Here is a 41,823-nt window from a genome sequence, read left to right on the forward strand (position 1 = left end):
TCGGTGACGACCGGCTCGAGTCCGGTGATGTCGAGGAGGTTCTCGGCGCACACGCGGACGTCGGGGCGCATGTTCTCCAGCTGGTGCGCCTTCTCACCGAGGGCGGCGTCGTAGACGGCGAGTGCGGCCGGGACGAGGCCGGGATCGGCGACCCACGTGCCGTCGAAGCCCTGCCAGGCCTCGCGCGCCTTGTCCTCACGCATCCGCGCGAACTCGGCGGCGACGAAGCCCTCGTCGGGGTGGCTGGTCATGAGGTTCGTCATCGTTCCGATCGCGTGGGCGCCGCGGCGGTGGCAGGTCCACACGAGACGGTCGGTGAAGGCCTTCATCAGGGGCAGGGAGTTCGTCAGACGGTCGCGGTCGGGGAGGATGAACTCCGTCGAGTGACGGAGGTTCTTCACCACCGAGAACAGGTAGTCCCAGCCGGCGGCCTGGAGGCCGGCGCAGTGGTCGCGCAGCTCCCAGAGGATCTCCTCCATGTGGAACGCGGCGGCGATCGTCTCGATGTGCACGGTCGCGCGGATCGTGCCCTGCGGGATGCCGAGCTCATCCTGCGCCCAGACGAAGATCTGGTTCCACAGCCGGGCCTCGAGCGAGGACTCGAGCTTGGGGAGGTAGAAGTACGGTCCCGAACCGGAGTCGATGAGCGTCTTCGCGTTGTGGAAGAAGTAGAGGCCGAAGTCGACGAGCGCGCCGATCGCCGGGGTCTGCTCACCGTCGTCGCCGGTCACCATGAGGTGCTTCTCCGGCAGGTGCCAGCCGCGGGGGCGCATGCCGATGGTCGGCTGGTTGCGGTTGCTCACGCCGGGCAGCTGGTCGCGCACGGCCAGGTAGAGGGCGTGCTGTCCGCCGAGGATGTTCGCCCACGTCGGGCTCGTCGAGTCCTCGAAGTCGGCGATCCAGACCTTGGCCTGGGAGTTGAGCGCTCGGACGACCTCGGGTTCGGTGACGGGGCCGGCGAGTTCGACCCGGCGGTCCTCGAGTCCCGGAGCGTCCTGAGAGCCGGCGACCTGCCAGGTGCGGTCGGCGCGGACGGCGGCGTAGTCGGGGGTGAAGCGGGGCAGGGTGCCGTCGTTCATCTCCGCCGAACGGCTGCCGCGCTTGGCCATGAGCCCGCCGAGGCGGTCGGCGAAGTTCTCGTGGAGGCCCGCGACGAAGTCGAGCGCCTGTGCCGAGAGAACGGTGCCGTGTCCGGGTGCCTCAGGTGCGTTGATCGTGATGCGGGACATTGTCTTCTCCTCACTCATTCGAGTGCTGTGTGGGACCGTGCTGGTGGGAACTGGAGTGGTGCGGTTGGTCGGGGTGGGTGCTGGGCGGAGGTGCCGGCGCGGATCGACGATGCAAACCCCGTGAAAACATCGCCGAACCGCGCCGAGTCTGGTGGGTCCTCACCTGCCGGGCCGTCTGGGCCCGGCAGGTGCGGGGCGGGTGCTCAGTGGAACTGGGCTTCCTCGGTCGAGCCGGACAGGGCGAGGGTCGATCCGTCCGGGTTGACTGCGGTCGAGACGAGGTCGAAGTATCCGGTGCCGACCTCGCGCTGGTGCTTGGTCGCGGTGTAGCCGCGATCCTCGGCGGCGAACTCGCGCTCCTGCAGGTCGACGTAGGCCTTCATCTGCTCGCGGGCGTAGCCGTGGGCGAGGTCGAACATCGAGTAGTTGAGGGCGTGGAAGCCGGCCAGCGTGATGAACTGGAACTTGTAGCCCATCGCTCCGAGCTCGCGCTGGAACTTCGCGATCGTGTCGTCGTCGAGGTGCTTCTTCCAGTTGAACGACGGCGAGCAGTTGTAGGCGAGCAGCTGGTCCGGGTGTTCGGCGTGGATCGCCTCGGCGAACTGCTTGGCGACCTCGAGGTCGGGCAGGGAGGTCTCCATCCACAGCAGGTCCGAATACGGAGCGTACGCGTTGCCGCGGGCGATGCAGGCCTCGAGTCCGTTGCGGACCTTGTAGTAGCCCTCAGCGGTGCGCTCGCCGGTGATGAACGGCTGGTCGCGTTCGTCGACGTCGGTGGTGATGAGCGTCGCGGCATCGGCGTCGGTGCGGGCGATGATGACCGAGGGGACGTTCTCGACGTCGGCGGCCAGACGGGCCGACTGGAGGGTGCGGATGTGCTGCGAGGTCGGGATGAGGACCTTGCCGCCGAGGTGGCCGCACTTCTTCTCGCTCGCGAGCTGATCCTCCCAGTGGACGCCGGCGGCGCCGGAGTTGATCATGCCCTTCATGAGCTCGAAGGCGTTGAGCGGACCGCCGAAGCCGGCCTCCGCGTCGGCGACGATCGGGACCATCCAGTCCTCGACGGTCTTGACGCCTTCGGCGTGCTCGATCTGGTCGGCGCGCATGAGCGCGTTGTTGATCCGGCGGACGACCGCGGGAACCGAGTTCGCCGGGTAGATCGACTGGTCCGGGTAGGTGTGGCCGGAGAGGTTCGCGTCGGCGGCGACCTGCCAGCCGGAGAGGTAGATGGCCTTGAGGCCGGCCTTGACCTGCTGGACGGCCTGGTTGCCGGTCAGCGCGCCGAGGGCGTTGACGAAGTCGAGGTCGTGGATCTCCTCCCAGAGCTTCTCGGCTCCGCGGCGGGCCAGCGTGTGCTCCTCGATCACCGAGCCGCGCAGCTTGACGACGTCTTCCGGCGAGTACTCGCGGGCGACTCCCTGCCAGCGGGGGTTGGTGGCCCAGTCGCGGCGGATCGCTTCGACGTCGTGCAGTTCGTTCGGCGTGGTGTTCATGGTTCTCTCCTGTGTCGTTCCGAGGTTCGTGTGATCCATCTTGCTGGGCGCGCAAGCCCTCCGACAGAGAAAAGTGAGGAGAAAATTCTGCGTTCTTCCCATTGGTGAAATTTCCCGGTTCTGTCATACTGGTCACATTCGCAATGCACCATCCGGATCGACGCCTCGGAGGCGGTTGTGACCAGTGTTCAAGCTTCAAAGTCGGAGTCGAAGCAGTCCGTCGACAGCCTCAGCATCGGCAGAAGAATCCGATTCTTTCGCAAACAGGCGGGGATGACGCTCGCCGAGCTCGGGGAGAAGGTGGGCCGTGCGGCCTCGCAGATCTCAACGATCGAGAACGGCAAGAGGGAAACTTCTGTCACCCTGCTCACCGCGATCGCCGAGGCCCTGGGAACCGAGGTCGCGGACCTTCTCGACCCGACTCCCGTCGACGGTCGGCAGGGCCTCGAACTCGAGGCCGAACGGAATCAGGCCTCCCCGATGTACTCGTCCCTCGGACTGCCGCAGGTGCGCATCAAGTCGCTGCCGCAGGATGCGCTCGAGGCGATCGTCGGCCTCCAGCGCCAGCTCGCCGAGGTGCTGACCAGGCGGGCGGCGACCCCGGAGGAGGCACGGCGAGCCAACCGTGAGCTGCGGGAGACGATGCGCGAGAAGCACAACTACTTCGCCGACCTCGAGGAGCAGGCGGCCGAGCTGCTCAGCCTCGCCGGCTACGAGTCGGGGACCGTGTCCCAGCGCGAGACGGCGACGATCGCGGAGAAGCTCGGCTTCAGCCTCCATTACGTCTCCGACCTGCCGAGCTCGACCCGGTCGATCTCCGACACCGCGAATCGGCGCATCTACCTGCCCAACGCCGATGCCGCGTTCGACCCGCGCACGCACCTGCTCACGAGCCTTGCCCCGCACGTCCTCGGGCACGGGGCGCCGAAGGACTTCCGCGAGTTCCTCCAGCAGCGCGTCGATGCGAACTACCTCGCCGCCGCCGTCCTCCTGCCTGAGAGCGCGGCGGTGCCCGTCCTCACCGAGGCGAAGCGGAAGCGGGAGCTCTCCGTGGAGTACCTGCGCGACATGTTCGGCGTCGGCTACGAGATGGCCGCGCACCGGTTCACCAACCTCGCCACCGAGCACCTCGGTCTGCCCGTCCACTTCATGAAGGTCCACGCCTCGGGCACGATCCACAAGGCGTACTCGAACGACGGGCTCCCCTTCCCCACTGACCCGCTCGGGGCCATCGAGGGGCAGTTCGCGTGCAAGCGGTTCACCTCGCGCACGGTCTTCCGGGTCGCCGACCGGTTCAGCCCGTACTACCAGTACACCGACACCCCGCAGGGGTCGTACTGGTGCACGGCTAGGGTGCTGCCGGGAGGCGACTACGCGATCAGCGTCGGCGTGCCGTTCGCCCACGTCAAATGGTTCGAAGGCCGGGAATCCTCGATCCGTTCGCAGTCACGCTGTCCCGACCCCTCGTGCTGCCGCACCGCCCCGGAGGAGCTCGCCGCGAAGTGGGAGGACAACTCCCTGCCCTCGGCGAAGATGCACGCCTCCCTCCTCGCTGCCGTCCCGCCCGGCGCCGTCCCCGGCGTCGACGACACCGAGGTCTATGAGTTCCTCGAGCGCCACTCCGGCTGAGGTCGCGCCCCGCGACGATCCTTGAATGGCCTCCCACCAGCCACTACCGTGAGGTTGAGAAACGTGGGAGGTTGAGCAGTGCCGTCGTCGGAGAAGAGCGCGATCCGCAGATTCTTCACAGAGCGTCCGCAGACTCGCACGGACTTCGTCCTCACATGGGTCGAAATCTCCGCCGTGCCCATCGTGATGTGGCCGATCCTCGGATTCCTCACCGGCGAGATGGGCGAGGCCTTCACCCGAATCCTGCCAAGCCTCATCGTCGTTCCGATCGTGTCCGGGCTTGTCCTCACCTATGTCTATTCGACCCAGAAGAAGGACTCGTCGCTGAGGAAGCGTTCCGCCGGAGATCCTGAGCGATAGTCCGTTCGATTCGGCCGACCTCAGCGACCGACCGCTGTGTCCCCTGTCCTCTCCGCTGACTTCAGCGAGCCGCCAAGCCTCACCGTCTCCCCGCGGACTTCAGGGCCGCGGTGACGACGTGCTCGGCGATCGCCAGCGCCGAGGTGGCTCCGGCCCGCGGGGTGTTCCGCACCTGAGTGAGCCGTCCGCGGGCGGTGACGACGAGCCCGGTGACGAGCTCGCCCTTGCCATCGATCGCCTGGCCGCTGACTCCCTTGGGTCCGGCAGCCATCCCCGCGGTGTCGAGGTCGGGGGCGTACTTCCTGATCCGCTCGACGAACGCCGAGGTGCTCGCCGCCGACCGGACTCCCTCCGCGGCCGAACGGACGTTGCGCTTCGCGAACTTCCAGAACCCGGAGAATCCGAACGAGGCACCGAGGTCGCCGAGGTCGATGTCGCCGACCGAACTGTCGCTGCGACCGAGCGCGATGTGCGTGTTCGGCCCGAGCAGCAGCCCACCGGTGACGGTCCGGGCGAGCACGGTCTCCTCGAACGGCTCCTCCGGGTCGGGCACGGACGAGATGATGCCGTGGACCGCCTCGGCGGCGGGAGCAACGAGTCGCGAATACGTCGTCGAGAACGGAACGATGCGCGGATCGGCGGAGAGCCCGGACGCCACGGCGAGTCGATCGGACTGGAGTCCCACGGCGACGAGGACGAGGTCGAAGGTGCCGGCATCCACCTCGGCGCCGGTGGGACGGTTACGATCGGACCACCCGTCGATCCGGTCCTCGGCCTGCTTGAACCAGTCCTTGTCACCGAACCGGGTGCGCAGCTCATCGCCGAGGCGACCGCGCAGACCGCCCCGTGCCGACACATCGGCGACGGCCTCGTCCTCACCGCCGCGGTAGGTGCGGGGACGGTCGTGGACCTCCCCGTCGACATCGGAGTCCGATTCGACGACGAGGTCGGTCGAATAGCCGGACTCGCTTGACGCTCCCGAGTCGTCCTTGGGGCTGACGGCGCGGGTGCGGATGCGCACCTCGTTGCTCAGCGCGTCGATGCCGGTGACCTCGGTGAGGAAGCGGAAGCGGCCGCCTGCGTCGCGGACCTCGGAGGCGAGCGCCTCGGCGACGGCCTCGAAGTCGGTGATCGCGGTGTGCGGCGAGTAGAGAGCCTGGACTCCCCTGGCGGCCGGTTCGATCTCGCGCATCTCGGCCCGATCGACCATGCGCACCCCGGGCACGTCGTTCGCTTTCGCCCTGGTGAGCAGGTCGTCGAGGCGGTCGACCTCGTCGGTGTTCTGCGCGACGACGAGCTGCCCGCACTCCCGGTAGGCGAGTCCCTGCCCGACGAGGTAGGGGATGAGGAGTTCGAGCCCGCGGCGGGCGAGCGTCGCGTCGAGGGATCCGGGCTCGGCGTCGAGACCGGCATGGACGATGCCCGCGGTGTGACCGCTCTGCGCCGTGGCGATTCCCGGCCCGCGGTCGAAGACCGTGACCTCGGCGTCGGGGAGCTGACGGGTGATCTCGCGGGCGAGCGCCACACCGATGATGCCTGCGCCGACGACTGCCACTCGTGAAATACTCATACAGCAATCTTGGCATCGTCGAGGGAGTTGGAGAAGATGGCGACCGCTCTGAGCTGGCCCGGCAAGGAGAAGTCGCTCACCCTCGGACGCGAACTGGCCGCCACGGCCGGTCCGGGATTCACGGCTGCCGGCGGCCGCCTCGGCGAGGGGATGGATCCGAGTGCGAAGACAGCCGGGCCACGGTCGGTCGTGCCGGATCCGGACGAGAACCTCCTCATCGTCGGGGACAATCTGCCCGGCCTGCAGAGCCTGCTCGCCACGCATCGGGGGCGGGTCAAGGTCGTCTACATCGATCCGCCGTACAACACGGGCAATGCGCACGCGTACCGCGACCGCGGGCACGACCACGACAGCTGGCTCGACTTCATGGCGCCGCGTCTCATGCTCGCGCGCGAGCTCATGCGCGATGACGGGGTGCTCTACCTCCACCTCGACGACGGGGAGAGCGCGTGGGCGCAGCTGCTCGGGCACGAGGTCTTCGGGGAGGCGAACTCGCTCGGCACCCTCATCCACCAGCGCGCGAAGGGCGGGGGCAACTCGCCGTCGTTCGTCCGCGGGCACGACTACATCCACGTGTGGGGCAAGGACGCCCGGTCCGCGGGGACGTTCCTCACCGAGAAGAAGGCGCCGGCGAAGGTCGAGGTCATCGACGGGCGCAAGATGCTCGTCGAGACCGACGTCCTGCGCGCGAGCTTCGGCCGCTATGCGCGGGGGTCGGAGCGGCGGCTCATGTACGAGGACATTCTCGCGGTCAAAGGAGAGAAGAAGCTCGCCGAGGTGGACGCGAAGCTGGCGTCGGGCGAGTTCGTCCTCCGCCCGTGGGGGCCGGGCAAGCACGCGGTCGTGCGGGTGACGCCGTACGAACTCGCGAGTTCGAAGCTCTACTCGATCATCAAGGCGCTCGGCGGGCAGAACGACCTCGAGGACCTCGGGCTCGGCGGTGTGTTCGGGTATCCGAAGCCCGTCGAACTCGTCAAGACGCTCATCACCGCGCAGACCTTCTTCGACCCCACGGCGATCGTCCTCGATTTCTTCGCCGGATCCGGGACGACCGCGCAGGCGGTGATGGAGGCCAACCGCCGCGACGACGGGCAGCGGTCCTTCATCCTCATCCAGACGCCGGAGGAGCTGCGCGGCGGGCGCGGGACTCGGGGAGGTGCGGGTGCTGCGGGTGCTTGGGTCAACGGGAACGGGGGTCGTCAGGGTGAGGCAGACGTGCGTGCTGCGAGCGGAAGCGACGCAGACAGTGCCCGCCCCGAGTTCGCGACGATCAGCGAGCTCACCGCCGAACGCATCCGCCGCGCCGCCGATGCCTCGGCACCCGGCCTCACCTTCACCGAGGTGGCCGTCGCGGACCCGCCCGCCGCAGAGGCCTGAGCCGCAGGCGCGGGCACCCAGCGAGTTCAGGTCGCGGAGTGTCGATTCGTGGCGCCGGAATCGACACTGAGCGTCCACCTTCCCGGCGCAGCCGACTCTCCGCAGCCCAGAAGCGCACGAGGGCAGGCGCGACCGCGACCGCCCGCGATCGCGCAGGGATTTGCCCCACACCTCTTCCGTGATGGCGATCACACTGACAGAATGAGATTCCTCCGACGCTGATGACAGGGGTGGTGCAGTGCCCACGTATCTCTTCCGCTGCGACGCGTGCGGTGACTCCGAGCGTGCCTATCCGATGGCCGACAAACCCGGTTCCATCCCCTGCCCCGGCTGCGGCGGCAGTGCACGGTCGATCGTCGGGTCGCCCCACCTCGGCGCCGGATCATCGCAGGCGAAGCGACTCATCGAATCCACGGAACGCTCCGCCGAGTCTCCCGCCGTGGTCTCACGCCTTCCCGGTTCGAGCCGTCGGCGCCAGAAGGTCAGCCGCGATCCTCGGCACGCAAAGCTTCCGCGCGCCTAGCCGAACCGCACCTCCACCTGCACGACCCGCACCGCCAGCCCCGCCCGCACGACCAGCACGACTCACTCCGCCCGTTCTGCCCGCTGAACCGCACCACCCGCTCCACCTGCACTGCCCGCACCATCCCCGCGGTCGACCGCGACCGCGGACACCCCAGAGGAAAGGAAGTGCCATGCCCGACGTCGTCTTCCCGCTCGATTCGACCAAGCCCTTCACCGACCAGAAGATCGTCGGCCACAACCGGTGGCACCCCGACATCCCCGCCGCCGTCCACGTCAAGCCGGGACAGTCCTTCCGCGTCGACTGCCGCGAATGGTTCGACGGCTTCATCAAGAACGACGACAGCGCCGATGACGTCCGCGATGCCCCGGTGGACATCGTCCATGCGCTCTCGGGACCGATCGCCGTCGAGGGAGCGAAGCCGGGCGACCTCCTCATCGTCGACATCCTCGACGTCGGGCCGATCCCGCAGGAGGAGGGTCCGCTCGCCGGTCAGGGGTGGGGCTACACAGGCATCTTCGCAAAGCAGAACGGCGGCTCGTTCCTCGTCGACCAGTTCCCCGACGCGTACAAGGCGATCTGGGACTTCAGCGGCGGGACCGCGACCTCCCGCCACGTCCCGCACGTCTCGTTCACCGGAATCATCCACCCCGGCCTCATGGGCACCGCGCCGAGTGCGGACCTGCTCGGAACGTGGAACACCCGCGAGGCCGCGCTCATCGCCACCGACCCCGACCGCGAACCCCCGCTCGCGCTGCCGCCGGAGCCCAACGGTGCGATCCTCGGATCGCTCACCGGTGAGGATTTCGACCGGGTCGCCGAGGAGGGCGCGCGCACCGCTCCCCCACGCGAGAACGGCGGCAACCAGGACATCAAGAACCTCACGAAGGGCACTCGGGTGTTCTATCCGGTGTTCGTCGACGGGGCGAACTTCTCCGTCGGCGACCTCCACTTCAGCCAGGGCGACGGCGAGATCACGTTCTGCGGGGCGATCGAGATGGGCGGGTTCATCGACTTCCGCGTCGAGATCATCAAGGGCGGCATGGACACGTACGGGGTGAGCGAGAACGCGATCTTCCAGCCGGGCAACACCGATCCGCAGTATTCGGAGTGGCTCGCGTTCTCCGGCACCTCGGTCACCCTCGACGGCGAGCAGCGCTACCTCGACTCACAGCTCGCCTACCAGCGCGCCTGCCTCCACGCCATCGACTACCTGACGAAGTTCGGCTACAGCGCGGCACAGGCGTACCTACTCCTCGGCGCGGCACCGATCGAGGGACGGTTCTCCGGCGTCGTCGACATCCCGAACTCGTGCGCGACCGTCTATCTGCCGACGGCGATGTTCGACTTCGACGTCACCCCCGGCGCTGGCGGCCCCGTGCAGATCGATCCCGGGCAGGGGGCGCCGCACTCGACGTTCTGAGCGGGTCGCGGGTGCTGCGCGCGGTATCAGGGGACGGGCAGGCACAGAGGTAGCTTGCGCCTGAACAGGGGCATACATTGCGTATTTCCGCGGCGTTGGCGACGCGATTGATAGTGACTCGAGCGACGCCGTTGAGATCCGCGATAGCCCGTTGCCATCACGGCATGCTGGGGAGCTGATGAGGATGGTTCTCCGGTACCGGGAACCGCGGCGGGGAGCAAGACGATGGCCTGCCCGGCTTGCCTCCCTCCTGGTAACGGTGCACATTGTCGTCGTTAATCTCGTATTCGAGGGCGCTTTGAGCGGAGATGAAGTTGCGGGCTCGAGCCTTAAGTTCGGGGTGGAACTGCTCGAATTAAGAAACGACGGTCGATTTCAAGTCGGTTCTTACTGGGTGGGACCGTTCACCCAGTAGGGAAAAACTGCGGCGGGCAAGTCAGCGGCGCGGGCGATCAGTGCGAAGGTCTCGTCGTCGATGACGTGGCTCGCGCGGGCCGATTTGACGTCGTCCCAGGTGCCGCGGTCCCAGGCATCTGAGGTAAGAATGTCGACACCGTCATTGACTCCGAGTTGCCCGTACGTGTAAGGCCAGGAGCTGAGTGTGGCGACGAGATCGTCTCGGCTCCGCTCCCCCACAACGTATTCGTCGATGACCTCCTTCGGAGTCCGCACGAGGGCGTTGGGCCGACGTTCCAGTTTGCGGATCTCCGAGATGATGGTGTCCACGGACTCACCGAGACGATCTGCGATCGCTTCGGCGCGCTCTCCGCCTCGATAGGCGCGATCGATTTCGCGGCGCCAGCGGATGCGGTCGAGTTGCCGGCGAGCGGCGGTGACGAAGGCTGGGTCGATTTCAGGGGTCTTTTCGGTCATCACGAATCCTTCTCCGTTGGTCCGCGCAGAACAACAGCCCGAAAACCTGAATGAATGCGCCGAGCGCTCTCCTGACTAGCATGAGCTGCATAATCCTCGGTCCACGGAGGACATCGAGACGCGGAAAAGCCGCACCGGACTTTGTTCGCGCGAGGAGCGAAATTCCTGTCATGTGAGTTTTGCCACCGCCGCGCGTCAGTACCGATAAGGACAAAATCCTGTGAGATCGATGGTCAACTTCGGCTCGAAGGGAAAGGGATCGTGGACGATCTGTTTCGTGGTAAGCACCTCCACCGAGGGGCGAGTGCCTCTGGGCTCTACACAACTGTACTGTTGCAACAGCGTGTAGGGCCAAGTTTTGAACCACAAGTGTTTCGCATAAGGGTTTTGCAACTGCGAGTTCCACTTCCTCTCACCGCCAGCCTCCCTTCCGTGGTGGAGGGCCGAGAACGGTCGTTCTCGCACTACACACAAGCGTAGGCGAACCACGACCATTGAAAGAGATCCCGGTTACCTGGGTTCCGCGGGGCCGATGAGTCGGTAGACCTTGCGGACTCTGCGTTTGCCGACAGCGCGTTGGCCTCGAGGGGGCTTCACTTCCTCGCGCACTACCTTGAGGAGGTGAAGTTCCTCGAGATCCTTGGTGCCGGCGGCGCGGGTTCGGGGCGAGATGCCGAACCATCTCGGGAACTGCTCGGTTGAGAAGTACTGCGGTTTCGAATAGGCCTGTTCGCCGGCGAGGATGAGATACATGGCCAGTCCGGGGCCGGTGAGTGCCTGCATATACCCTTCGGTCCAAATTGACATTGCGATCTTGAAGTAGATGTTGTCCGGGTCGGCGCGATGCACTTCGGGGGCCGGGAGGTACGGCTGCCCGGTGCCGCGCTCGGTGAGGAGGGTGATGGTGGGCGGGTATCCGGGGACAGGGGTGAGGGTGAGGAAGTCGAGGTCTTCGAGTTTCTTCAACGCTGCGGAGATTCGGCGGGCGCCGTTGCCATCGGGGTCGTCGAGGTCGAGCAGCATGGCCCATGAGCGGGCGGTGACGTTGCGCACCGAGTAGGGTTCTTGGCTGGCCTTCCACAGCAGGGCGAGGTAGAGCTTGGCCGCGACCACACCTGAGCGACCGCCGGCGTAGATCCGCCGGAAGGGGCTGAGGTCGCCGTCGACGCGGATGAAGCTCTTGAGGACCGGGGTGTTGAGACGGCGACGTCCTGGCTCGTTGGCGATGTCCTCAGCGATTTCGAGGGATTCCGCGGAGACTCTTTGGACTCGCGGGGGTGTCACCTCAATGTCGCCCCGGCGTCGCGCTCGTGGTCGTCCTGCCATCGCATTCACCCCTACGTTTGTGGATAGTTATAGCCCTCGGTAATGTCGTCGCGGCTGACATCACGAATGCCCTCTCTTCTTCTGCTCATGAGTGTACTGACAAACTACAGACGAGGACAGCCTCAAGCTGCATACAAGCGCAGGAGTTAACTTCACAGGAACAATTGGAACTGCATTATAAATCATGACAACACGAACAACAATACCGCAATCCGATCAAATGTGTTAGGCTGGTCACGCGATCGGGAACGACGCCGAGGCCGCAGCCCCTTGTATGAGCACGGGCCGGTGGAGGAACCGGTCGCATGGAGTCACGAGGTAGATCGCCCCACACCTCTCGTGGCGGTCGGGCGCGGCCTTGTCTACCGCTCCTGCGGCCCCGACCGCGAGGGTGACTCCACTGGGGAGGTTCGGCGTGGGAAGCCGGGCCTCCCCCGTTGCATTCAGTGTCGACCACCCGCCGAGTCGAGGACGCGGAGTGTCGATTCGGCGCGCCGATATCGACACTGAGCGTCCTCGATTTCGCTTGAGCGCCGCGTCAGCGGCCCGGTTTCGCGCCGCCCCCGGAGAGTCAGCGCACTCCGCCCGGTACCCTACGGCGGCGAGACGCACCGCGATCGCATGCGGACAGCCCAGCTCCGGCCCAGGGTGCGGTCGTAGTCTCGGAGGCGACAGCAGCCACACCGTCGATCACCCAAGGAGAAGACATGTCGGTCGTCGCCATCAACACCCTCACCGTCCCTGAGAACGCGGGACCCGAGCTCGAGAAGCGCTTCGCCGCGCGCAAGCACTCGGTCGACAATGCCCCGGGCTTCGAAGGCTTCCAGCTGCTGCGACCCACGGCCGGCGGCGACCGCTACTTCGTCTACACCCAGTGGGCGACGAAGGAGGACTTCGAGAACTGGAAGGCCAACCGCAAGTCCTCGCACGAGTCGACCGGCAAGGAGCCCGTGTCGACGGGTGCCGAACTCCTCGAGTTCGAGGTCGTCGACCTCGGCGACTGAACGGTCAACGACTGTGCAGCCTCGCAGCGACCCATCCCGCAACGGGGCGCTTCCTTTCTCATCTCAGGCGACCGGGTTTCCACCCGGTCGCCTGAGTCGTCACTGCCGAGCCGCTTACGACACGACCCGTTCGACTTCGTCATCGAGGATCCGATAGGCCGAGGCCGGCGAGCGGACGTCGAGCATGACGTCCTGGGCCAGCCCCTTGGCGAGTGCGACAAGACGCACTGCGACATCGGCAACCGACAGCACCGACCCGTCGCCCTGCGCGCGTGCTCGCTCCACCTTCGCCGTCGCCGCCTCCTCCGTCCTGCGATCATTGGCGACGACGATCTCGGCGATGTCCGGGTCGCCGACCGCCTTCGCGACATAGGTGAACCAGACGGATGCGCCCATCCTCATCGCCTCGCCGCTCGGAATGAAGGCGTGGAGGAACTCGGTGAGCTCAGCGACCCGATCCTTCGCATCATCACTGCCGCCGAGGTCGGCGCTCGCGACCAGCTGCCTGCATCCCTCGAGGATGAGCCCCTCGCGTGAGGGGAAGTAGTGCTGGACCCGACCGATGGAGATCCCCGCGGCATCGGCGACAGACCTGAAGGTCACGGCGTCGATGCCGCGGGTGTAGATGACCTGCCACAGCCCATGGACGATCTCTGTGCGTCGGGCGGCGTGATCGACGATCTTCGGCATGCCGCCATTTTACAATATGCCCAACTTGCATCTTTACAATATGTATAACTTGCATCATTATTACAGTATGAACATATTTCAAAAGCAGAGTCCGCTGCAGGACGCTCCGGGCTCGTCCGCCTCTCACCGATCGCCCCTCACAGAGGGCATCAGCGTCCGAGGACTGACGAAGAGCTTCGGCCGCTCACGCGTCGTCGACGGACTCGACTTCGATGTCACTCCCCGACACGTCACCGGATTCCTCGGACCGAACGGAGCCGGGAAGTCGACGACTCTGCAGATGATCCTCGGTCTCACGACTCCGGACTCCGGGACAGCTCTCATCGGAGGTCGCCGCCTCGCCGAGCACTCGGCACCCGCAGTTGCCGCCGGGTCCCTGCTGACGACCGAAAGGATGCTGCCCGGACTCACCGCAGAGGCTCATCTCGACGCGATCGCCAGAATCTCCGGCATCTCCGCCGCGCGCCGCGGCCGACGAATCTCCGAGCTCCTCGACCGTGTGGGCCTTGCCTCCGCGCGGAAGAGGCGCATCGTCCACCTCTCCCTCGGCATGCGGCAGCGCCTCGGTCTCGCGGCCGCCGTGCTCGCCGACCCCGAGGTGCTCATCCTCGATGAGCCGCTCAACGGCCTCGACCCCGAAGGCATCACCTGGCTGCGAACGTTCCTTCAGGACTTCGCCGCCACCGGACGCACCGTCTTCTTCTCCAGCCACCTCCTCTCGGAGATGGAACTCACCGCCGACCACGTCATCATCATCGGCAGAGGCCGGCTCGTCGCCGACGTCGCCCTCGACGAACTCCGGTCGCACACCCACCGGGGCGTCTCGGTCACTGGGCCCGAGCTCGATCCGCTCATCGCGAGCCAACGTGCCGCCGGGCGCACGGTCACCGTCACCGACGGCGGCACCACAGCACTCATCGCCGGCGCGAGGCCGCGAGACGTCCACCGCGACAGCATCCGTCTCGAGATCGAGCTCGACGAGCTGCGCACCGTCGATCCCGGCCTCGAGGACATCTTCCTCCAGCTGACGAACCGTACCGAGCCCGCGACCGAGGAGAGCTGAATGCCGTCCCTGACCCTGCCAGCCACCGAACCCGCATCCGCAGGACGACTGCGTGACGTCCTCGGCTCCGAATGGGTGAAGTTCCGCAGTCTGCCCACCGCACGACGACTCACCGCAGCCGCAGTCATCCTCGGCACCGTGGCCGCAGCCGTGCTCATCCTCAGTTTTCCCGTCACCCGGGGCACCGCTCTCGCCGACGCCGAAGTGGTCGATGTCCTCTCGGCCAGCGTGCTCGGGCTTGACGTCGCCGCCATCGTCCTCATCGTCCTGGCGTCGTGGTTCGTCGGCATCGAGTTCCGCACAGGAGCGATCACCGAGGCGCTCGTCCGTCTGCCTCGCCGCTCCGTGGTGATCACAGCGAAGGCGGTGGTCGCCGCCGGTGTCTCAGCCGGTGCCGCGCTGCTCACCGCCGCCGCGGTCACCCTCGTCGCCGTCGGGTTCGCCGCCGCTGTCACGGGAGCGCCATGGTCAGTCACCCTCGCCGAGGCGACTGCCCCCGATCATGTCCGTCTCCTTCTCGGCAGCATCCTCATGCCGGTCGAGTTCGCGGTGCTCGCGGTCTTCATCGCCGCAGCCGCCGGTTCTCTGGCCGCCGGGCTGCTGGGAGCCCTCGGGCTCATCGTGGCATCGACGCTGGCATCGTGGCTGCCGTCCGCGCTCGCTGTGCTCGTTCAACCCCTGCTGCCGCTGGCGGCAGTTCACACGATCAGCGGTGCCGCCGAGGTGGGATCGGCCGAGAACCTCGGCGTCGTCCCAGCGGTCGTCGTCCTCACTGCGTGGGTGGCCGTCGGATGGGCGGCGGCAGCCTGGCGACTGCGTCGTCGGGATTTCTGATACCCACATCGCGGGCCGCTCAGCCCCATCGCGAACGCCGCCCCCGCGCAGACCGGCCTGCTCACCCGTCGCTGTCCTTGTCGAGTTCACTGAAGGCCTCGACTTCGCGGGGATGGCCGGCGATGAGGATCTCGTCGTCTGCGTAGACCGTCATGTCCCGGTCGGCGATGTCCCACGTCGACCCGCCGGCGCGCTTGACGGCGACGATCGTCACGCCGTACGCGGCACGCACGCCGAGGGAGGCCAGCGGCACGTCGGAGACCCTGACCGGCGGGGTCGTGCGGGCGAGGACGAAGTCCTCGTCGATGGGCAGGAAGTCGGAGATGTGCCCGCGGATGAGGTGGGCCAACCTCCGACCCATGTCGTTCTCAGGGCGGACGACGTTGCGGATGCCGAGCTGGTGGAGGATCTCCGCGTGCGTCTCGCTGATCGCCTTCGCCCAGATGTGCCGGTTGCCGAGCTTGAGGATGCGCGAAGCGGCGAGGATGCTCGCCTCGAGGTCGCTGCCGATGGCGATGACGACGCGGCTGACGTCATCGATGCCGAGCTGACGCAGCACCTCCTCGTCGGTGGCATCGGCCCGGGAGACGTGCGCGAGCTTGTCGGCGTACTCGGCGACGACGGCTTCGTCGCTGTCGATGCCGATGACGTCGACGCCGTGCTTGGCGAGCTCGACCGCAAGCGAGCCGCCGAACCGGCCCAGGCCGATGACGGCGACGGCACCGGCTTCGGCCATCGGCTTGGCATCGCCGGCGAAGAAGGCCGCCGGACGGGCGAGCCAGGACTTCTCGTTCATGTCAGTGTCCTTTCACGTGGTCACAGTTCACGGTTGACAACGCCGGTCAGCCGATGAGCGGGCGCTCCTTGGGCAGTTCGTAGCGGATCGGCCGGGAGCGCAGAGCCAGCGCCGAGGCGACGGTGACAGGTCCGAGGCGACCGAAGATCATCGTGACGATGAGGACGGCCTGGCTGAAGGCGGGCAGCTGCGCGGTGATGCCGGTGGACAGGCCCACGGTGCCGAACGCGGAGACGACCTCGAAGAGGATCCGGTCGAAGCGCAGGTCCGGGGCGTTGAGCATGATCGCCATCGTCGAGACGACGATGAGGCCGAGGGCGAGGACGATGACCGTCGTCGCCTGACGGTGCACCGAACGGGAGACGCGGCGGCCGAAGAGATTGACCGCCCGGCCGCCGCTGACCTCGGTCCACGTCATCGCGGCGAGGACGACGAAGGTCGTGATCTTCACGCCGCCGGCGGTGCCGGCGGGACCGCCGCCGATGAACATGAGGATATCCATGCCGAACCACGACGCCGGGTGCATCTGAGAGATGTCGATCGAGTTGAAGCCGGCCGTGCGGGTGATCGTCGACTGGAACGACGCCGCCTGGATCTTCCCCCACCAGTCGAGGGCACCGAGCGTGGCCGGGTTGGTCCATTCGATCGCGGCGATGAAGACGGTGCCCGTGAGAAGGAGGATCGGGGTGACGACGACGACCGCACGCGTCGTCATGTTCCACGTCAGCGGGAAGCGGTACTTGCGGAAGAGCTCGATGAGCACGGGATAGCCGAGTCCGCCGAGGATGACGGCGAGCGCGATCGGACCGGTGACGAACGGGTCGGCGACGTAGGCCATGAGACTGTCGGCGTTGAGACCGAAACCGGCGTTGTTGAATGCGGAGATCGAATGGAAGATCGCACTCCAGACGGCCTCGCCGACGGGGTCGCCGTAGAAGAACCGGAACCGCAGGTAGAGGAGGACGGCGACGATCGCCTCGGTGGTGAGGGTGAGCGCGATGATGCGCAGGACCATCGGCTTGATCCCGCCGATCCCCGAGCTCTTCGTCTCCGAGGCCACCGACTGGCGCAGGCGCAGGCCCGCCCGGCCCGCGACGACGAGGGCGAGCAGCGTCGTGAGGAGGAGGACGCCGAGGCCGCCGACCTGGATGAGGCTGAGGATGACGATCTGGCCGAAGAACGTGAAGTCCTGACCGGTGTCGAGGACGACGAGTCCGGTGACGCTGAGCGCCGAGGTGGCGGTGAAGAGTCCGGACAGCAGGGAGATCCCGCCCGGCGCCACGGTCGCGGCGGGGGTCATGAGCAGACCGGTCCCGACGACCAACGCCGTCAGGTAACCCAGCACCACGCGGACGATTGCATTTCGATGTGTGCTCTGCACAGAGGAAATCTAGCACCTGCCGCGATCAGGCCCCGAAATCCCTCAACTACCACCGAGTAAACTCCCAGAATCCTGCTACTGTGCATGTACCCACGGGGACGGGCAAGGGCCACTGTCGGCCACCTCGGCGGGGTCAGCGGCACACGATGAGGGAGACGCCATGAGCACTCAGCAGGCAGAGACGGACGACCGGGGCCACGGCTTCGTCAAGGCGCTCGGCACCGTCGACGCCCTGTTCATCGGCTTCGGCGCGATGATCGGCTTCGGCTGGGTGGTCCTCACCGGGGAATGGCTCACCGGGGCGGGGACCCTGGGGGCGATCCTCGCGTTCGCCGTCGGCGGCATCATCATGTGCTTCGTCGGCACCGTGTACTCCGAACTCGTCGCCGCGATGCCGCACGCCGGCGGCGAGCACAACTACCTCATCCGGGCGATGGGCCCGAAGATCTCCCTCTTCGGCTCGTGGGCGATCACCGGCGGATACATCAGCGTCGTCATGTTCGAAGCCGTCGCCGTGCCGCGGACCGCGCTCTACCTCTTCCCCGACCTCGAGTACATCAAGCTGTGGACGATCGCCGACACCGACGTCTACCTCACGTGGGCCCTCATCGGCACGGTCACCGCGATCGTCATCGCGTGGATCAACATCCGAGGCGTGCGGCTGGCCTCCCTGGTCCAGACCTTCGTCGTCTCGTTCCTCATCATCGTCGCCCTCCTCCTGCTCACCGGCGGCCTCGTCGGCGGTGACCCGGCGAACACCGAGCCGCTCTTCACCGGCGGTGCTGCCGGGTTCATCGGCGTCGTCGCCGTCGTCCCGTTCCTCTTCGTCGGCTTCGACGTCATCCCGCAGTCGGCGGAGGAGATCAACCTGCCGGCGCGGAAGATCGGCAAGATCGTCGTCATCTCGGTGCTCATGGCGATCGCCTTCTACATCGTCATCATCTGGATGACCTCGCTCGCGATCCCCGCCTCCGAGCTCACCGCCCACGACCTCGTCACCGCCGATGCGCTCTCGGCGATGTTCGGCTCGGACGTCTGGGGCAAGATCGTCATCGCCGGCGGCCTTGCCGGCATCATCACCTCGTGGAACGCGTTCCTCATGGGATCCTCGCGGCTGATGTGGGCGATGGCTGTGGCCGGGATGATCCCCGCATGGTTCGGCAAGCTCCACCCGAAGTACCGCACCCCGGTCAACTCGATCATCTTCATCGGCATCCTCTCCGCGCTCGCTCCGTTCCTCGGCGCCGCGGCGCTGGGCTGGATCGTCGACGCCGGGTCGCCGGCGATCGTCATCGCCTACTTCCTCGTGAGCATCGCCTTCATCGTCCTGCGGAAGAACGAACCCGACATGGCCCGTCCGCTGCGCATCGGCGGGGCCGGGGGCGGCGGTATGGTCATCGGCGTCATCGCCGCCGTCCTCACGCTCGTCCTCTTCATCCTCTACATTCCCATCACCCCGTTCTCCGCGCAGCTCGCCTGGCAGTCGTGGGCGATGTTCGCTGCCTGGCTCCTCGTCGGCATCATCTTCATGCTCCGCCTCCCCGGTGGGGTCAAGGCCGGCCCCAACGCCGAGGCGGAACTCCTCGCCAAGGTCAAGTCCCGGTCCCAGCGGCAGTGAGTCCGACGGGTTCCGTTCAGTCCGGCGGGCTTGGCGCGTCGGTCGCCGAGGCGGCGGGTCGGCCGGGCGCCGAGGCGGGCGCATGAGATCGCGGATGACGGAGCGGGCGATTCGGATCCTCGATCGGGCAACCCCCGCCCTCGACCGTCTCAACGACCGGTTCCCGTGGAGCCACAACGACCACTTCCACCCCTGGATCCGTGCGAATCTGCCCGCCCGCAGGCGCGGGGCGATCGACCTGGGATGCGGGCAGGGTGAACTCCTCGCGCAACTCGCCGAGGAGTTCCGACACGTCCACGGCACCGACACCTCGGCGCAGATGCGCGCCGACGCGCGAGCTCGCTGTGCAGGGCTGGACAACGTCGCCGTCGACGATGCGCAGCTTCCCGATCTCGGCCCGGAGACCGAAGCGCAGCCGGTCGACCTGGTGACGATGGTCGCCGCCCTCCACCACGTCGATGTCGACGAGACCCTCGCCGAGGTGGCCCGCCTCCTCTCTCCCGGCGGTCGGCTCCTCGTCGTCGGCCTCGCGCTCTCGGCCACGCCCCGCGACTACCTGTGGGAGGGGATCTCGGCGGTGACGAATCCGGTCATCGGGATCGCGAAGAATCTCCCGCCTCGGCGAGGGGACCTGCGGCGGCCCGGATCCGCTGGAGGCCAGTCCGATCCGTTCCCCGTCACCGATCCGACGACGACGTTCGACCAGGTCGCCGAGGCGGCCCGCCGTCACCTGCCCGGCGCGGACTTCCGGCATCGGGTGGGGTTCCGATACACGCTCGCGTGGACGAAGCCCGCCCGGTGAGGCACCGGCACCCGCAGCGGCAAATCATCCCCGAGCAACGGGAGGTTTCGGCGCTACAGGTGCGGGGTGCCGAGCCACAGGGGCGATTTAAGCGTCCGGGTGCGACGTGGCGCTTACGGTAGGACGTGGCGCTGCGGGGGTGACGTGTCACGGCTCGCGGGCGCCCGCCACCCGGAGCGGCTAATCATCCCCGTGCAACAGGAGGTTTCGGCGCTGAGGGTGCGCACTGCCACGAACCCGTCCGGACATGCGAACGCGGCCACCGGCTTCTCGCACAGTGACCGCGCCCGGATCGGAGGGCGGCCGCTCAGATGGCCGCGTCGAGGCCCTTGACCTTGAGGCGCTCGCGCTGGTTGGGGTTGACGCTCGGGCGGAACGGCATCTCCACCACCTCGGCGCGCACGGGCTCACCGGGAGTGTCCGCGTACGGCTCGGGCAGATGCACCCAGAACTCGGTGCCGAGCTCGGCCTGCGCGACGGGGACGTGGGCCATCGCGATGTTCGACTCGAGCTCCGGCGAGTACCACGGCGAGGTCACGTAGCCGACAGCCTCACCGTCCGGAGTGTCGCTGACGAGCCAGAAGTCCGGCGCGTAGTCGGTGATCGGCTTGCCGCCGACGACGAGCCCGACGAGCTGCGTCTTGTATGGCGGCTTGCCTGCTTCGATCTCGGAACGGACCTGTTCGAGCCTCTCCTTGCCGATGTAGTCGGCCTCCTTTTTCCGCGGCACCTGATAGCCGAGGTTGACCTGGAACGGATAGGTCTCGAAGTCCATGTCCTGGCCCCATGAGAGGATGCCTGCGGCGATCCGCCTGTGGTGGCTCGGCGCGACGACCCGGAGGTTGTAGGGCACGCCGGCGGCGAGCACGGCATTCCACATGTCCTCGGCGTACTTCGTCGCGTCCTTGAGGTAGATCTCATACCCCTTCTCGCCGGTGAACCCGGTCTGGGAGATGATGACGTCGTGGCCGCCGACCTGGGCGTCCATGAGCCCGTAGCTCGGCAGTTCGCGCGCCTCCTCGCCGACGAGGCCGGCGATGACGTCGACGGACTTCGGTCCCTGCACCTGCACCGGCGCGACATCGATCTCCCGGATCGTCACGTCGAACTTCTTGCCGACGTTGACGCCCTGGAGCCAGAGCATGAGATCGGAGTCGGAGAGGCTGAACCAGAACTCGTCGACCGCCACGCGCAGGAGGATCGGGTCGTTGAGGATCCCTCCCGCCTCGTTGCACAGGATGACGTACCGGGCTCGCATCACCGGGATCTTCGTCGCATCCCGTGTGATGACGTAGTCGACGAACGCCTCGGCGTCGGGTCCCTTGACTTGGATCTGCCGCTCGACGGCGACGTTCCACAGGGTGACGTCATTGACGAGGGGCTGGTACTCGGCCATCATTCCGCCCTCTTCACGAGGGATGTAGCCGCGCGGGTGGTACATGCGGTTGTAGATCGAGGCCCTCCAGCAGCCCTGCTGCATGGACAGCTCCCAGTACGGGGACTTGCGCACCCGGGTGTCGATGAGCATTTCCACTGGGGTCGGGCCGGACTGTCTCAGGTTGATCGGGACGGCTCTGTCGCTCTGATCAACGGATGGAACGTTATTGTCCATGGTGTTCCCCCTGCATACACAGTTCTATATTATGGAACTCAATTCCCATATTATGGGTGGTTTGAGTGTAGAATCGACGGCACAGAAGACGCAAGGACATCCGGCCGGAAATTTCAGCCGGGGGATCGCAACCGATCTTCACCACACGTTGCCTTGCTGGAAGGAGACACTGTTGTCTGCCTCTGCACTGGGCTCGCTGCTCACTTCCGCGCGCTACGAGATCCTGCCGACCTCAGGCATCATCGACCGCATCACCGACCACGTCGCCCCAGGTCGGACGATCACCGTCACCGCATCGGCCGGGCTGGGCCTCGATGCGACCCTGTCCACGGCCGAGCAGCTCCAGGCCCTCGGCTACGACGCCGTCCCCCACATCGCCGCTCGCATGGTCCAGGGTCGGACCGAACTGACGGAGATCATCGACCGCATCGGACACGCCGGGATCGACACGATCTTCGTCCCCGCCGGCGACGCCACCCCACCGGCCGGCGGATATGCGAGCGCCCTCGACCTCCTCGTCGACCTCACGAGCATGGCGCCCCCGATCTCACGGATCGGGGTGAGCGCGTACCCCGAATCGCACCCGCTCATCCCCGACGACGTCACCGTCCAGGCGATGTGGGACAAACGCGACTACGCAACCCACATCGTCTCCAACCTCTGCTTCGATCCCGGGGTCGTGAGCACGTGGCTCGCCCGCGTCCGCGCCCGCGGCATCGAACTGCCCCTCATCCTCGGCATCCCCGGCAAGGTCGAGCTCGCCAAGCTCGCCAAGGTCGCCGCGAAGATCGGCGTCGGTGAGTCGACGCGCTTCCTCCGCAAGAACACCGGAACCTTCACCCGCATGGCTCGGCCCGGCGGCTACAACCCGCGGAAGTTCCTCGACCGCCTCTCCCCTGTCCTCGCCGACCCGTACATGGACGTCTCCGGCCTCCACATCTACACCTTCAACCAGGTCAAGGACACCGAGGCGTGGCGGCGCAAGCAGCTCGAACTCCTCGGTGACCCCGACTCCTCGTCGATCGTCTCCTGAGTCGGAGATGTCTAGGTTTATCAGTACACGATAATTCTAGATAACGTCAGCAGAGCGTAGAGCGGACGAGACCGACCTACCGGCTGCTGACCTTGCGTTTGAGGCTGCGGGAGAGCAGACCGGATTCGGCGACGAGGAGTTCGCCGAACCGGTCGTGGTTCTCGGCGATGCGCATCGTCGGTCCGGAGATGCCGACGGCCGCGACGACCTGGTCGTCGGTGCCGAACACGGGCGCGGCGAGCGCGTCGAGGCCCGGTTCGAACTCCTCGTGGACGACGGCGAAGCCCCGGTCGCGCACCTCGGCGAGGTCGGACATGAGCTCCCTGCGCGACCCCAGCGTCCGCTGGGTGAGGCGTTCGAGCCGGCCGGTGGGCACGGGAATGGCGCCGAACGCATACATCACCTTCCCCAGCGCCGAGGCGTGCGCGGGCACGGTGACGTCGGCCCAGTTCGTCGCCCCGAGGACGAAGGTCGAATCGACCTGCGCGACCTGGACGACCGCGTTCGAGCTCGGCACGGCGAGGTTGACGGTCTCCCCCGTCTCCTCGCTCACCCGCTGGAGGATCGGGTCGGCGGCGGCGACGAGGGTCTCGACCCGGTCGAAGCGGGAGGCGTACGTCGCGAAGAGGGATCCCCCGCGGTAGAGGCCGGCGGAGTTGCGTTCGACGAGGCCGTTGCGCTCGAGCGCGGACAGCAGCCGCGAGACCGTCGATCGGGCCAGCGACGTCGCCTCGACGACGTCGGTGTACGAGATCGGCTCGTCCGCGGTGACGACGAGGGAGAGGATCTCTGCCGCCCGGTCGATCGACTGCGTCCCATTGCTCATACTGCTCAGCTCCGTCGGGGAAAGTTCAGCCGTCCGCGCCTCAGCGCTCCGGCGCCCCTCACCCTACCGCACCGTCCGGACGGGGCGGGTCGTGGTCGTCATCGGTCGAGACCTGCGATCACCTCGGCGGTGTCGTCCCCGATCCGCGGTGCCCGCCGAGGCGACCGCCCGGTCCCAGCGCCTGCGAACCGGGGCGCGGGGGCGGGCTGGTCGACGCCGTCGGCGTCGGGGGCGAAGAGCCCGCGCGCGACGTTGTGGGCATCGGCCTTCGCCTCGGCCATCGTGAGGACAGGTTCGACGCACGCGTCACGGTCGGCGAAGAGGGTCTCGAGTTCGGTCAGGGAGCGCGCAGCGATCGCCGGGGCGATGATCGCGCGCAGGGCCGGCCAGTGCTGCGGCTGCCAGTGGTCGAGGGACTCGAGCGGTTCGGGAAGCTCGTCCTCGAGGCCGAGAGCTCGGACGAACTCGTTGAAGAAGGGCCGCTCGATGCACGCGACGGAGAGGTGGCGACCGTCGGCGGTGGGATAGACGTCGTAGAACGGGGCCCCGGAGTCGAGGAGGTTGTGGCCCCGGGCGTCGTGGCGCCACAGGCCCATCGCGGCGAAGCCGTGCATCATCGCATAGAGGAGGTTCGCGCCGTCGATCATCGCCGCATCGACGACCGTGCCCTCGCCACTCGCCCGCGCCCTCGTGAGCCCGGAGAGGACGCCGACGACGAGGAGCATGCCCCCGCCTCCGAAGTCGCCGAGGAGGTTGGCCGGGAACTGGGGCGGACCGTCCGCGCGCCCGAGCTGCGCGAGGAGACCCGTCGAGGCGATGTAGCCGAGGTCGTGGCCGGCCTTCTGCGCCTTCGGCCCGTCCTGCCCGTAGCCGGTGATCCGCCCGTAGACGAGGGCGGGGTTGAGCGCCTGGAGGTCGCCCGGTCCGAGGCCGAGGCGTTCGGCAGCACCCGGCCGGAAGCCCTCGATGACGATGTCCGAACGCCCAGCGATGGCCCGGGCGAGCGCGATTCCCTCAGACGTCTTGAGGTCGGCGATGACGGACTTCTTCCCGCGGTCGAGGACGGGGTTCATCGCCTCCCCCGTGGCCTGAGGCGGGTCGAGGCGGATGACCTCGGCACCGAGGTCGGCGAGCATCATCGTCGCGAACGGACCCGGCCCGATGCCGCCGAGGTCGAGGACGCGGACCCCATCGAGCATCCCCGAGTCCGACGCCGAGGCGGTCGGGTCCGTCGCCGTCGTCGGCGCGCTCCTCGTGCCCGTCTCCGGTGGCATCGTCATCGATTTCCCTTTCCTCGGCCCATCCTGATTTACTGTAGAACGTTCGATCAGTTTCGACAACGGAAGCGGTGCGGCGTGAAGACATTCGAGTACTCTCCCGAGGTGCGCTGGTCCGACCAGGATCTGCTCGGGCACGTCAACAACGCGCGGATGATCACGCTCATCGAGGAGTGCCGCGTGCGCTGGCTCCACGAGGAGAAGGCCACCCACATCACCGGCGGCGGGCTCCTCGTCGCCCACCAGTCGATCGACTATCTCATCCCCGTCATGTACGGCCCCGAACTCAGGCTCACGGTGAGCGTCAAGCGCATCGGCACCTCGTCGTTCACGGTGAATACGATCGGCGAGCAGAGCGGGAGGAAGGTCTTCGACTCCGACGTCGTCCTCGTCCACATCGACCGTCGGACCGGGCGCCCGACCCCGCTCACCGATGAGATCCGCGCCGTCTTCGAGCCCTACCTCGCGATCGAGGACGGCCTGAGCGAATAGGGCACGTCTACCCCAGCGAAACCCGGAGGCGAACCCCGAAGGCAAACCCTGCCGGCGCACCCCGCCGAGGATGGCCGTTTCGTTCATGCCCGCACCGGTTCCCCGCCCTAGGCTGAGGCCATGAAACTCGACGCGATCTCGATCGTCACCGCAGACATGGCCCGGGCAGTGGATTTCTACACCGCGCTCGGCCTCGACCTCACCGACGGCGGGCCGGAGGCTCCGCATACGGAGTTCTCGACCGGCACCATCCGCCTCCTCCTCGACACCGAGGCCGTCATGCTGAGCATCGACCCGGCATGGACACGGCCGACCGGTGGACATGTCATGGCCCTGGCCTTCGACTGCTCCAGCGCCGAGGCGGTCGATGCGACGTTCGTCCAGCTCACATCGCCGGGGGCTGGGTCCGCCCCGGTCGCTCAACCCGTGAAGGAACCGTGGGATGCCTTCTGAGGTCAGCGCTACGCCGTCATCGCCGACCCGGACGGCAACACGGTCGACCTCTTCGCCGCCCTGAGCTGAACGGCGTCACCGCCGACCGGATCATCGCCCCAGCAGCGCCCGCTCCTCGCGCCACAGGTGCGCGGCATCGGAGTACCCCGACCGCGCCGCGGCCTCGGTGCGGGTGAGTCCTGCGTCGATGAGGGCCCGGGCCCGCCGCCACCGCAGGATCTTCGCGAGATGCTTCGGCCCGTATCCGTACCACTGCGCCGAGAGCCTCCTCAGCTGCCTGGGCGAGTACGCGAAGTCGGCGGCCGCCTCGGCGATGCTCACCGAGGAACCGTCACCACGGGCGGCGAGGGCGTCGGCGAGCGCGAGCGGGCGACGATCGATCTCGGTTCGCGCGAGAAGATCCTCGGCGAGCCCGAGGAGGGACCGGACGCGCACGCTCGGTGAGGTCGCCTCGGCGAGGCGGGCACCGGGGATACGCACCCGCTTAGGTGGGGCCACCTCGGCGAGCGGGGTGAGACGATCCGCCAGCTCCGCCGCCGATGTCGCGAGCAGCTGCGGCAGCACCCCCGAATCGAAGCGCAGGCCCGCGATCGTCTCCCCGGTCGCGGGCACGGTCCGCGCCGCGGTGTCGGCACCGGCGATGACGACCCCGGAGCCGGTGGCGAGGAGATCCATGCACCCGTCGGGGGTGATCGTCGCCGTCGAAGGCTGGGCATCGACGGCCTCGGGCGCGTTGACCCAGAGGACGGCGTGGAGCCGGTGAATGCGGATCTCCCGGTACATCCCGACCCGACTCCTCTCGGCTGGTGGGCGGTATCCTGGGATCGAACGTCGACCTGGGCTCAGACTAGCCGGTCGCCCCCGCCGCTCTCAGGAAGGAACGATGGCAGCTGCATCCTCGTCGCCGGTCTCGGCGCGTCGGCAGGCCCGCCATGTCACCGTCTTCCTCGACGTCGACGGCGTCCTCAACTCCTACCCCGTCCCGCAGCTGCGTCTCATGACCGAAGGCCGGAAGAAGCTGCAGGCCTGGGACTTCGAACTCCACTACCGGCCCGCGGTCATCGAGTTCTTCGACCGCCTCGTCGAGACCCACGAGGTCGACGTCGTCTGGCTCTCGACGTGGTCGAGGCGGTGCAAGACCGAGCTCGAACCGAAGTTCGGTCTGCGCAACTCCTTCGACGTCATCGAGATGCCCGATGACACGCACAACCGCTACGCGAACGACCCCGAGAAGTGGTGGAAGGCCCGCGCCATGGAGGAGTGGCTCGACTCGCACGGCCACCAGCGCGCGGTGTGGATCGACGACGATCTCGCCGCCCCTGTGACCAGGCAGTACTTCACGGAGAGGTACTCGGCGCAGCGCCTGAAGATCATCGCCCCCGACTTCGCCCACGGTCTGACCAAAGCGCATCTCAAGGAGATCAGGGAGTTCGCGCACCCGCGCTCGAAGCCGGTGACTGCCGACGATGACGCCTCTGACGAGGACACCGAGCGCTCATGACCCGCATCGGACTCCTCGACTCGGGTCTCGGGCTCCTCGGCACCGCTGACGCGCTCTTCCACCTCGCCCCGCACGCCGACCTCGTGCTCGCGATGGACCCCGACCACACCCCGTACGGCAGCCTCAGCCCGCAGGCGCTCGAGGAGCGCGTGCTCACCTCGGCGGCCGTGCTCGCCGAATGGGAACCCGACGCCATCGTCATCGCCTGCAACACCGCCTCGGTGCAGGCGCTCGAGGCGGTGCGCGCCCGCTACGAACCGGCGATCCCCGTCATCGGCACGGTCCCGGCGGTGAAGATGGCCGCCGGCACCGGGCAGGACTTCGCGGTGTGGGCGACCCCGGCGACGACCGGCAGCCCCTACCAGCGCACACTCATCGACACCTTCGCCGGCGACCTCTCCGTCGCCCAGATCGCCTGCCCCGGACTCGCCGAGGCGATCAACGCCGCCGATGTCACCACGATCGACGCCGCGATCGAGGCGGCCCTGTCACAGATGGACCCGGGGATGGAGACGATCGTCCTCGGCTGCACGCACTACGGTCTCGTCGCCGACCGGATCACCGCGGCCCGCGCCGGCGCGATCACCCTCTTCGACTCCCCCGTCCCCGTCGCCAAGCAGACCCTGCGCCGGATCGGACTCGAACCCGGCGGGCAGGCAGCTCCCGCCGGGCAGCAGGCGCCCGGCGATTCGGCTCCCGGCGGAGCTGGGACCGAAGGCGACGACGGCACGGAGGGCCGCCTCGGCGAGATCCTCGCAACCTTCGCCTCAGGACGACGCGTCCGCCTCCCCGCGGAACTCGCCGCCTACCCCGCAGGTCGGCGCCTCCTCGCCCGGGAGCGGCAGGAATCTTGAGGTAACTCGGCAATCGGCCGAGGATTGCACAGATGCCGGGTGCAAATCCGCCTCCCGGTGCTAGCGTTGTAAGGACAGCATTCGTCAGGGGAGGCGATCGTGATGCTGTTCCTCTACATCCTCATCGGTCTCGTCGCCGTCGGCGCCATCACCGCCGCGAACAGCCTCAAGATCATCCGGCAGTACGAACGCGGAGTGCTCTTCAGACTCGGCCGAGTCAGAGGCGAGGCGAAGGAGCCCGGGCTCACCGCGATCATCCCCTTCGCCGATCGACTCCAACGCGTGAGCATGCAGATCATCACCATGCCGATCCCCGCACAGGACGGCATCACCCGCGACAATGTCACCGTCCGGGTCGACGCGGTCATCTACTTCAAGGTCGTCGACCCCCGGAAGGCGATCGTCGACGTCGAGGACTACAATCTCGCCGTCGGGCAGGTCGCGCAGACCTCGCTGCGCTCGATCATCGGGCAGAGCGAACTCGACGATCTGCTCACCAACCGGGAGCGCCTCAACCAGGGTCTGGCGATCATGATCGACAGTCCCGCCGTCGACTGGGGCATCCACATCGACCGCGTCGAGATCAAGGACGTCGCCCTGCCCGAGGCGATGAAGCGCTCGATGTCCCGCCAAGCCGAGGCCGAACGCGAACGCCGCTCACGCATCATCATCGCCGACGGTGAGCTGCAGGCGTCGAACAAGCTCTCGCAGGCGGCGGGCGCCATGGCCGACACCCCGGCAGCCCTCCAGCTGCGCCTGCTCCAGACGATCGTCGAGGTCGCCTCGGAGCGGAATTCGACCCTCGTCCTTCCCTTCCCCGTCGAACTCCTCCGGTTCCTCGAGGCGAATACCCCGCAGTCACCCGCGGGAGCAACGGGATCCGGGCAGGGTGCCGCGGGTGCTGCGGGTGCCCGGCAGGGTGGCGGGTCGGACAGCCTCGCCGAGGCGGTCCCCGACCTCGATGTGGCCCACCTCATGGAGGCCGCGAAGCTCTCCCTCGACGACCTCGATTCGGTCGTCCGGGCGCTCGCGGATTCCGCGCCCGACGAAGAGCGCACCGACGGACTCGACGTCGACCTGCCATGGCTCGACGATTCCGCCGACCGCCCGGCACCGCCCGCCCGGCCGACCGGGCAGCCAGAGGTCCCCGTCTCCGACATCCCGCAGATGCCCGGGACGCCGCAGATGCCGGAGACCCCCGACGTCCCCCGGCCGGCGACGATGGGGCCGGCGTCGAGCCCGCGGACACCGTGGCATGCGGTCAGCCCCGCCGAGGTGGGCATCCCCACCACAGTCACGCCGCGGACCCAGCGCCGCAGCGCCCGCAATCGGGAGCGCAAGCAGCCGACGTGAGCTTCGCGAGGGCCGGTGCTCAGCCTCCTTCCATTCCCGCTGACTAGGCTTGGTCCATGGAACTCAAACGCACCGGAACCGTCGTGATCGTCAACGGGGTCATCGCCTTCCTCGTCGGAGTCCTCATGCTGGGTTGGCCGCATGCCACCGCCGAGGTGGTCGCCCGCATCTTCGCCTGCTGGGTCGCGCTCATCGCCGTCACCTCGCTCGTCCTCGCCCCGCGCGGAGGACGCTCGGGCGCGCTCGTCCTCCGGTCGGTGCTCATGATCGTCTTCGCGGCCGTCGTCTTCCTCGCCCCGATGCTCTTCGCCGCCGTCGTCACCGTCCTCGCGGGGCTCGCCATCATCGCGCTCAGCGTCTTCGGCATCGGCATCTCACTCTTCGTCCGGCAGATGGGCGTGCGCGCGTGGTGGCTCATCACCGTCATCGCCGTCGCCGGCATCGTCCTCGGCATGGTGTTCCTCTTCTCCCCGCAGACGGGCATCACCGCCCTCATCGTCACTCTCTCGATCTTCATCGCCGTCGTCGGCCTTGCGCTCATCTGGGTGGGCAGCCGGCTGCGCGCGCTCGAGTCGCGCATGGCCGCGGACCCGCGCTTCACCCGCCGCGACGACGGCGGAGGCGAGACCATCCGCGGAGAAGTCATCGAATAGCCACCGACACGCCTGCCGCGCGACCTGCGGCAGGCGGAGACCACCTCGGCGAAGGGACAGATCATGTCAGGGATCCAGCAGCTCTCACCGTTCCTCATGTTCGAGAACGGGCGCGCCGAGGAGGCGTTGAACTTCTACGTCGACCTCTTCGGCGGCGAGGTCGTCCTCATCGACCGGTACGGGCCCGAGAACCCGGCGATGGACGGCAGAGTCCGCCTCGCCACGTTCGCGATCGCAGGCACGCAGGTCAACATCATCGACAGTCCCGTCCCGCACGGGTTCGGGTTCACCCCGGCCCTCTCGCTCTTCTACCGGGCGACGTCGCAGGCCGAGCTCGACCGGCTGTGGACCGGCCTCCTCGGCGGGGGTGGGCACGCGCTTATGCCGCTGGGCGACTACGGGTTCGGGCCCTTCGGGTGGCTCAACGACCGGTATGGAGTGTCGTGGCAGCTCAACCTCGCTGCCGCGGACGCAGGGGTCGGTGACGGCGCTGACGGCGGGGCGGCCGGCGGCGGGATGGCCGAGCGGACCGCGTAACGGCGAGGGGACCGCTCCGGGACGGTCCCCTCGCGCCCGCCTGGTCCCCTCGGCGAACGCCGGCCGGCGGCCACCGGCTCAGCGGGCAACTGCATGCACGGTACCGGCTCAGCGGGCACCGGGGCTCAGCCCGACGAACTTCGCGCGAACCCTGGCCCGCGCGCGGCCACCTGTGCTACCTTGGCGCTCATGGGAACATTGAATCGCGGCGCAATGACTGCGCTCAACTTCTACATCCGTGACCGCCGCGCCTGACAGCGCGCACGTTCCTCGATCTTTCCTCAGCCGCTGAGCATCGCCCTCAGCCGGAGCTGACCGCGTCGGCACTCATACCCGTCGCGACCTGAACAGGAACCCCGATCCTCTCTCGGGTCGGACTGTCACCGATCACGCAGTTGCGCGCTGTCCTCCCGGATAGTCATCGGCATCCGGGCGACGCGGCAACCACCGAAGACACACTGTCCGATCCCGCCATCACGGTCGGATCCCGGCATCTCACCAGTGTCTTCGCATTCCGCAGCCTCGGGTGCTCTCCATCCAATTCCTGGAGCACCACGCCATGCGACCCCATTCCCAGCGTCCGCATTCGCGGGCCGGCGGCCGAGAGGAACTCGGCCAGAACTTCCTCCGCGACCACAGCCACATCGCCACGATCGTCAGTCTCACCCGCGCCACCGCGGGATCGATCCTCGAGATCGGACCCGGCGCGGGTGCCGTGACCGCCGAGCTCTACCGGCTCGGCAGGCCGCTCACCCTCGTGGAGATCGACGAGACGAGGATCAGTGAACTCTCACACCGATTCCCCCGCGCACGAGTCGAGCACGCCGATGCTCTGAGAACCCGGTTCGACGCCGAGGTGGTCGTCGGCAACCTGCCCTTTCACCTCACCACGCCCATCCTCCGGCGACTGCTGCGCGCTCGCACGTGGCGCACAGCGGTGCTCCTCACCCAGTGGGAGGTCGCACGCAAACGCGCCGGAGTGGGCGGGGCGACGATGATGACCGCGCAGTGGAGCCCCTGGTTCGACTTCCACCTCATCGAGCGGGTCCCGGCCCACGCGTTCTCCCCGAAGCCGAGCGTCGACGGCGGCATCCTCACCGTCGACCGCCTCCCGACCGGGCTGGTTCCCCACCGGGACCGGTCCTCCTACCAGCAGTTCGTCCACGCGGCCTTCACCGGTCGCGGACGCGGAATGAAAGGAATCCTCACCCACCTGAAGCTCACCGACCGACGACGACTGCAATCGACCATGGACCGCCATCACATCAGAGGAGACGCATTGCCCCGCGAACTCACCCCCGAACAGTGGGCCGGGCTCTACACCGCCCTGTCTGCCAGCAGCCCTGCGACACCGGCCGGACGACCGACCGGACGCCGGACGCAGAGGACCACCACCACGCCGGAGAAGGCACGAGGAAAGGAAGAGACAATGCGCAACGACAAAGGTGCGAAGAAGAACGCTCAGACGAAGGACAAGCCCGTCATCACCGGTGAGCTGCCGATCGTCGGCGTCGAGAAGCCGGCCGCTCGGCTCGACGCCCCGATCCCGGGAGTCGACACCTCGGCGAAGAGCCACGACAAGGCCCACCTGCAGGCCGAGCGCGGCTACATGCCCCAGCACGGGAAGAAGAGTCAGCCGCAGCCGCGGTGGAACCTGCCCCGCCGACAGGGGTGAGTGAATCCGCCGAGGTGGGTCGGCCGTTCGCGGTCGCCCCACCTCGGCGCTCCATCCCCCGACCGACCGATCGACGGCGATGACGAGTCCACCTCGGCGATGAATCCGCTCAGCGGCGAATGATCGTCACAGGAGGCGGATGTTGTCCTTCGCCTCTTCCCACAGCTCGGGGATCTCACCGTGGAGTGCGCGCTTGAAGACGCTGAGCGTGAACTTCCCGACGAGCTCGGCGTCGACCGTCGACGGCAGCGCGAGCGCGCGCTTGTCGACGACGACATCGACGACGACGGGCCCGTCCCTGTGCGCGAGCGCCTCGGTGAGCTGGTCGCGCAGGCGGGCAGGGTCCTCACACCGGATGCCCTTGACCCCGAAGCCTTCGGCGATGGCCGCATAGTTCGCCGCCGGGAAGCCCGTGCCCCAGGGCCGGAAGCCGGCTTCCTGTTGTTCGATGTTGACGAAGTCGAGCTCTTCGTTGTTGAGGACGACGTGGACGATCGGGGACCTGTGCTGGCGTTCGGTGAGGAGATCGCCGAGGCCGAGCATCGAGAATCCCCCGTCACCGCAGAACGCGATGACCTGACGGCCCGGCACCGCCTTCGTCGCGCCGAACGCATACGGGGAGGCGTCGGCCATCGAGGCCCACGAGTACGAGCCCAACTGGATCCGGTCGCCGCCGAAGCTCATCTGATGGGCGACCCAGATCACTGAGGTGCCGGTGTCGGCGGTGACGATCGCGTCCTCGTCGATGAGCTCGTCGAGCAGCGAGGCGAGGTACTCGGGGCGGATCGGCGAGCGCTTCTCTCCCCCGTCGACGTAGTGCCGCAGCCGCTTGGTCCAGCCCTCGGTCGTCTTCTGTGCGGTGCGGAGGAACTCGTCGTCGGACTTCCGTTCGACGAGCGGCAGGAGCTTCTCGAGGAAGGCCCGCACATCGGCGGGCACACCCATCTCGAGCGCGACACGACGCCCGAGGTGGGAGGCCAGGTTGTCGACCTGGACGACCTTCGCATGCCCGCGGTCGAGAAACCCGGGGAACGGGAAGTCGGCGCCGAGCATGACCATGACGTCGGCGTGCTTGATGCAGTCGTTGGCCGCCCCGTAGCCGAGGAGCCCAGTCATGCCCACGGCGTTGGGGTTGCCTGCCTCGAGCCAGTTCTTGCCTTTGAGCGTGTACCCGACCGGGGCACTCACCTTGTCGGAGAGCTCCTGCACGAGGTCAGCGGCGTGCTCGGTGCCGTTGCCGCCGAAGAGGAAGATCTTCTCGCGGGAGTTGATGAGGTCGGCGACCGCGCGGACGTCCTCATCGCGTGGGGTGAGCACGGAACGGCGCGAGGGCGTGTACTTCGGCGGTGCGTCCAAGGGCGACTTCGCGCTGGCGACGTCGCCGGGCAGGGCGATGACGGTGGGACCGAGGTCCTCGGTGGCGATCGTGATCGCCTGCTGGAAGACGGCCCGCGACTGTTCGGGGCTGACGACGCGCCCGGTATAGAGGGAGGCGGTGCGGAAGAGGTCGTACGGGCTGATCTCCTCGACGGCATCGGTGTCGATGATGCTCGTCTCGACATCACCGGCGATCGCGATGACCGGAGCCTGTTCGTGGAGGGCGTCGAGGAGACCATTGAGCAGATGGGTGACGCCGGGTCCCGCGGTCCCACAGACGACGACGGGCCCCGCGCTGAGCTGGGCGTCCGCCGAGGCGGCGAAGGCGCCCCACTCCTCGTGGCGGACGTGGATGAACTCGATCTGCGGGTGTCGGGAAAGGGAGTCGATCGTCGGGTTGAGTGCGTCTCCGACGATGCCGTAGACCCGTTCGACGCCTGCGTCGATGAGCATTCCCCACAGGTCGTCGGCCACTGTTCTTGCCATGTTCGCTGCTCCTCTACATCCGGAGCCGGCGCTCTCGTCGGCTGGTGACTGCGAGCCTACTCCCGTCTCGCGACGGCACGTCGGGTGGTTCCTGCGAATTCATCGAACGTCGATGCGCGCGGGCCGGCACACGAACCTCACCGATGGGGACGAGGCTGCAGATGCTCGCATCGCCGCAGTGTTCACCGCCTCCGGGCGGTACCCACGGCACGAGCCCAAGGCAGAATGACCTACAGGTCGCCACCCATCCGCCGACTATGCTGACGAGAACACTTCGCTGTCTGATGATCTTGGAGCAGAAATGGTGTCGAATATCGGTTCGCATATCCACCGGTACATCAACGGCTGGTGTCCGAGTTGCAATGAGTCCAGCAGCCTCAGCCCGGGCCCACTCAATGATGACGGCACCATCGAGTTCCGAACCTGCGTCGATTGCGGGACGACTGTCGAAGACCACGACCCGCGGTTCTGGTCGACCGATGCGGATGCCGAAGAGGACGGAATCGTCTGAGCGACAACTGATTCCCTAGGACAGATAGACCGCCGAGGCGGCCGCCGACTCGATCTCGGTCGGTGCGCCGCCGTCGACGGCGACCGCGACCATGCCCTCACCTGCACCGGGGACGACCATAACGGCGGCACCTGGGCGGAGTCCCGCCTCGGCGAGGATCGCAAGCATCTCCGGATCGGCGTCGGAAACTCGCAGCACCACGTACGTGCCCGGGTCCGCCTCGGCGAGGAGGAGCGAGGTCCTATGTGACTCGACGGCACCGTCGGGGCCGGGGATCGGGTCCCCGTGCGGATCCGCGGCGGGGTGCCCGAGAAACTCGTCGATCCGGTCGATGAGGAGGTCGGAGGCGGCGTGCTCGAGGGACTCGGCTTCGTCGTGGATCTCGTCCCAGCTGTAGCCGAGCGACTCGACGAGAAACGTCTCGATGAGCCTGTGGCGCCGAACCATCGACACGGCGATCGTCTCCCCCGCGGCAGTGAGCTCGGGCGGACGGTAGGGCACCCGGTGGATGAGGCCAAGCTCGTCGAGCCGCTTGAGGACCTCGGTGACGTTGGCCTTCGTCGTGCCGAAGCGCTGGGCGAGCTCGGTCGCCGTCATCGGGTCCCCGCCCCACTCGCGCGCTGACCAGATCGCCTTGAGGTAGTCCTGGCTGACCTCGGACACTTCGCCTGCACGCATGGGCTCAGCGTAGCGGATCGTCCTCCGCCGAGGCGGTCGGTCGGTGGGTCGAGCACGGCGTCGCCGAGTCAGCCCGGCAGTCGTCGTCGAGACTGCGGAAGAGGCGATGCGCCGGCTCAGGTCGCGCCGGCGGGCCTCACCTCGGTGACGGTGAAGACGTTGGCCACCGCCCGTTCGACCCCGCGGCAGGTGAGGAAGTTCGGGGCCGACCGGCTCACCCCGATGACGACGTCGAAGGATCCCAACTCAGGTCGTGTGCCCTCGACCCTCACCGTCCACACCCCACCCGCCGAGGTGGTCGCACCGATCGCGTAGTCGAAGCGTCCGGCCGGTCCCGCATGCTCGAGGACGGCCGCGACCGCGACCTGCTCGAGGGAGTTGAGGTCGGTGTATCCGCGCAGGTGAGACCCGTCGATCTCATCGGCGAGGTGGCCGGAGATGACGTCGAGCGCAGATTCCTCGTCGAGGTTGCCGTAGTAGACGCCGTCGGGGACGACGAGGATGTTCGCGGCGAACCGGTCACCGCCGACGTGCGTGCACTCCCACACGAGGTCGGGCCACTCCTCGGCGAGGACTGCGGCCACGGGCCTGCCGCGCACGGCGCAGCAGACATCGTGCTGACCGTGCGCGCAGACGAGGACGACCGGGGGCAGGAGCCCGGCGTCGTACGTCTCGTCGAGTTCGACGGAGGGGAGGTCGACCGCCTCGGCGAAGGGTGCCTCAGGGATCGCACCCGGAGTCGACTCCGCGGGTCGGTTCCGGATCGCCTCCAGGGCGCCGACGATCTCGAGGAGATCGGAGTCGTCGTCCCACGACCCCCACATCTGGTGAAGGCGCCCCGGTCCGGCGAGGTGCATGACACCCCAGACGCCGGGACCGCCGCGCGTGCGCCGGCCGGGACGGCGGATGAGGAGGATCCGCGCGCGCAGCGCTTGCGCGGCGTAGAAGACCTCGGAGCGGACGCGCCAGTCGATGTCGAGGCCCTCGAAGCCGTTGAGCGGCCAGCCCCCGCGATGCTCGATGAGCACCCAGAACGTGCCCATCGGCGCGGTGCCGACGATCCCGTCGCCGCGGTCCCGGGCGGCGTTCGAACAGCGGAAGGCCTGCGTCATCGTCGTCTGCTCATCCTCGGTGCTGCTGGTTCCGGGCCGGTCGGGAGTTCACACGCTCAGACGAGGGCAGGGACGAGGGCGCCGGCGGCCAGCAGCCGTTCGGCCAGGGGGCGTCCGATCTCATCGACCGAACGTGGGGCGCCGTCGAGAAGGGCGCGCACGGCCGCGAGGTCGTCGGCGGTGAAGTCGAACCAGCCGATGCGCGTGTGCAGGCGCTCGCCGCTGAGCGTCGGGTCGAGGCCCGCCCGAAGCCGAAGCGGGGTGTCTCCGCTCAGCGACTTCATCGCCTCGTGCTGGGCGAGGGGGCCGAGTGGTGCGGGACGGGCCTGCGATCGCCGGGTGCGGTCGATGCCTGCGGTCGGGTCGGCCTCGGTCACGGCGGCGATCATCGCCTGTTTGATGCGCTCGAGCACGTCCGCGTCGGGGCGGGACTCCCCCAGCGCCAGGCTCGCGCGCATCGCCGGGTCATCCTGGAGGTGTGCGAGCGCGACCTGGGCGAGCTGTTCGGCCACCGCGAAGCGGGTCCAGTTGTGGATGCCGAGGGTGAGATGGATCGAGACCTCGCCCTGAGCCGTGGCCGCATGGAGCCATCCGCGAGGCAGGTAGAGGGCATCGCCGGGTTCGAGGACCGCGTCGATCGCCGGCTCTGTCGCGGCGGCCCGACCGACGGCCTCACGGCGGTCCGTCCACGGCTGGTCGCGCAGCGGCGAGTCGAAGACCGGTTCGTGGATGACCCAGCGCTTCGTCCCCTGGATCTGGAGGACGAAGACGTCATGGACGTCGTAGTGGTCGTCGAAGCCCTGGTTCTGGGGCGGAGTGATGTAGGCGTTCGCCTGGACCGGGTTGCCGAGCTCCTCGCTCAGCGCCGAGGAGAAGGCCCCGATCGGCTCCCAGGTCCGCTGCAGCGCCTGGAGGACGAGGGTCGCACCGTCATGGAACTGACGCCACAGGCGGGTGTCGTCGAGCTGGTCGCCGATCGTCGCTCCGACACCGGCGGGAGAGGTGAACGACGAGGTCGGAAGGGTCGCACCGTCCTTGGCGACCCGAAGGAACGGGGACCGCAGTCCTCGTGCGGAGATGAGTTCGTCGACCGCGTCGGCCGAGAACAGGTCGGAGAAGTCGCTGACACCACGGCTGAGCAGGGCGCGCCTGCCCCAGTAGTCATCGGCGAACGTCGTGCGGGGAATGTCGATGAGGCGTGATTCCAACACCCCGGCGCCGTTGTCGACGCCGGGGTGTCGGAGATCAGGGGAGAACGTGCTCAAAGCCGGTCGGCTCCTCCGTCGGCACCACCGTCGTGGACACCCGGCTCACCCGAGGCTCCACCGTCGGCGGGACCTTCGGCACCGCCGTCGGCGCCGCCGTCGTGGACGCCCTGGGTGCCGCCGGCGCCGCCATCGGCCGGACCTTCCGCTCCACCGTCGGCGCCACCGTCGTGGACACCGGGCTGACCTGAGGCGCCGCCGTCCGCGGGACCTTCGGCACCACCGTCGGCACCGCCATCGTGGACACCGGGCTGACCCGAAGCACCGCCGTCCGCGGGACCTTCCGCTCCACCGTCAGCACCGCCGTCGTGGACACCGGGCTGGCCTGCGGCGCCGCCGTCGGCCGGGCCCTCGTTCTCGTTGGGATCGAAGTTGGACTCTGTCATGATTCCTCCTTGATGTCACTTGCCCTCGGCGGCACCCGCGTCATCTCTCGAGTGGTGTGCGGGTCAGCGTCGTCCCCCGTGGAACGAGCCGCCATGCTGACAGGCTACTTGTGAAAACTGCCGTTGTGAACAGGGACGGAGAGGATTCTCACTGCGTTCACCGAACCGCCCTGGGAGTCACCGCCCGCGGAGTCCCCGAGGCGTTCACCGAACCGCCCTGGGACTCACCGCCCGGCGAGCTCCTGAGCCTTCTTCTCGATCTCGGGAAGACCCGCGGCACTGAGGTCGATGACCCCGGAGGCGATGACGTGCTCGTGGAGCGGCTCATGCCGGAGGGCGAGGAACTTCTCGAACTCCTCGGCGGCGTTCGACGTACCCGTGCCGTGCCCGAGGAGGACGAAGTCGCGACCGGAAGCCTCCTTATCGATCTCGGTGACGAGATCGTCGAAGAACCGGTCGAGGTCCTTCTTGTCGTCACGACCGGTCTTCTTCTCCACCGTGCGCATGTGGTGCCCGCGCGAGTCGGGGTTCTTCTCATGCTTGTGCTGGTCGACCTCGACGTCGTGGGCGCTGAGGTAGAAGTCGTAGAAGCGGGCGTCCTCGTCCGTCATCGTCACGACGAAGAGGTGCCCCTGGCCTTCGGTGCTCTCGTGGGAGGCGAAGAGGTGGCGAGCGCGTTCGATGTCCTCGATGCTCACGAGTCCGTCGTGCTGACGGCGGAAGACGACGCGGTGGCCGTTCATGTCCACCGCGAGACGATCGCCCGACTCCTGCTCGACCTTGTCGGCGTAGTTCTCCCACATCGTGATGAAGTGCTTCCACTCGATGTCTCGCGGAGCGGGATGGCCGAGGATGGCCTCCTTCGTCTTCTGCGGGTGATCGCTCATGATGCCTCCTGGGTGCTGTGGGGAAACCAGCCCGGCGGCTCTGCGACCGAGGTCGCGGCAAGCCGACGTGCTTCGACACGGGTTCGCGCCGTAGACCAGAGGATAGCGGTTCCCGCTGTTGCCCACATCACAGAATCGGTCCATAGTCGGAAGTGAGGGGCGTCGCGGCTGCGGCAACCGAGCCTGCGGGCGGCGACGGCGACCGCCTCGGCGGGAAGGAGGAGACGATGGACGTCGGCGCACTGCTCGTCCTGCTCGAGGCGCCCGACTACACGATCGCCCGCGAGATCCTCCAACGCGGCTTCGCCGTCCTCTTCCTCATCGCCTTCCTCAACGCGTGGAACGAGTTCCCGGCCCTCCTCGGCGAGAAGGGTCTGCTGCCGGCGCCGCGCTTCCTCGCGCTCACCACCGCGAAGCAGGCACCGAGTCTCTTCCGGTGGTCGCGCACTCCGTACTCCGACCGTAACCTGCGGATCGTCTGCGCCCTCGGCATGGTCCTCGCGGTCACCGTCATCGTCGGTCTCCCCCAGGCCGGTCCTGCGTGGGTGCCGATCCCGGTGTTCCTGACGATGTGGTGGTTCTACTTCTCGATCTCGTCCATCGGCCAGCGCTTCTACGGCTTCGGCTGGGAGAGCCTGCTGCTCGAGGCCGGATTCCTCGTCGGCTTCCTCGGATCGCACGCGGTCGCCCCGCCGCTGCTCATGATCCTCCTGCTGCGCTGGTTCACCCTCCGCGTCGAATTCGGTGCCGGGATGATCAAGATGCGCGGCGACAGCTCATGGCGCGATCTCACCGCGATGAACTACCACCATCAGACCCAGCCGATGCCGAATCCGCTCAGCCGCACCGCCCACCTCATGCCGACGTGGTGGCACAAGGGCGAGACCCTCGGCAGCCACATCGTCCAGCTCATCGCGCCGTGGCTGCTCTTCCTCCCCCAGCCGATCGCGTCGTTCGCGGCCATGGCGATCATCATCACCCAGCTCGCGCTCGTCATCACCGGCAACTATGCGTGGCTGAATTGGGCGACGATCCTCCTCGCGTGCGCGGGGATCAGCGACTCGTTCTTCCGCTGGATCGTCGGGGGTCCGTGGCCCGAGTGGGGCATCGACGCCGCCGTTCGCCGGGTGGACGAGGCCTCCCTCGCCGAGGCAACCGGCACTCCCGCTGACACCCTGACCTCCCCGTTGTGGTGGGTCCTCCTCATCATCGCGTTCGTCGTGTGGCAGTGCGTGCTCAACGTTCCCGCGCTGCGCAACCTCTTCTCGTCGCGGCAGCTGATGAACGCGCACTTCAACCGGTGGGGGCTCGGCAACGCCTACGGCGCGTTCGGGTCGATGTCCGAGGTCCGCCACGAGATCGCGATCGAGGGCACCCTCGACCCTTCGGGCACCGACGGGTGGAGAGAGTACGTGTTCAAGGGCAAACCGGCTCATCGTAATTGAGAGTGTAGAACCGGTCTGAAGCCACCGGACTCGAGCAGACACCTCGCGATGTAATGCGTGAGGTTGCGGAATCCCAGCGCGGACCCGCGTAGATGCTCGAGTCTGCCGTTGATCGCTTCAGTGGGACCGTTCGACGTTCCCGGTCGGGTGAAGAACGCGAGCACATCAGCAGCTCGACGCTTCAACGTTCGTCCTAACCGTTTGAGCTCGACAAGTTCGGATGGCAGATTCGTTGTCAGGGCGTCGATGACCGTTTGCAAGAGTCTCTTGCCCTCTTTGCGGTCCGCGGTTCGGTAGGCGCTGACAATGTCTTGGTAGACGGCCCAGGTGACTTCGACTTCGGTGAAGTTCGGGTCAGCGAAGAGGTTCGCGATTCTTTCCTGCTGCTTGGTCGTGAGTAAGCTGCTGCCCGTGTGCAGAGTTCTTCTTGCCCGGTACAACGGGTCCTTTGCTCGTCCGCGATGGCCGGTTGTCTCTTGCTGAACTCGGCGACGTACCTCGTCGAGGGCATCACCGGCGAGTTTGACGACGTGGAAGGGGTCCATGACTTCGACAGCGTCGGGCAGCTCCTCAGCTGAGGCTGTTTTGAAGCCGGAGAATCCGTCCATCGCGACGACGTCGATGCCCTCACGCCAGTCTTTCGGTCGGTCTTTCAACCATTGTTTGAACACCTGCTTCGAACGGCCAGCCACCATGTCGAGCAGACGTGCCGAGCCTGTTCCCTCGCTGATCGGGGTGAGGTCGATGATGACGGTGACGTACTTGTCGCCACGCCGGGTATGCCGCCATACATGCTCGTCGACACCAATGACGCTGACCCCGTCGAAACGAGTCGGGTCGTTGATCAACAACCGCTGACCTTCAGCGAGGACGGCGGAGTTCGCGGTGTGCCAGGACACTGCGAGTTTCGCAGCGATGACGGACACGGTGTCGTGATCGATGACGAGGGCACGCAACGCCCAGTCGAGGCCGGTTCGCGAGATCTTCGCTCGTGGTGGTGCCGCGGCTGTGGCGTCTTGACGCCAGACGCGGCCACACTCGACGCATTTGTAACGGCGGAGGCGAAGATGAAGCGTGGTTGGTCGGTAGCCGAAAGGTTCGTGGGCCAGACGGCGGACGACGGTATCGCGAACGATCCCGTGGCCACCGCACCGACGGCACCAGTCATCAGCAGTGTTGGGCCGGCATTCCAGAATCGCCTTGTGCCCGGTGATGTTTTGGCCGGTGCAGGTCAGATCGAGGGTGTCGAGTCGGCAGAATGTCGTGAGGTCAGGGGTCGAGAAAGTAGGCTTGGCCACGTCGAGGTCTTTCGGATGGATTGTGTGAGAACTTCCATCATCGGAAGACCTCGACGTCTATCCGCGCAGCGACTCGCCGTGTCCTGGAATCACCGATCTACACTCTCAATTACGAAGAGCC

38 protein-coding genes (1 of these 38 running past the window's edge) are annotated in these 41,823 nt (G+C 67.5%); 19 read left to right on the plus strand and 19 right to left on the minus strand.

Going from position 1 to position 41,823, the window contains the following annotated elements; translation table 11 throughout:
* Both EZE58_RS13215 and aceA read right to left on the minus strand, forming a co-directional pair.
* On the minus strand, positions 1–1,229 hold the 5' portion of the coding sequence (locus EZE58_RS13215; RefSeq protein ID WP_009377462.1) for a malate synthase. Its footprint begins 376 nt before the window's first position; the window shows 1,229 of its 1,605 coding nt (coding positions 1–1,229); it begins with the start codon at positions 1,227–1,229; its stop codon lies off the left edge, out of view.
* 203 nt (positions 1,230–1,432) lie between these two features.
* Complete coding sequence (gene aceA / locus EZE58_RS13220) at positions 1,433–2,722, minus strand: isocitrate lyase (RefSeq protein WP_009377464.1); 1,290 nt, start codon at positions 2,720–2,722, stop codon at positions 1,433–1,435.
* Positions 2,723–2,899: 177 nt separating this feature from the next.
* Here aceA and EZE58_RS13225 point away from each other — a divergent pair, with 177 nt between their 5' ends.
* Both EZE58_RS13225 and EZE58_RS13230 read left to right on the plus strand, forming a co-directional pair.
* Complete coding sequence (locus tag EZE58_RS13225; protein WP_040341569.1) at positions 2,900–4,351, plus strand: helix-turn-helix transcriptional regulator; 1,452 nt, start codon at positions 2,900–2,902, stop codon at positions 4,349–4,351.
* 78 nt (positions 4,352–4,429) lie between these two features.
* Positions 4,430–4,711, plus strand: a complete 282-nt coding sequence (locus tag EZE58_RS13230; RefSeq protein WP_009377469.1) for a hypothetical protein — start codon at positions 4,430–4,432, stop codon at positions 4,709–4,711.
* A gap of 79 nt (positions 4,712–4,790) precedes the next feature.
* Here EZE58_RS13230 and EZE58_RS13235 read toward each other — a convergent pair whose 3' ends face one another.
* The gene (locus tag EZE58_RS13235) at positions 4,791–6,281 is read right to left on the minus strand and encodes an FAD-dependent oxidoreductase (protein WP_205772275.1); all 1,491 of its coding nucleotides are present in this window, start codon (positions 6,279–6,281) and stop codon (positions 4,791–4,793) included.
* Positions 6,282–6,317: 36 nt separating this feature from the next.
* Here EZE58_RS13235 and EZE58_RS13240 point away from each other — a divergent pair, with 36 nt between their 5' ends.
* The gene (locus EZE58_RS13240; RefSeq protein ID WP_009377473.1) at positions 6,318–7,658 is read left to right on the plus strand and encodes a site-specific DNA-methyltransferase; all 1,341 of its coding nucleotides are present in this window, start codon (positions 6,318–6,320) and stop codon (positions 7,656–7,658) included.
* A gap of 695 nt (positions 7,659–8,353) precedes the next feature.
* Positions 8,354–9,604 carry a formamidase gene (gene fmdA, locus EZE58_RS13250; RefSeq protein WP_009377480.1) on the plus strand — a complete coding sequence of 417 codons (1,251 nt, stop codon included), beginning with the start codon at positions 8,354–8,356 and terminating at the stop codon, positions 9,602–9,604.
* Between the two features lie 387 nt (positions 9,605–9,991).
* On the opposite strand, the gene EZE58_RS13255 is transcribed toward fmdA, so the two are convergent.
* Positions 9,992–10,477 carry a hypothetical protein gene (locus tag EZE58_RS13255; RefSeq protein ID WP_009377482.1) on the minus strand — a complete coding sequence of 162 codons (486 nt, stop codon included), beginning with the start codon at positions 10,475–10,477 and terminating at the stop codon, positions 9,992–9,994.
* 510 nt (positions 10,478–10,987) lie between these two features.
* Positions 10,988–11,761: a hypothetical protein gene (locus EZE58_RS13260; protein ID WP_167560708.1), complete on the minus strand. Its 774-nt coding sequence runs from the start codon at positions 11,759–11,761 to the stop codon at positions 10,988–10,990.
* Positions 11,762–12,510: 749 nt separating this feature from the next.
* Between EZE58_RS13260 and EZE58_RS13265 the strand changes: the two genes are divergently transcribed.
* Positions 12,511–12,807 carry an antibiotic biosynthesis monooxygenase gene (locus EZE58_RS13265; protein WP_009377486.1) on the plus strand — a complete coding sequence of 99 codons (297 nt, stop codon included), beginning with the start codon at positions 12,511–12,513 and terminating at the stop codon, positions 12,805–12,807.
* Positions 12,808–12,921: 114 nt separating this feature from the next.
* Here the strand turns inward: EZE58_RS13265 and EZE58_RS13270 are convergent, their stop codons facing one another.
* On the minus strand, positions 12,922–13,497 hold the full coding sequence (locus EZE58_RS13270) for a TetR/AcrR family transcriptional regulator (protein WP_009377488.1): 576 nt from the start codon (positions 13,495–13,497) through the stop codon (positions 12,922–12,924).
* Between the two features lie 67 nt (positions 13,498–13,564).
* On the opposite strand from EZE58_RS13270, the gene EZE58_RS13275 reads away from it, so the two are divergent.
* Both EZE58_RS13275 and EZE58_RS13280 read left to right on the plus strand, forming a co-directional pair.
* Positions 13,565–14,560: an ATP-binding cassette domain-containing protein gene (locus EZE58_RS13275; protein WP_009377490.1), complete on the plus strand. Its 996-nt coding sequence runs from the start codon at positions 13,565–13,567 to the stop codon at positions 14,558–14,560.
* Positions 14,561–15,394 (plus strand): hypothetical protein, encoded by an 834-nt coding sequence (locus EZE58_RS13280; protein WP_009377492.1) that lies wholly within the window; start codon positions 14,561–14,563, stop codon positions 15,392–15,394. It begins immediately after the preceding gene.
* Positions 15,395–15,455: 61 nt separating this feature from the next.
* Here the strand turns inward: EZE58_RS13280 and EZE58_RS13285 are convergent, their stop codons facing one another.
* Both EZE58_RS13285 and EZE58_RS13290 read right to left on the minus strand, forming a co-directional pair.
* Positions 15,456–16,190: a TrkA family potassium uptake protein gene (locus tag EZE58_RS13285; protein ID WP_009377494.1), complete on the minus strand. Its 735-nt coding sequence runs from the start codon at positions 16,188–16,190 to the stop codon at positions 15,456–15,458.
* A gap of 46 nt (positions 16,191–16,236) precedes the next feature.
* A complete protein-coding gene (locus tag EZE58_RS13290; RefSeq protein WP_232252546.1) occupies positions 16,237–17,538 on the minus strand; it encodes a potassium transporter TrkG in 1,302 nt (433 codons plus the stop codon).
* A 193-nt stretch (positions 17,539–17,731) separates the two neighbouring features.
* On the opposite strand from EZE58_RS13290, the gene EZE58_RS13295 reads away from it, so the two are divergent.
* Positions 17,732–19,189: an APC family permease gene (locus EZE58_RS13295; protein WP_063248998.1), complete on the plus strand. Its 1,458-nt coding sequence runs from the start codon at positions 17,732–17,734 to the stop codon at positions 19,187–19,189.
* Between the two features lie 82 nt (positions 19,190–19,271).
* Entirely contained in the window at positions 19,272–19,991 is a 720-nt protein-coding gene (locus EZE58_RS13300; protein WP_040341571.1) for a class I SAM-dependent methyltransferase, read from the plus strand.
* 307 nt (positions 19,992–20,298) lie between these two features.
* Here the strand turns inward: EZE58_RS13300 and EZE58_RS13305 are convergent, their stop codons facing one another.
* On the minus strand, positions 20,299–21,519 hold the full coding sequence (locus tag EZE58_RS13305) for a glycine cleavage T C-terminal barrel domain-containing protein (protein WP_009377497.1): 1,221 nt from the start codon (positions 21,517–21,519) through the stop codon (positions 20,299–20,301).
* Between the two features lie 256 nt (positions 21,520–21,775).
* On the opposite strand from EZE58_RS13305, the gene EZE58_RS13310 reads away from it, so the two are divergent.
* The gene (locus tag EZE58_RS13310; protein ID WP_009377498.1) at positions 21,776–22,636 is read left to right on the plus strand and encodes a methylenetetrahydrofolate reductase; all 861 of its coding nucleotides are present in this window, start codon (positions 21,776–21,778) and stop codon (positions 22,634–22,636) included.
* 76 nt (positions 22,637–22,712) lie between these two features.
* Here EZE58_RS13310 and EZE58_RS13315 read toward each other — a convergent pair whose 3' ends face one another.
* Positions 22,713–23,462: an IclR family transcriptional regulator gene (locus EZE58_RS13315; protein WP_009377499.1), complete on the minus strand. Its 750-nt coding sequence runs from the start codon at positions 23,460–23,462 to the stop codon at positions 22,713–22,715.
* A gap of 98 nt (positions 23,463–23,560) precedes the next feature.
* On the minus strand, positions 23,561–24,742 hold the full coding sequence (locus EZE58_RS13320) for a CaiB/BaiF CoA-transferase family protein (protein ID WP_009377500.1): 1,182 nt from the start codon (positions 24,740–24,742) through the stop codon (positions 23,561–23,563).
* Positions 24,743–24,817: 75 nt separating this feature from the next.
* Between EZE58_RS13320 and EZE58_RS13325 the strand changes: the two genes are divergently transcribed.
* Both EZE58_RS13325 and EZE58_RS13330 read left to right on the plus strand, forming a co-directional pair.
* Positions 24,818–25,231, plus strand: a complete 414-nt coding sequence (locus EZE58_RS13325) for a thioesterase family protein (RefSeq protein WP_009377501.1) — start codon at positions 24,818–24,820, stop codon at positions 25,229–25,231.
* A gap of 120 nt (positions 25,232–25,351) precedes the next feature.
* Complete coding sequence (locus EZE58_RS13330; protein WP_240941322.1) at positions 25,352–25,684, plus strand: VOC family protein; 333 nt, start codon at positions 25,352–25,354, stop codon at positions 25,682–25,684.
* A 90-nt stretch (positions 25,685–25,774) separates the two neighbouring features.
* Here the strand turns inward: EZE58_RS13330 and EZE58_RS13335 are convergent, their stop codons facing one another.
* Positions 25,775–26,467 (minus strand): helix-turn-helix domain-containing protein, encoded by a 693-nt coding sequence (locus EZE58_RS13335; protein ID WP_009377503.1) that lies wholly within the window; start codon positions 26,465–26,467, stop codon positions 25,775–25,777.
* Positions 26,468–26,567: 100 nt separating this feature from the next.
* Between EZE58_RS13335 and EZE58_RS13340 the strand changes: the two genes are divergently transcribed.
* From EZE58_RS13340 to erm, 6 genes are all read left to right on the plus strand, one after another.
* Positions 26,568–27,185, plus strand: a complete 618-nt coding sequence (locus EZE58_RS13340; protein ID WP_009377504.1) for an HAD domain-containing protein — start codon at positions 26,568–26,570, stop codon at positions 27,183–27,185.
* Positions 27,182–28,039: an aspartate/glutamate racemase family protein gene (locus EZE58_RS13345; protein ID WP_009377505.1), complete on the plus strand. Its 858-nt coding sequence runs from the start codon at positions 27,182–27,184 to the stop codon at positions 28,037–28,039. The genes EZE58_RS13340 and EZE58_RS13345 overlap by 4 nt, the downstream gene beginning before the upstream one ends.
* A gap of 102 nt (positions 28,040–28,141) precedes the next feature.
* A complete protein-coding gene (locus EZE58_RS13350; protein WP_009377506.1) occupies positions 28,142–29,392 on the plus strand; it encodes a slipin family protein in 1,251 nt (416 codons plus the stop codon).
* A gap of 56 nt (positions 29,393–29,448) precedes the next feature.
* Positions 29,449–30,045, plus strand: coding sequence for a DUF308 domain-containing protein (locus tag EZE58_RS13355; RefSeq protein ID WP_009377507.1), 597 nt, complete (start codon positions 29,449–29,451; stop codon positions 30,043–30,045).
* Positions 30,046–30,108: 63 nt separating this feature from the next.
* Positions 30,109–30,582 carry a VOC family protein gene (locus EZE58_RS13360; protein WP_009377508.1) on the plus strand — a complete coding sequence of 158 codons (474 nt, stop codon included), beginning with the start codon at positions 30,109–30,111 and terminating at the stop codon, positions 30,580–30,582.
* Positions 30,583–31,141: 559 nt separating this feature from the next.
* On the plus strand, positions 31,142–32,257 hold the full coding sequence (gene erm / locus EZE58_RS13365; RefSeq protein ID WP_009377509.1) for a 23S ribosomal RNA methyltransferase Erm: 1,116 nt from the start codon (positions 31,142–31,144) through the stop codon (positions 32,255–32,257).
* A 126-nt stretch (positions 32,258–32,383) separates the two neighbouring features.
* Here the strand turns inward: erm and EZE58_RS13370 are convergent, their stop codons facing one another.
* The 6 genes from EZE58_RS13370 to EZE58_RS13395 all read right to left on the minus strand — a co-directional run bounded on the left by EZE58_RS13370 (position 32,384) and on the right by EZE58_RS13395 (position 38,959).
* A complete protein-coding gene (locus EZE58_RS13370; protein WP_205772276.1) occupies positions 32,384–34,120 on the minus strand; it encodes a thiamine pyrophosphate-dependent enzyme in 1,737 nt (578 codons plus the stop codon).
* Positions 34,121–34,646: 526 nt separating this feature from the next.
* Positions 34,647–35,309 (minus strand): metal-dependent transcriptional regulator, encoded by a 663-nt coding sequence (locus tag EZE58_RS13375; RefSeq protein WP_009377512.1) that lies wholly within the window; start codon positions 35,307–35,309, stop codon positions 34,647–34,649.
* Between the two features lie 116 nt (positions 35,310–35,425).
* Positions 35,426–36,421: a sucrase ferredoxin gene (locus EZE58_RS13380; protein WP_009377513.1), complete on the minus strand. Its 996-nt coding sequence runs from the start codon at positions 36,419–36,421 to the stop codon at positions 35,426–35,428.
* 56 nt (positions 36,422–36,477) lie between these two features.
* Positions 36,478–37,686, minus strand: coding sequence for a cupin domain-containing protein (locus EZE58_RS13385; RefSeq protein ID WP_144588865.1), 1,209 nt, complete (start codon positions 37,684–37,686; stop codon positions 36,478–36,480).
* Positions 37,683–38,072 (minus strand): BatC protein, encoded by a 390-nt coding sequence (locus tag EZE58_RS17260; RefSeq protein WP_081590988.1) that lies wholly within the window; start codon positions 38,070–38,072, stop codon positions 37,683–37,685. The genes EZE58_RS13385 and EZE58_RS17260 overlap by 4 nt, the downstream gene beginning before the upstream one ends.
* A 224-nt stretch (positions 38,073–38,296) precedes the next feature.
* A complete protein-coding gene (locus tag EZE58_RS13395) occupies positions 38,297–38,959 on the minus strand; it encodes a hypothetical protein (RefSeq protein ID WP_167560710.1) in 663 nt (220 codons plus the stop codon).
* Positions 38,960–39,186: 227 nt separating this feature from the next.
* On the opposite strand from EZE58_RS13395, the gene EZE58_RS13400 reads away from it, so the two are divergent.
* Complete coding sequence (locus EZE58_RS13400) at positions 39,187–40,404, plus strand: lipase maturation factor family protein (RefSeq protein ID WP_167560712.1); 1,218 nt, start codon at positions 39,187–39,189, stop codon at positions 40,402–40,404.
* Here EZE58_RS13400 and EZE58_RS13405 read toward each other — a convergent pair.
* Positions 40,392–41,702, minus strand: a complete 1,311-nt coding sequence (locus EZE58_RS13405) for an ISL3 family transposase (RefSeq protein ID WP_167560104.1) — start codon at positions 41,700–41,702, stop codon at positions 40,392–40,394. The genes EZE58_RS13400 and EZE58_RS13405 overlap by 13 nt on opposite strands.
* Between the last annotated feature and the right edge of the window lie 121 nt (positions 41,703–41,823).

This window comes from Brevibacterium sp. LS14, assembly GCF_012027885.1.
GTDB lineage: Bacteria > Actinomycetota > Actinomycetes > Actinomycetales > Brevibacteriaceae > Brevibacterium > Brevibacterium casei.

Coding starts and splice junctions, on each gene's coding strand:
- EZE58_RS13350 (WP_009377506.1), top strand. CDS start 28,142: ATGCTGTTCCTCTACATCCTCATCGGTCTCGTCGCCGTCGGCGCCATC.
- EZE58_RS13375 (WP_009377512.1), bottom strand. CDS start 35,309: ATGCGTGCAGGCGAAGTGTCCGAGGTCAGCCAGGACTACCTCAAGGCG.
- EZE58_RS13360 (WP_009377508.1), top strand. CDS start 30,109: ATGTCAGGGATCCAGCAGCTCTCACCGTTCCTCATGTTCGAGAACGGG.
- EZE58_RS13340 (WP_009377504.1), top strand. CDS start 26,568: ATGGCAGCTGCATCCTCGTCGCCGGTCTCGGCGCGTCGGCAGGCCCGC.
- EZE58_RS13285 (WP_009377494.1), bottom strand. CDS start 16,190: ATGAACGAGAAGTCCTGGCTCGCCCGTCCGGCGGCCTTCTTCGCCGGC.
- EZE58_RS13240 (WP_009377473.1), top strand. CDS start 6,318: ATGGCGACCGCTCTGAGCTGGCCCGGCAAGGAGAAGTCGCTCACCCTC.
- EZE58_RS13355 (WP_009377507.1), top strand. CDS start 29,449: ATGGAACTCAAACGCACCGGAACCGTCGTGATCGTCAACGGGGTCATC.
- fmdA (WP_009377480.1), top strand. CDS start 8,354: ATGCCCGACGTCGTCTTCCCGCTCGATTCGACCAAGCCCTTCACCGAC.
- EZE58_RS13255 (WP_009377482.1), bottom strand. CDS start 10,477: ATGACCGAAAAGACCCCTGAAATCGACCCAGCCTTCGTCACCGCCGCT.
- EZE58_RS13295 (WP_063248998.1), top strand. CDS start 17,732: ATGAGCACTCAGCAGGCAGAGACGGACGACCGGGGCCACGGCTTCGTC.
- EZE58_RS13270 (WP_009377488.1), bottom strand. CDS start 13,497: ATGCCGAAGATCGTCGATCACGCCGCCCGACGCACAGAGATCGTCCAT.
- aceA (WP_009377464.1), bottom strand. CDS start 2,722: ATGAACACCACGCCGAACGAACTGCACGACGTCGAAGCGATCCGCCGC.
- EZE58_RS17260 (WP_081590988.1), bottom strand. CDS start 38,072: ATGACAGAGTCCAACTTCGATCCCAACGAGAACGAGGGCCCGGCCGAC.
- EZE58_RS13335 (WP_009377503.1), bottom strand. CDS start 26,467: ATGTACCGGGAGATCCGCATTCACCGGCTCCACGCCGTCCTCTGGGTC.
- EZE58_RS13330 (WP_240941322.1), top strand. CDS start 25,352: ATGAAACTCGACGCGATCTCGATCGTCACCGCAGACATGGCCCGGGCA.
- EZE58_RS13400 (WP_167560712.1), top strand. CDS start 39,187: ATGGACGTCGGCGCACTGCTCGTCCTGCTCGAGGCGCCCGACTACACG.
- EZE58_RS13265 (WP_009377486.1), top strand. CDS start 12,511: ATGTCGGTCGTCGCCATCAACACCCTCACCGTCCCTGAGAACGCGGGA.
- EZE58_RS13305 (WP_009377497.1), bottom strand. CDS start 21,519: ATGCTCATCGACACCCGGGTGCGCAAGTCCCCGTACTGGGAGCTGTCC.
- EZE58_RS13395 (WP_167560710.1), bottom strand. CDS start 38,959: ATGAGCGATCACCCGCAGAAGACGAAGGAGGCCATCCTCGGCCATCCC.
- EZE58_RS13370 (WP_205772276.1), bottom strand. CDS start 34,120: ATGGCAAGAACAGTGGCCGACGACCTGTGGGGAATGCTCATCGACGCA.
- EZE58_RS13235 (WP_205772275.1), bottom strand. CDS start 6,281: ATGAGTATTTCACGAGTGGCAGTCGTCGGCGCAGGCATCATCGGTGTG.
- EZE58_RS13345 (WP_009377505.1), top strand. CDS start 27,182: ATGACCCGCATCGGACTCCTCGACTCGGGTCTCGGGCTCCTCGGCACC.
- EZE58_RS13315 (WP_009377499.1), bottom strand. CDS start 23,462: ATGAGCAATGGGACGCAGTCGATCGACCGGGCGGCAGAGATCCTCTCC.
- EZE58_RS13300 (WP_040341571.1), top strand. CDS start 19,272: ATGAGATCGCGGATGACGGAGCGGGCGATTCGGATCCTCGATCGGGCA.
- EZE58_RS13320 (WP_009377500.1), bottom strand. CDS start 24,742: ATGACGATGCCACCGGAGACGGGCACGAGGAGCGCGCCGACGACGGCG.
- EZE58_RS13280 (WP_009377492.1), top strand. CDS start 14,561: ATGCCGTCCCTGACCCTGCCAGCCACCGAACCCGCATCCGCAGGACGA.
- EZE58_RS13275 (WP_009377490.1), top strand. CDS start 13,565: ATGAACATATTTCAAAAGCAGAGTCCGCTGCAGGACGCTCCGGGCTCG.
- erm (WP_009377509.1), top strand. CDS start 31,142: ATGCGACCCCATTCCCAGCGTCCGCATTCGCGGGCCGGCGGCCGAGAG.
- EZE58_RS13380 (WP_009377513.1), bottom strand. CDS start 36,421: ATGACGCAGGCCTTCCGCTGTTCGAACGCCGCCCGGGACCGCGGCGAC.